General features: G+C 63.3%; 57 protein-coding genes and 3 pseudogenes (1 of these 60 cut by a window edge). 39 read left to right on the forward strand and 21 right to left on the reverse strand.

What is annotated here, in order from left to right; all coding sequences use genetic code 11:
- From ASG84_RS28040 to ASG84_RS25550, 13 genes and pseudogenes are all read left to right on the forward strand, one after another.
- Window positions 1–465 (forward strand): annotated as a pseudogene (locus ASG84_RS28040) (hypothetical protein); the annotation flags it as partial.
- Window positions 465–932, forward strand: a complete 468-nt coding sequence (locus ASG84_RS25485) for a hypothetical protein (protein ID WP_057479754.1) — start codon at window positions 465–467, stop codon at window positions 930–932. The pseudogene ASG84_RS28040 and the gene ASG84_RS25485, both read left to right, overlap by 1 nt.
- Window positions 932–1,411, forward strand: coding sequence for a hypothetical protein (locus tag ASG84_RS25490; protein WP_057479755.1), 480 nt, complete (start codon window positions 932–934; stop codon window positions 1,409–1,411). Before ASG84_RS25485 ends, ASG84_RS25490 begins: the two co-directional genes overlap by 1 nt.
- A gap of 561 nt (window positions 1,412–1,972) precedes the next feature.
- The gene (locus ASG84_RS25500; protein WP_057479757.1) at window positions 1,973–2,308 is read left to right on the forward strand and encodes a hypothetical protein; all 336 of its coding nucleotides are present in this window, start codon (window positions 1,973–1,975) and stop codon (window positions 2,306–2,308) included.
- A gap of 1,232 nt (window positions 2,309–3,540) precedes the next feature.
- Complete coding sequence (locus ASG84_RS28465; RefSeq protein ID WP_057479759.1) at window positions 3,541–4,092, forward strand: hypothetical protein; 552 nt, start codon at window positions 3,541–3,543, stop codon at window positions 4,090–4,092.
- A gap of 2,070 nt (window positions 4,093–6,162) precedes the next feature.
- Window positions 6,163–6,441, forward strand: coding sequence for a hypothetical protein (locus tag ASG84_RS25520; RefSeq protein WP_057479761.1), 279 nt, complete (start codon window positions 6,163–6,165; stop codon window positions 6,439–6,441).
- On the forward strand, window positions 6,438–7,346 hold the full coding sequence (locus tag ASG84_RS25525) for a hypothetical protein (protein WP_057479762.1): 909 nt from the start codon (window positions 6,438–6,440) through the stop codon (window positions 7,344–7,346). Before ASG84_RS25520 ends, ASG84_RS25525 begins: the two co-directional genes overlap by 4 nt.
- On the forward strand, window positions 7,346–8,590 hold the full coding sequence (locus ASG84_RS25530) for an SGNH/GDSL hydrolase family protein (protein WP_057479763.1): 1,245 nt from the start codon (window positions 7,346–7,348) through the stop codon (window positions 8,588–8,590). The genes ASG84_RS25525 and ASG84_RS25530 overlap by 1 nt, the downstream gene beginning before the upstream one ends.
- On the forward strand, window positions 8,590–9,744 hold the full coding sequence (locus ASG84_RS25535; protein WP_057479764.1) for a hypothetical protein: 1,155 nt from the start codon (window positions 8,590–8,592) through the stop codon (window positions 9,742–9,744). The genes ASG84_RS25530 and ASG84_RS25535 overlap by 1 nt, the downstream gene beginning before the upstream one ends.
- 590 nt (window positions 9,745–10,334) lie before the next feature.
- Window positions 10,335–11,270, forward strand: a complete 936-nt coding sequence (locus ASG84_RS25540; protein WP_156399713.1) for a hypothetical protein — start codon at window positions 10,335–10,337, stop codon at window positions 11,268–11,270.
- 6 nt (window positions 11,271–11,276) lie between these two features.
- Window positions 11,277–11,609: a hypothetical protein gene (locus tag ASG84_RS25545; RefSeq protein WP_057479766.1), complete on the forward strand. Its 333-nt coding sequence runs from the start codon at window positions 11,277–11,279 to the stop codon at window positions 11,607–11,609.
- Entirely contained in the window at window positions 11,609–11,764 is a 156-nt protein-coding gene (locus tag ASG84_RS28045) for a hypothetical protein (RefSeq protein ID WP_200936703.1), read from the forward strand. The genes ASG84_RS25545 and ASG84_RS28045 overlap by 1 nt, the downstream gene beginning before the upstream one ends.
- Window positions 11,748–12,038 carry a hypothetical protein gene (locus ASG84_RS25550; RefSeq protein ID WP_057479767.1) on the forward strand — a complete coding sequence of 97 codons (291 nt, stop codon included), beginning with the start codon at window positions 11,748–11,750 and terminating at the stop codon, window positions 12,036–12,038. The genes ASG84_RS28045 and ASG84_RS25550 overlap by 17 nt, the downstream gene beginning before the upstream one ends.
- Here ASG84_RS25550 and ASG84_RS25555 read toward each other — a convergent pair whose 3' ends face one another.
- Entirely contained in the window at window positions 12,039–12,257 is a 219-nt protein-coding gene (locus tag ASG84_RS25555; protein WP_057479768.1) for a hypothetical protein, read from the reverse strand.
- Here ASG84_RS25555 and ASG84_RS27705 point away from each other — a divergent pair.
- From ASG84_RS27705 to ASG84_RS28840, 4 genes are all read left to right on the forward strand, one after another.
- Complete coding sequence (locus tag ASG84_RS27705; RefSeq protein WP_156399714.1) at window positions 12,256–12,432, forward strand: hypothetical protein; 177 nt, start codon at window positions 12,256–12,258, stop codon at window positions 12,430–12,432. The two genes, ASG84_RS25555 and ASG84_RS27705, sit on opposite strands and share 2 nt — an antisense overlap.
- 488 nt (window positions 12,433–12,920) lie before the next feature.
- A complete protein-coding gene (locus ASG84_RS25560) occupies window positions 12,921–13,178 on the forward strand; it encodes a hypothetical protein (RefSeq protein WP_156399715.1) in 258 nt (85 codons plus the stop codon).
- A 184-nt stretch (window positions 13,179–13,362) separates the two neighbouring features.
- A complete protein-coding gene (locus ASG84_RS25565; RefSeq protein ID WP_057479770.1) occupies window positions 13,363–13,824 on the forward strand; it encodes a phage integrase N-terminal SAM-like domain-containing protein in 462 nt (153 codons plus the stop codon).
- A gap of 75 nt (window positions 13,825–13,899) precedes the next feature.
- Window positions 13,900–14,454 carry a tyrosine-type recombinase/integrase gene (locus tag ASG84_RS28840; RefSeq protein WP_442971045.1) on the forward strand — a complete coding sequence of 185 codons (555 nt, stop codon included), beginning with the start codon at window positions 13,900–13,902 and terminating at the stop codon, window positions 14,452–14,454.
- Window positions 14,455–14,458: 4 nt separating this feature from the next.
- On the opposite strand, the gene ASG84_RS25575 is transcribed toward ASG84_RS28840, so the two are convergent.
- From ASG84_RS25575 to ASG84_RS25595, 5 genes are all read right to left on the reverse strand, one after another.
- Window positions 14,459–14,815, reverse strand: coding sequence for a hypothetical protein (locus ASG84_RS25575; RefSeq protein WP_057479772.1), 357 nt, complete (start codon window positions 14,813–14,815; stop codon window positions 14,459–14,461).
- Window positions 14,816–14,925: 110 nt separating this feature from the next.
- A complete protein-coding gene (locus tag ASG84_RS25580; RefSeq protein ID WP_057479773.1) occupies window positions 14,926–15,438 on the reverse strand; it encodes a DUF2637 domain-containing protein in 513 nt (170 codons plus the stop codon).
- Between the two features lie 13 nt (window positions 15,439–15,451).
- Window positions 15,452–16,300, reverse strand: a complete 849-nt coding sequence (locus tag ASG84_RS25585; protein WP_162248372.1) for a tyrosine-type recombinase/integrase — start codon at window positions 16,298–16,300, stop codon at window positions 15,452–15,454.
- A gap of 483 nt (window positions 16,301–16,783) precedes the next feature.
- Window positions 16,784–18,034 carry an MFS transporter gene (locus tag ASG84_RS25590; protein ID WP_057479774.1) on the reverse strand — a complete coding sequence of 417 codons (1,251 nt, stop codon included), beginning with the start codon at window positions 18,032–18,034 and terminating at the stop codon, window positions 16,784–16,786.
- Window positions 18,035–18,251: 217 nt separating this feature from the next.
- Entirely contained in the window at window positions 18,252–19,430 is a 1,179-nt protein-coding gene (locus tag ASG84_RS25595; RefSeq protein WP_200936706.1) for an MFS transporter, read from the reverse strand.
- 270 nt (window positions 19,431–19,700) lie between these two features.
- Between ASG84_RS25595 and ASG84_RS25600 the strand changes: the two genes are divergently transcribed.
- A complete protein-coding gene (locus ASG84_RS25600; RefSeq protein ID WP_235581851.1) occupies window positions 19,701–20,282 on the forward strand; it encodes a TetR/AcrR family transcriptional regulator in 582 nt (193 codons plus the stop codon).
- On the opposite strand, the gene ASG84_RS25605 is transcribed toward ASG84_RS25600, so the two are convergent.
- Window positions 20,274–20,945, reverse strand: coding sequence for an NAD(P)H-binding protein (locus ASG84_RS25605; RefSeq protein ID WP_057479936.1), 672 nt, complete (start codon window positions 20,943–20,945; stop codon window positions 20,274–20,276). The genes ASG84_RS25600 and ASG84_RS25605 overlap by 9 nt on opposite strands.
- A gap of 261 nt (window positions 20,946–21,206) precedes the next feature.
- On the opposite strand from ASG84_RS25605, the gene ASG84_RS25610 reads away from it, so the two are divergent.
- From ASG84_RS25610 to ASG84_RS25630, 5 genes are read left to right on the forward strand one after another with little or no spacing between them, the layout of a single operon-like run.
- The gene (locus ASG84_RS25610) at window positions 21,207–21,647 is read left to right on the forward strand and encodes a thioesterase family protein (protein ID WP_162248373.1); all 441 of its coding nucleotides are present in this window, start codon (window positions 21,207–21,209) and stop codon (window positions 21,645–21,647) included.
- Complete coding sequence (locus ASG84_RS25615) at window positions 21,641–23,131, forward strand: flavin-containing monooxygenase (protein ID WP_057479776.1); 1,491 nt, start codon at window positions 21,641–21,643, stop codon at window positions 23,129–23,131. The genes ASG84_RS25610 and ASG84_RS25615 overlap by 7 nt, the downstream gene beginning before the upstream one ends.
- Complete coding sequence (locus ASG84_RS25620; protein ID WP_057479777.1) at window positions 23,128–24,894, forward strand: alpha/beta fold hydrolase; 1,767 nt, start codon at window positions 23,128–23,130, stop codon at window positions 24,892–24,894. The genes ASG84_RS25615 and ASG84_RS25620 overlap by 4 nt, the downstream gene beginning before the upstream one ends.
- The gene (locus tag ASG84_RS25625) at window positions 24,891–25,727 is read left to right on the forward strand and encodes an SDR family NAD(P)-dependent oxidoreductase (RefSeq protein ID WP_057479778.1); all 837 of its coding nucleotides are present in this window, start codon (window positions 24,891–24,893) and stop codon (window positions 25,725–25,727) included. Before ASG84_RS25620 ends, ASG84_RS25625 begins: the two co-directional genes overlap by 4 nt.
- 17 nt (window positions 25,728–25,744) lie before the next feature.
- Window positions 25,745–26,926, forward strand: a complete 1,182-nt coding sequence (locus tag ASG84_RS25630) for a PucR family transcriptional regulator (RefSeq protein WP_052060578.1) — start codon at window positions 25,745–25,747, stop codon at window positions 26,924–26,926.
- Here ASG84_RS25630 and ASG84_RS25635 read toward each other — a convergent pair.
- Entirely contained in the window at window positions 26,873–27,739 is an 867-nt protein-coding gene (locus ASG84_RS25635) for an SDR family NAD(P)-dependent oxidoreductase (protein ID WP_057479779.1), read from the reverse strand. The two genes, ASG84_RS25630 and ASG84_RS25635, sit on opposite strands and share 54 nt — an antisense overlap.
- Before the next feature lie 245 nt (window positions 27,740–27,984).
- Between ASG84_RS25635 and fdxA the strand changes: the two genes are divergently transcribed.
- Both fdxA and ASG84_RS25645 read left to right on the forward strand, forming a co-directional pair.
- Window positions 27,985–28,302: a ferredoxin gene (gene fdxA, locus ASG84_RS25640; protein WP_032406796.1), complete on the forward strand. Its 318-nt coding sequence runs from the start codon at window positions 27,985–27,987 to the stop codon at window positions 28,300–28,302.
- Complete coding sequence (locus tag ASG84_RS25645) at window positions 28,299–29,525, forward strand: molybdopterin molybdotransferase MoeA (protein ID WP_057479780.1); 1,227 nt, start codon at window positions 28,299–28,301, stop codon at window positions 29,523–29,525. The genes fdxA and ASG84_RS25645 overlap by 4 nt, the downstream gene beginning before the upstream one ends.
- Window positions 29,526–29,614: 89 nt before the next feature.
- Here the strand turns inward: ASG84_RS25645 and ASG84_RS25650 are convergent, their stop codons facing one another.
- Together ASG84_RS25650 and ASG84_RS25655 are read right to left on the reverse strand one after the other, a co-directional pair.
- Entirely contained in the window at window positions 29,615–32,131 is a 2,517-nt protein-coding gene (locus ASG84_RS25650; RefSeq protein ID WP_057479781.1) for a molybdopterin-dependent oxidoreductase, read from the reverse strand.
- A 48-nt stretch (window positions 32,132–32,179) separates the two neighbouring features.
- Window positions 32,180–33,391 (reverse strand): molybdopterin molybdotransferase MoeA, encoded by a 1,212-nt coding sequence (locus ASG84_RS25655; RefSeq protein WP_057479782.1) that lies wholly within the window; start codon window positions 33,389–33,391, stop codon window positions 32,180–32,182.
- A 350-nt stretch (window positions 33,392–33,741) separates the two neighbouring features.
- Here ASG84_RS25655 and ASG84_RS25660 point away from each other — a divergent pair, with 350 nt between their 5' ends.
- Window positions 33,742–35,988, forward strand: a complete 2,247-nt coding sequence (locus ASG84_RS25660) for a molybdopterin-dependent oxidoreductase (RefSeq protein WP_235581852.1) — start codon at window positions 33,742–33,744, stop codon at window positions 35,986–35,988.
- 121 nt (window positions 35,989–36,109) lie between these two features.
- Window positions 36,110–36,322, forward strand: coding sequence for a TOBE domain-containing protein (locus ASG84_RS25665; RefSeq protein WP_032406863.1), 213 nt, complete (start codon window positions 36,110–36,112; stop codon window positions 36,320–36,322).
- A 13-nt stretch (window positions 36,323–36,335) separates the two neighbouring features.
- On the opposite strand, the gene ASG84_RS25670 is transcribed toward ASG84_RS25665, so the two are convergent.
- Entirely contained in the window at window positions 36,336–36,740 is a 405-nt protein-coding gene (locus ASG84_RS25670) for a nuclear transport factor 2 family protein (RefSeq protein ID WP_082521233.1), read from the reverse strand.
- Between the two features lie 88 nt (window positions 36,741–36,828).
- A complete protein-coding gene (locus ASG84_RS25675) occupies window positions 36,829–37,389 on the reverse strand; it encodes a PadR family transcriptional regulator (protein ID WP_057479784.1) in 561 nt (186 codons plus the stop codon).
- Window positions 37,390–37,471: 82 nt separating this feature from the next.
- On the opposite strand from ASG84_RS25675, the gene ASG84_RS25680 reads away from it, so the two are divergent.
- Window positions 37,472–38,254: an SGNH/GDSL hydrolase family protein gene (locus tag ASG84_RS25680; RefSeq protein ID WP_057479785.1), complete on the forward strand. Its 783-nt coding sequence runs from the start codon at window positions 37,472–37,474 to the stop codon at window positions 38,252–38,254.
- 64 nt (window positions 38,255–38,318) lie between these two features.
- Here the strand turns inward: ASG84_RS25680 and ASG84_RS25685 are convergent, their stop codons facing one another.
- Entirely contained in the window at window positions 38,319–39,635 is a 1,317-nt protein-coding gene (locus tag ASG84_RS25685) for a DUF1254 domain-containing protein (protein WP_057479786.1), read from the reverse strand.
- Between the two features lie 158 nt (window positions 39,636–39,793).
- Between ASG84_RS25685 and ASG84_RS25690 the strand changes: the two genes are divergently transcribed.
- Together ASG84_RS25690 and ASG84_RS25695 are read left to right on the forward strand one after the other, a co-directional pair.
- Window positions 39,794–40,123 carry a YidH family protein gene (locus ASG84_RS25690; RefSeq protein WP_235581853.1) on the forward strand — a complete coding sequence of 110 codons (330 nt, stop codon included), beginning with the start codon at window positions 39,794–39,796 and terminating at the stop codon, window positions 40,121–40,123.
- Entirely contained in the window at window positions 40,108–40,491 is a 384-nt protein-coding gene (locus tag ASG84_RS25695) for a DUF202 domain-containing protein (RefSeq protein ID WP_162248374.1), read from the forward strand. The genes ASG84_RS25690 and ASG84_RS25695 overlap by 16 nt, the downstream gene beginning before the upstream one ends.
- A 72-nt stretch (window positions 40,492–40,563) precedes the next feature.
- On the opposite strand, the gene ASG84_RS25700 is transcribed toward ASG84_RS25695, so the two are convergent.
- Window positions 40,564–41,607: an ABC transporter substrate-binding protein gene (locus tag ASG84_RS25700; protein ID WP_057479789.1), complete on the reverse strand. Its 1,044-nt coding sequence runs from the start codon at window positions 41,605–41,607 to the stop codon at window positions 40,564–40,566.
- 168 nt (window positions 41,608–41,775) lie between these two features.
- On the opposite strand from ASG84_RS25700, the gene ASG84_RS25705 reads away from it, so the two are divergent.
- Window positions 41,776–43,140 (forward strand): DUF1254 domain-containing protein, encoded by a 1,365-nt coding sequence (locus tag ASG84_RS25705; protein ID WP_057479790.1) that lies wholly within the window; start codon window positions 41,776–41,778, stop codon window positions 43,138–43,140.
- A 34-nt stretch (window positions 43,141–43,174) separates the two neighbouring features.
- Here ASG84_RS25705 and ASG84_RS25710 read toward each other — a convergent pair whose 3' ends face one another.
- From ASG84_RS25710 to ASG84_RS25740, 7 genes and pseudogenes are all read right to left on the reverse strand, one after another.
- Window positions 43,175–44,194, reverse strand: coding sequence for an MDR family NADP-dependent oxidoreductase (locus ASG84_RS25710; protein WP_057479791.1), 1,020 nt, complete (start codon window positions 44,192–44,194; stop codon window positions 43,175–43,177).
- Between the two features lie 30 nt (window positions 44,195–44,224).
- The gene (locus ASG84_RS25715; protein ID WP_057479938.1) at window positions 44,225–45,244 is read right to left on the reverse strand and encodes an ABC transporter substrate-binding protein; all 1,020 of its coding nucleotides are present in this window, start codon (window positions 45,242–45,244) and stop codon (window positions 44,225–44,227) included.
- Window positions 45,245–45,284: 40 nt separating this feature from the next.
- Window positions 45,285–46,660, reverse strand: a pseudogene (locus ASG84_RS28470) (3-hydroxyacyl-CoA dehydrogenase family protein); the annotation flags it as partial.
- A gap of 1 nt (window position 46,661) precedes the next feature.
- Window positions 46,662–47,826: pseudogene (locus tag ASG84_RS28475) on the reverse strand (enoyl-CoA hydratase-related protein); the annotation flags it as partial.
- Window positions 47,827–47,861: 35 nt separating this feature from the next.
- Window positions 47,862–49,073: an acetyl-CoA C-acetyltransferase gene (locus ASG84_RS25730; RefSeq protein ID WP_057479794.1), complete on the reverse strand. Its 1,212-nt coding sequence runs from the start codon at window positions 49,071–49,073 to the stop codon at window positions 47,862–47,864.
- Between the two features lie 36 nt (window positions 49,074–49,109).
- Entirely contained in the window at window positions 49,110–49,490 is a 381-nt protein-coding gene (locus ASG84_RS25735) for a hypothetical protein (RefSeq protein ID WP_057479795.1), read from the reverse strand.
- A complete protein-coding gene (locus ASG84_RS25740; RefSeq protein ID WP_057479796.1) occupies window positions 49,487–49,858 on the reverse strand; it encodes a nuclear transport factor 2 family protein in 372 nt (123 codons plus the stop codon). The genes ASG84_RS25735 and ASG84_RS25740 overlap by 4 nt, the downstream gene beginning before the upstream one ends.
- Window positions 49,859–49,949: 91 nt before the next feature.
- On the opposite strand from ASG84_RS25740, the gene ASG84_RS25745 reads away from it, so the two are divergent.
- From ASG84_RS25745 to ASG84_RS25780, 8 genes are all read left to right on the forward strand, one after another.
- Window positions 49,950–51,083: an acyl-CoA dehydrogenase family protein gene (locus ASG84_RS25745; RefSeq protein ID WP_057479797.1), complete on the forward strand. Its 1,134-nt coding sequence runs from the start codon at window positions 49,950–49,952 to the stop codon at window positions 51,081–51,083.
- Between the two features lie 102 nt (window positions 51,084–51,185).
- The gene (locus tag ASG84_RS25750) at window positions 51,186–51,974 is read left to right on the forward strand and encodes an enoyl-CoA hydratase/isomerase family protein (protein ID WP_057479798.1); all 789 of its coding nucleotides are present in this window, start codon (window positions 51,186–51,188) and stop codon (window positions 51,972–51,974) included.
- Between the two features lie 47 nt (window positions 51,975–52,021).
- Window positions 52,022–52,411, forward strand: a complete 390-nt coding sequence (locus ASG84_RS25755; protein WP_200936709.1) for a Zn-ribbon domain-containing OB-fold protein — start codon at window positions 52,022–52,024, stop codon at window positions 52,409–52,411.
- On the forward strand, window positions 52,408–53,559 hold the full coding sequence (locus ASG84_RS25760) for a thiolase family protein (RefSeq protein ID WP_057479800.1): 1,152 nt from the start codon (window positions 52,408–52,410) through the stop codon (window positions 53,557–53,559). Before ASG84_RS25755 ends, ASG84_RS25760 begins: the two co-directional genes overlap by 4 nt.
- A 25-nt stretch (window positions 53,560–53,584) precedes the next feature.
- Window positions 53,585–54,793 carry an acyl-CoA dehydrogenase family protein gene (locus ASG84_RS25765; protein ID WP_235581854.1) on the forward strand — a complete coding sequence of 403 codons (1,209 nt, stop codon included), beginning with the start codon at window positions 53,585–53,587 and terminating at the stop codon, window positions 54,791–54,793.
- Window positions 54,790–55,749 (forward strand): phosphotransferase family protein, encoded by a 960-nt coding sequence (locus ASG84_RS25770; RefSeq protein ID WP_057479801.1) that lies wholly within the window; start codon window positions 54,790–54,792, stop codon window positions 55,747–55,749. The genes ASG84_RS25765 and ASG84_RS25770 overlap by 4 nt, the downstream gene beginning before the upstream one ends.
- 31 nt (window positions 55,750–55,780) lie before the next feature.
- A complete protein-coding gene (locus ASG84_RS25775) occupies window positions 55,781–56,983 on the forward strand; it encodes an acyl-CoA dehydrogenase family protein (protein ID WP_057479802.1) in 1,203 nt (400 codons plus the stop codon).
- A protein-coding gene (locus ASG84_RS25780; protein ID WP_057479803.1) for an SDR family NAD(P)-dependent oxidoreductase crosses the window boundary here: on the forward strand, window positions 56,980–57,295 show its 5' portion. The gene runs 443 nt beyond the window's last position; 316 of the gene's 759 nt are visible here — the first part of the coding sequence; the start codon lies at window positions 56,980–56,982; its stop codon lies beyond the right edge, outside the window. Before ASG84_RS25775 ends, ASG84_RS25780 begins: the two co-directional genes overlap by 4 nt.

Genomic DNA, 57,295 nt, shown 5'->3' on the forward strand with positions numbered 1-57,295 from the left:
CTCGTCGACAACCCTGATGCCGCTGCCGACGACCGATACGGCTTCATCGGAGCCGTCTGGTACTGGACCACCCAACGTCCCCTCAACGATCTGTCCGACCGCCGCGACATCGACGGCGCGACCCGCGCTATCAACGGCGGCCTCAACGGCCTCGCCGACAGACGTTCTCGATTCGCCACGTGCGACGCGATGGGCGACGCACTGCTACCCGACACAGGAGTGACCATGTCCTTTGCAGACGACGAGCTCACCAAGAAATTCCCATCGCGGTCGAAGTACCGCACCAACGACGAACCGATCGATACCTTCGCTGGCTACGTGCTCAACATCGACGCGATGACCCACGAGGAACTCGTCGAGCGGAARGCGCTCGAGGGTGAGCAGTGGGCTATCGACCTCGTGCGGCGCGAAGCAGATAAGGGCGACACGGCGGCGAAGGTCGTGCTGGCGAAAGTGGGCAAGTGATGGCCGACAACGCGATCGACATCATCACCCGGAACGTCACYGCCGAGATCACGTCTCGGTTCGAGGGTGCGATTGCTCAGGTGAACGCCGAGGTCGTTGCTGCCCAGGCGCGCGCAGACGAGCTGTTCGAGCGACTCGAAGCCGAAGGGCGACGTCGCATGGACGAACTGTTCGCGAACCTCCCGGCGGCGGCCGTCATCACCGAAGAYGGCGACTTCGACCCGGTCGGCTGGATCAAGATGCAGGCCAAGTCCCGTGCATTGCGGACGCTGGTCCAGGGCGGCGTTGCGGCTGTGGTCATCGCGTTCGTCACSGCAGTAATTCAGGCTGTCGTCGATCCGAACTTCGACTTCACCCAGATCGGTGACTGGAAGATCGCGATCGGCCTGGGGCTCGGGGCCGTCGGCACTGCGGCGAGYTCGTATCTGCAGAACAAACTGGCCATCAAGCCACCGAAGGTGCAGTAGTGCCGGGGCAGGGCGAAGCGGACGTGTATCTGCCMCCGTTCCGCGCCGCCGTTCTMGCGTTCTTTCTCGGAGCCGCGTTCATCATCGGCGGACCCGACCGTATCGCAGGCCCGTCCTAYGCGACGCTCCGTCAGTTCGGTGGCGAGATCATCTGGGGCATCGGCTTTCTGATGGTCGCCGTCATCCTGCTTGCAGCRTCGAAGTTCTCGGCACGAATCCTGTTTCACGCCTACATGGCAGCGGCGACGGGGTATGCCCTGTTCGCTCTCGCTGTCCTCGATGCTGCGCGGCAACTCGAAACAGCCGGCCTGACCGGCATCGTCGTCTACACCTGGGTCGCCTGGATTCACATCCTCGCCGCCGCAGCGAACAGCCGMGGCCGACTCGCCTTCGCACTGCTCGCACTGCACAACCGGATCTCTGCCCTGTTCCATTTCCGCGATCGAAGGGCAYCGAATGCAACCGCTCGTCGTACGTAGRGCGGGGTCCTTCGAGAAGGTCGCCTTCGGGCTCTCGATGTGGATCGGCATCCTCGCTGTAGCAACACCGTTCGAGATCTCGTCTGCCCTCGACCGGGCATGGCCGACGGGATCGAACTTCTATTTCGCGATCATGGGATTCGGTGGGATCGGCGGGTTGATCGCGACCTGGAACTCGAGCAGATCACGAACCCCGGAGCAGATCCGCCAGGAGACGTCTGCGGAGATCACCTCGTTGGCAATCATCGGTCTCTTGTGGTTCGGGTACGGGATCGCTGCGTTCGCGTTGGGCACACGGGCGATGACCGCGGGAAGNCGCCAGGAGACGTCTGCGGAGATCACCTCGTTGGCAATCATCGGTCTCTTGTGGTTCGGGTACGGGATCGCTGCGTTCGCGTTGGGCACACGGGCGATGACCGCGGGAAGCATCGGTGTGGCGATTACGGTCGCGGCCGGCCTGCGGATCTGGAACATCGTGCGGGACCGCCGGAGTATGACCCGGGCATTACTGATTCCGCGGCCCGCCGATCCGCCGGCGTTGGCAGAGGGTGAGGGCGATCGATGACATGGCTCGACACTGTCCTGAAGGTCTTCTCCGTCATCACTCCACTGGCTGTCGCCGTGCTGGCGGCGCAACTGTGGATGATCTCGTCGCAGAAACGGAAGGTCAACGCAGACGCGGGTAACAGTGAAGCATCCGGTGCGGCGACGCTGTCGGCGGCCGCTCTCACCCTGATTTCCCCGTACAAGGAGCAGGTCAACGATCTGCTGCTCAAAGTCCAGGCGATGGAGCAGTTCATCGACTTGCAGATCGATTGGGAACTCGACGTGGTGCGGACGTGCCGTGATGCGGGTGGCCCGATTCTGCCTGCCCCGCCAGCACGACCCCGGTTCTGATTCTTGTGCCGAAACCTCGATGAATGGGAAGGCCTCACTCTGATGGCTGGCTTCAATTTCCAACTCCCGATGAAACTCAACCTCCGCCTGCACGATCAGTGGGACANACCGAAACCTCGATGAATGGGAAGGCCTCACTCTGATGGCTGGCTTCAATTTCCAACTCCCGATGAAACTCAACCTCCGCCTGCACGATCAGTGGGACATTCGCACCACGGGCCGCGGTGTCGCCGAGATCGAAAGCGGCGAGATGGATGTTGACGTACTCGCCTACAAGGGCGACGACGGCGATCCCGGCCGCGACGGCACACCGGTGCAGATCCATCGCGCGCAGATCCCCGCCGACATTCCCGCGATCGGCACACTGACTCCGGACTGGATCGGCCACGGCTGGCGCGTCGACGGCTCACGCGATGTGAAGATCGTCGTCGAGGAGTACCCCGGCGGGCCTGTGAAGTTCGAGACGCTGACCAACTACCTCGGCGACAAGGGCGACACCGGTGCGATCCCGACGCTGGCAGTGCGCTCGGTGACGTCGACGACCACAGGCGACGGGTCGGTTGCGTTCGAGGAGATCTCTCCCGGCGCGTACGCCGCTGACTTCGTCCTGCGCAAGGGTGACGTCGGCGCGCCGTCGACGGTGCCCGGCCCTGCGGCGGCTGTCGAGGCGGCCACCGACTACGAGGACGGCGACATCGCGGCTGTCACCGGTGATGTGCTGGCCAAGCGGTCCGACGGTAAGTGGGGTCCCCGCAAGATCTACCAGTCACCCGGCGTCTACAAGAAGGCAGGCTCGGCCGAGGACTGGCTCGCCGTGAACTCTGGCAACGGGTGGGCGGGCGAGTACATCTCGATCGTGACGATGCCGATGCCGGCGCAGCCCTTTGCGTGGGAGCCGGAGGTCGACGGCATGGTCGAGTTCTTCACCACCGCGAACATCCGCGTCGACTTGGAGTGCCGCCTCGGCGCGGTGGCCGGTCCACTGCTCGCGCGTGGGCCGGCGATCACGATCACGGCGTTCCAGAATCAGTGGGTGCCGCGGATCCTCTCGCGCGCAGCAGAGGAAACGATCTCGGTGCCGACGTCCTCGTCGACGATCGTCCCGGCGAACACCGCGGTGAACATCTACCTGATCGCACGCAAGATCGAGACCACGGCGCAGACCCGGCTCGAGACGCGCAAGGAACGCGCCTACCTCCGGGTCCGCCCGATCCCGGTTCCGGTGTAGGCCTGTGCCCGAATACTTCGACCCGAAGAACCCGGACGTCGGCTACAACGGGCGGGACCAGGACAAGCCCGGTGGTGTGAACATCGGGAACTCCGAAGCGTTGCGCGCGCTCGGTGGCGTGCTCGCCGGTGATCAGGGTTTCGAGAACACCCCGGATGCGCAGGACCGCGAGTACACCGCGCAGGTGTTGACCGCCGGATTGTCGGCGCGCGTACAGACCCTCGAAGGTCGGATGGCTGCGGGCGCAGAGTATTCCGACAACTACAACCGCATCAACGCATCGTCGCTGGGATCTCCGAATCCCGGCGTCGTCCCGGTGTGGCAGCAGTTCGGTGACGGTCAGTCGTTGGAGATCATCGACCAGGCGGCTCAGCTCAACCAGTCGGCACCGTTCGGTCTCGTCGATGATGGAACGCAGTACGCGTTGTGTCCGCAGGCGGCGTCGTCATCGACCAGGCGGCTCAGCTCAACCAGTCGGCACCGTTCGGTCTCGTCGATGATGGAACGCAGTACGCGTTGTGTCCGCAGGCGGCGTCGTCACCGAACTATTCGGTGATTGCGATCGTGCACCCGCTCTCGAAGTCGGGGAAGATCGCGACCCGCGCGCGGACGGCGATCTACGGCCGGTGCAATGCGGCCGGCACCGAGGGTGTGTACGTCGACTTCTGGGGTGGGCATTGCGAGATCGGCCGGTTCACCCGGTCGGGTAACACGATGACTCGGTCGCAGTGGAAGGCGAACACCGAACGCTCGTACAACTTTTCGTCCACTCCGGAACTGCGGATGAAGGACACCCGGTATGTGGTGGTCGTCGACGGCGTCGAGCTGATCGTCCACGACGACGTGTCGGGTTTCCCGGTGGACGGCAACCACAAGTTCTCGATGTTCTCGTGCATGACGTGGACCGGATTCTTCGGTGCCACACCGGAGTTCTCGGCGGGCCTGACGGGTTTCGCGATTCGGGGCAGTGAGTTCACGGCGATCGAGGATGCGAAGGCCGACGCCGGTGCTGCGCTCGAGGCGGCGCAGGGCGCGCAAGAGGCCATCGGCACGGTCGTCGTCGATGCCACTGCGGCCGCGACGTCGGCGGCGGAGGCTGCTGCGGCGGCGATCGGTGCGGCTCAGCAGCAGCAGGTCAATGCGGTGCAGGCTGCGATCGTCGGTGTGCAGAAGGGTCTGCCGGTCGTTCCGTACTACCACTGCATGACCAACCACGAGTGCACGTTCCTTCAGATCTCTCGCGACCGAGACGTCAACGGACTCAGCGGAGGTATCAGCAACGACACCGGGTCGTGGTCGACCCACAGGCACAGCAATGGCACGTCACAGACCGCGAATACGACTCTCGATCGCCATGCTCACTCGGACAACTTTGCGGTGACCAAATCGGATCCGGTCTACCTTCCTCCGCAGAACTCGGTGGAGGCGGGGTTCGTTCGGATGCAGTGGTCCGGCGGCCGTGGCTCGGTGGTCTATGCGCTGGGCTTCATCCCTGCGTCGTCGCCGAATCCGATCTACGTTCTGATCGGAAGGATGAATCCTGACGATGGCTCGGTGCTGATCGAGCACGTATCCCCGGATCAGACGGCGGCGATCACCGGGCCGGGGGAGCAGATCTACAACCTGCCGAACGAGCTGGTGTTCGAGGCGAACGAGTCGGTGTGGCTGGCCGTTCACCAGCCGGGTCCGANTCCGTCGGACGTGGACCGCGCACCGACGGTGATCGAGCACGTGTCCCCGGATCAGACGGCGGTGATCACCGGGCCGGGGGAGCAGATCTACAACCTGCCGAACGAGCTGGTGTTCGAGGCGAACGAGTCGGTGTGGCTGGCCGTTCACCAGCCGGGTCCGACCAACTCRCAGCGCCAGCTYGTCGGCAAGATCAACAACGCCTCYGTCCCACGTGAGGGTCTRCTGTATCCGCCGCAGATTGCGAACCGGATCATCTCGTCGTCGGTGATCACCGAGCAGTCGACGATCGCAGCGACATCGTTGACGTTCACTCCGGCTGCGGCATTGTTGTGGATCGGCATCGGACAGCCGACGAATCTTCCGCTGCCTGAACCGGTGATCTATTTCGAGGACTTCTCCTCGGGTGCCATTCCACCGACACTCTCCCGGCAGGAGGGCGCAGCGGCAGTGGTCGTCTCGGGCGCGATCATGTTGCCCGGCGGGCTGATCGACAACGGCCGCCGGCGGTATCGGGTGACGGCGAAGATGGCCCGCGACGATCACGAGGTGTCCGGCCAGATCCGCACGCCGACGACCAGGCCTGCGTATCTCCGGGTCCGCAGCTATGTCGATGTCGAAGTTCGTTCTACCGGTGTGACGTTGGCGTATCGGCCGTGGCTTGGCGGCGGCGTGCTGGCCTCGCAGGATTTCACCGTCAACTCCGGTGACGTCTTCAAACTCCGAGCCGAGGGCAACGTGTTCACGGTGTTCAAGCTGACCGGAACGGACACGTTCACACCGGTGCTCACGTATCCGGATACGGCCAATGCGATTCCGCGTGGCTCGGCGTACCGCTACACCGAGTTGGGCTTGAGCCGAGCGGACTTCGGCAACTCCGGCGGCTGGGAATTCATCTTGGCCCAGGATCTCCCCGACCCCGAATAGGAGCGTTCACATGTCAGCAGCTGTGTTCACAGACGAGGAAGGGTTCGAGTACACCGCGCGTCGTGACGGCGACATGTTGGTGATCACTCGAACCGACCACCCTGATGTCTCGTTCACGGGTCGGGCAGTTCCGTTGCCCGTGTACGAGCAGGTGTTCGTCGTACCCGAGCCGGAGCCCTATACGGGGATGGGCCCGGCTCTCGAAGGACAGATTCTCGAAGGGCAGATCGTCACCGAGTCGGATCCCGACGCGGTGCTCGCTATCGACGGTCAGGAAGGACCGGCATGACGTCTCCTGTGTTGCAGTACGGCCGTGTGGAGGATTGGATCGGTGGCCTCGTCATGGACGGGCTCGACTCCGACGATCTGCCCGATGATGTGGCGTTGACGGGGACGGTGAAGTTGGAGCCGATGCTCTCCGAGTCGGCCGGCGGTATCCGGGTGCCGACGATGCCGAAGTGGTTGTCGGTGCAGCCGATCGTGTGCACGTACAGCAACGGCCGTTTGACTCATCGTGGTCTGCCGTACGTGATGCTTCTCGCGCCGAACGAGGCGACGAACCCGACGAACTGGAAGTGGCAGGCCTCGTTCGATCTGCGGCTCAACGGTGCGCAGGTGGTGCGCAAGCAGTTCTCGTTCGCGCTCCCGGTCTACGACCCGGACGCTGCGTTGGTGGCCGGCCGCAATCCGACGATCGTGAATCTGACGACGGTGCAGCCAGTGAACGTGCCGGGCTCGGGTACCGGTGTGGTGCAGGGCCCGATCGGGTTCTCGATCACCGGTGTCGAGATCGTCGAGGACGGGATCCAGTTCTACCGCGAGGCTCCCGGCTCGCCCGACGGTCAGGTCCCGGTCGGTGTTCCGGTGCCGTTGCCGGCGGGCAGCGGTGTGATCGAAGCGGACTCGGTCGAGGCGGCGATGCTCGCGCCGGAGGTCCGCGACAAGGTCGAGGCGGCGATCACCGAAGCTGAGGCTACAAATCGTTATGTCCCCGTTGCGCCGACCGCGACCTACACGTACGAGACCGCTCCCGATGGGGCGAAGCGGATCAAGACCGAGACCAAGAATGCCGTCACGATGACCTACGTCTACGACGACGCGCACGACGGCCGGATTGCCACGCAGTCGGACGGCACCACCACGTGGACGTTCAACTACGACACCGATGGACTGATGCTGGGAGTGGGTGCCTGATGGATCCGGCAACAATCGGAGAAGCGCTGCGCCAGTCGCGCGCCGACTCCCGCAAACGCTCTCGTGACCAGCGCCCATCCGGCACGGTCGGCCAACGCATCATCGGCGGACGCATGGGCCTGTACAACAACCTCACACCTGCTACGTTCCATGTCGCCTGCGAACTCCAGGCACCGTACGAGGCGGTGCAGATCATCTTCGCCAACAGTAAGCCCGCGTACTCCGACAACGCCGTCTCGATCAAGGTGACCACCCTCGCGACCGCAGCGGACCTCAATGGCAGCGCGAACACATGGACCCAGGTCACCAAGAGCGGCCTGCTCCGCATGGCCTTGCCGATCGCGCCCGCTACCGGACGCCTGAGTTACGCCCTGTCCGACATCATTCCGCTGTCCAGCATCCCGCGCACCGATGGCGGATCGAAGCCGCTGCTCGCTATCCGCGCATACATGGGAGCGAGCGGTGACCTGCCCGTTCTCGGCAACGGCACCGACGACCTGACGAACTGGGCCACGAAGGCCGGCCGACGCTGGGTGATGCGGCAGATGACAGGGGACGGCGTCACAGACCCGTCCGTGTTCACCAGCACCACGAACGTCTCACAGTCCCCGATCATCGGCGTCCGCTACTGGTCCCGTGGCCGGGTCGTCAACGTCATGGTCATAGGCGACTCGCTGTCGGACGGTCGCGGAACCTACATCGGCGAAGGTTTCGGCGGACTCGTCGCGGATCGCCTCACCTCCGACGCTCTCGCGGTGGAGTATTCGAACTGCGGCTGGTCCGGTCAGGCGACATCCCAGTTCGGCGAGCGGGCAATCGACGTCCTGTTCTCCGACGTCAAGCCCGACGTACTGCTGTTCCCGAACAGCTCCCCGAACAACGAGTCCACGCTCACCGACGCCGGATTCGCAGCGTCCGACGCGATGTACCAGCGTGTGCTCGCAGCGTGCGCCCGCACCGGCGTCACGCCAGTGCTCTGGACGATGATCCCCACCGACCCGTCGATCCACGCATGGGGTGCAGCGGACTCCAAGCGCATCGCGGCGAACACCCGAGCGCTCGCACTACGAGACCGGGGCGTCCTCGTGGCCGACACGTCTACTCCGCTGTCGGGTCCGGTCGTGTCCGGTCAGGTAGGACTTCCTGCCGCGCTTGCACCAGACGGCATCCACCCCGGTGACGCCGGGAACATTCTCATGGCCGACGCCCTCACCCCGTTGGTTCGACGAGCAGGAGGCCTGTGATGGCGCTGAACAAGGCAGACTTCCCGTTCTACACATCGTCCGCGACGAACATCAACATCACCGGTCCCGGTGTGTGGTTCGTCTACGGCGGCACAGCCTCGACCGTCGTCCTCCCGCCTCGCGCCGGGATACCGAACTCCGACCTCGCGATCTATCGGATCGTCGTCGCACCGACAGCGGCACCGGTGACAGTGAGCCGCAGCTCGGCAGACACGATCGCAGTCGGCGGCGTCACGACGGCAACCAGCTTCATCCTGAACCCCGGCGAGTCCGTCGACATGATCCACAGCGGACTGACCTGGGTGCCACTGTTCGGTGCAATCCCCCCGGCGATGTTCCGCAAGGTCGCACCCATGCAGACCGGAACAACGTTCACCCTCGACCGCTCCGCATCCCTGTTCGTATTCACCGGGACGGCAGCCGCAGCGTGGACCCTGCCTGTCCTCTCGTTGAACAAGGGCTTGGACTACACCCTGCACAACCGAGGTACGGCGGCCATCACGCTGTCACCGAACGGGGCCGACACGCTCACGCTCGGGGCAGTGACAGCGTCATCCGTCGTCATCGCGCCAGGTCAGATTGTCCGGGTGGTCAACGACGGCACCACATGGATCGTGGAGAACCGTCCGGTGCGTCGGCTGCGATCGGGGAAGTACTACGGCATCCCGAACGTGGCATTCAACAACACCGGACTGCCGACTGCCGACCGTCTCCGTGTCGTGCCGTTCGTGGTCCCCGAATCGGGCGTCTACGACCGCATCGCGTCCGAGGTCATCACCGGCGCTGCGGCGACGTTGCTGCGGTGGGGGATCTACCGAGACGGTGGCGGCTACCCCGGTGCGCTGATACTCGACTCGGGTGCAGTCGGAGATGCGTCCACGGCGGGCGTCAAGGAAGCGACCATCGCGGCGAACCTCGTCGGCGGCGAGCGTGTCTGGCTCGGTGTCGCAGCCCAGGGCGGTAACCCGACCATGCGCACACTCGCCGGGTCGATCTCACTACCCGACGTGGGTATCGATACCGCTGACATCGTCACGTTCTCCGGTATCGCGGTCGGCTACTTCACCAGCGCGGCAGCAGCGTTGCCCGCGACGTTCACAGCGGGCGCAGGGGTGCAGAACACTGCCCCCGGTATCTGGCTCAGGAAGGCGTAGTCATGCACGAGAAATGCCCGAAGTGCGGGGAAGTCCTGTTCACCTACGACAGCGGGATCACACTGCACGTGTTGACCCAGGAACCCGATTGCGCCGCCCCTGCGCCTGACGAGACGGCTCGCGAGTCGGGGACATAACGCGAGTTCAACCGGAACACCAAGCCAAACATCGTTTCAGTTGGCAAGCGAGGCCTCTTGCCAACTGAACTTGGGCAGTATGCAATCGGGGTGCTTGGTTTCTTACATACGGAAGAGGGGAGGTGGGGCCGATGAACGGTCGACGGAAACTGTCCTACTTCCCGCTGGCTGCATTCTTGGCATCGGACGAACCTGTTGATGACATAGAAGTCCACATCATTGCTAACCCGCCAAAAAAGTCGTCCATCAAGGCGCGCCGATTGGGCACGCGAAGGTCCGTCCACGATTCCCGATCGGGTGCATAACGCGAGTTATGCACCCGTCGAACCATCCGCTACTCCCGGATGGTTCGACGGACCCGGCAATGTGAATGCTCACTGATCGGGTCTGGGGCTACGCTCGTGTGTACCCGATTGCACACACGGGATGTGGGTGGTGGATAGAGTGCGCACCGTGGCCGAAGAATTCAGCGTGAAGTACGACGGCGAAGCGCTCGCCGATCACCGCATGAACGTGCGCACCCTCGCCCCGGCACTCCTCGCCCTCGGTGACGCATTCGATGCCACCGCCCGTCTGCTCGGCCCGGAAACTGTGGGCGACAAGACAGTTCCCAGTTTACAGATCACAGCGACCCGAGAGGGATCGTTCGACATCGACCTCGTGCTGTCGGTGCTGACGTCCTCCGATGTGGAGACTGCTACTGCCAACCTCGCCTACGTCGGGGGAACCCTGTGGGCTGTGGTGAAGGGCGCGATCAAGCTCCGCCAGTGGCTCCGAAACAGTCGCGGTGTGACCCTCGAGCGGACTGACTCCGCTGACGGTCGCGGCACCATCACCTACATCGACCAGAACGGCACCTCGATCACGGTGCCGGCCGGAACCGATCTCGTCATCCGAGACCCCGCCTTCCGCGCCGCAGTCGATTCCTTCACCGCACCACTCGATCAAGACGGCATCGACACACTCGAGATCGACTCCACCCGATCCGAAGTCGATCCCGAAACAATCGTGATCCGCGACGAGGACCGCCCCGCCTACCGATTCGAACAGGTCGAACGACTGCTCGACAGCTCGGTACGCACGACGACCGTCCGCGTCGAGACCGTCCAACTCAACCAGAACACCTCACGTAAGTGGCGCTTCTCCGAGGACGGTGAAACGTTCACCGCCAAGGTCACTGACGACCGGTTCCTGCTCGGTGTGAGCAGCGGTGCCAGACCGGTCGGTGCCGACGACAAGCTGACGGTGGAGATCGAGGAGCGTACTATTCGGCGAGCTTCGGGCGGGGTGCGCATCGACCGAACCATCCAACGCGTCGTGGACGTCGAGCGCGCGGAACGACAGAGCGAATTCGATTACGCGTTCGATGACGAGACTCCGGAAAGCTGACCAGACATGACTACCGAACTACGACACGTGTGGGCTCCGGATGGAACGACCCTGTGCCAGATGGCGCGCAGTGCCGATGACGTCAAGCTCGAGAAGCCCACCCCGAACAACGACGCGTCGGAGATGTGCGCAGGCTGTGTCATTGCCGTCGAGATCTACATCTCTGTCGTGAAGGGCACCATCGTGGCGTCGCGGCCGCCGGCTCTTACTGCTGCGCAAGCGATCGACTCGCTGCGTGGCACGAAGTGGGCGGACACAATCGACCTGGACGCACTCGCGCGTGAGTTGGCAGATGGCCGCACCTTGCGCATGTACGACCCAGTCCAGTGGGTCCACTGATGGCAGAGGACATCTTCACCCCGCCCGCCGACGAGGGACAGGCCGGGTGGGTGCTGCTGCCGGACGGCCGCCGCGGCTACCGGTACGAGGGATCGGACGATGTCATCATCCACGACGCGCGTGAGGATGGAAGCGGCCATGACGCTGCACGTTGACCTGAACATCAACTCCGACTCGATCGGATCGCTTCACGTCACTCGAATTCTGAACGGGCCGGACGGATTCCACGACTACCGCGTGGAGTACCGGGACAACAACAACCACTTCTACGTCGAGCTCGCGCACCAGGAATCCCGTGGCGCGTTGGAGCTCACGCGCCGTGCGATCGAAGCAGTGCAGGCAGAGAAGGCTCGGCAGGCCAAGTGGATGATCGATCAGATGAAGGCATTCTCGCCGTCGCGCGACATCATTGCCGACCTGAAAATCTAGCTAGGGGCCGATCTCGACCAGGCGGATCTCTTCGATGTCCTCCACCGAGTTCCTGCCGGCCTGCGTCCACGCTTCGCGACCCGTGTCGGCGTCACGCTCGTGCGTCCACTCCGTGACCCACGACCTGCTGGCCATCGCGCCCTCGAGGGTGGCGAATGGTTCGGCGTTGCCGCCCGACGCTTCGTAGCTGACGGTGTCGACGAGGTACACGAATGCCATGACCCTGATTATGCCCCGGCTATCGGGCCCGACCGTCGAAGCTGCTGTCGGTGCAGTCGGCGGTCATCGGTGGCGTGTAGGTCACCGCTCCGCATTCTCGGCAGGCGTGGGTGCGGTGATGGTGAATCTCGCACGAACAGACCTGCGACCCGACGAGTACTCGGCCGCCGCGTAGTTCGTGCCCCCGCGGGCAGTGTGTGGGTGCGGGCTCGGCCCACCTGTCTCCGATCCGGTACAGCTCCACAGGTGCCTCTCGAACGTAGTCGCGGGACACGGCGCAGGCTTCCCTTCCTGACCGCGTCCCGCTCCCGTCACGCTAACAGAAATCGAACAGGCGTGCGAACAACGACGTGAGGCGGGACCGCTGATGGCTGCTGTCGATTGTGTGTGGTGCCGCGGTGCCGGCCGCATTCCCGCCGGCGAAATGCGTCACGGCAAGTACGTCTCGTCGTGGCCGGACCGGCAGTGTCCTGACTGTACGGGTGCGGGCGTGCGTGAGCCGTCGCCCCGTCGGCGGTGGCCCAAGAACTGATCGGTGAGTATTGCCCGATCGCAACGCTTCTCAACAGGAGGAGGTGTCGCCCTGTGTGGTGGCAGATAGGCGGAGCGGTCGCACTCGCGGCCGTGCTCGCATCGATGGAACACTCACGAAGGAGCATCATCATGGCAGTAGGAACCGAATCCGCCAAGGCCATCGCCGAGGTCCGGGAGGCCATCGCGATCGAGGTCGATCAGGCGGCCACGAAGATCATCGAGGCGACCGGTGCCGACGCGGACACCGCCGCCGAGATCCGTACCTTGCTCGACCCCGTCAAGGGCATCGTGCCCGACGCGGCCGTCGACAACGGTGGCGGTGATACCGGCGGCACTCTCGAACCCGGAACCGAAGGCGGAGTCGTCAAGGACGAGACCGCGCTCTGACCTGACCGGTCTGCTCGACAACGAAGCCCCACCCGCAATCCGTTGCGGGTGGGGCTTTTTCGCGTCCGAAATCAGTACCGGGCTGCCCGTTTTGGGCGTACTGTGGCGACAGTCAAGAGCGGCCCCGGCCGGTGCTGGAACACCGGACGAGGCCTTGCCACCCACCAATCTCTCGAATTGGAGTGTGACCGTGCTGAACGGTACCGTGCTGCCCGCTGTCCCGCAGTCGATGTCCCTGATCGACCGCGAATTCTATGTCGAGTCGTTCCTGCAACGCTGGGATGGCAACACSCGAGTGTCCTACCGATACGACATGGACATATTCGTGTTGTGGTGCGACAGAACGGGGTTCGACGTGTTCGCGTTGCGTCGGCCGCACCTCGAAATGTACATGCGCCACCTGGCCGAAGACCGCCACAACTGTTCGTCGACTATCCGGCACCGCATGGGCACACTGAAACTGTTCTACGAGATCGCCCTCGACGACGACCTGGTCACGAAAAACCCTGCACGACTGCTGAAATTGCCGAAGGACAAGCGCGACACCAACACCAAGGTGCACCTCGACCGCAACGAACTACAGGCAGTGTGCCGTCAGGCGTACRACTCCTCGCCCGTCGACTACGCGTTGCGGTCTGCGATGTAGCCGCCGACGAGGCGTCCCACGAGNCCTGCACGACTGCTGAAATTGCCGAAGGACAAGCGCGACACCAACACCAAGGTGCACCTCGACCGCAACGAACTACAGGCAGTGTGCCGTCAGGCGTACGACTCCTCGCCCGTCGACTACGCGTTGGTTGTCATCATGGGCTACAACGGATTACGGGTATCCGAGGTGTGCAGCCTCGACGTCCCTGATGTCCTCGGCTACTCCCGTGGCCACCGCGTCATGACCTTCACGCAGAAGGGCGGCGCGCAAGCCATCGTCCCGCAGCCCGCGGTCGTCATGCGCGCGATCGACGCTGTCATCGACGGACGTACCGCGGGTCCGCTGCTGCTGCGTCGCGACGGCTCGCGTATGGTCCGGCAGTCGGCGGCCAAGGTGTGCACCCGAGTGGCCAAGCACGCTGGTATCACCATGCGGGTCACGCCACATACGTTCCGGCACAGCATGATCGTCAATGCGATCGACGCGGGCGTACCGCTACGTGAGGTGCAGATCGCCGCGAGGCACGCCGACATCTCGACAACCATCGGGATCTACGACCGTGGTCGCCGCAACCTCGACACGCACGCCGCGCATACCCTTGCTGCCTATCTCGGCGCGGTCGCGTGAACTGTCAGCCGTCGACGGTAACGTCGTTTGCTGTGACGAACGGTGATCTGATGTCTCGACAGACGAAGTTGCTTCGCACATTCGCTCCGAAAGAATTCTGGGAATCCACATACCCAGAAACGTTGAAGCTATCTTCGCTCACCTCGGACGCACCTGTACTGGTGAAGATCGCTGACGCGGGAGCTTTGAGCTGAAGCAGAACTGCATCTTGGCATGCCGTGATGGCTTTGTCCTCTGCGCTGTCCGCGAAGGCGAGACTGAGAACGGCAACGATCCCGATCACGACTACGAGTACTCCGAGAAGGAGTGGCCACGTGCGCTTCTTGCGGTCGGGTTTCGGGTCGCTCGCATCTGAATTCACACGGCTATGCCTACCAGAAACTCTCGGCGTGGAGCAGGCGAGTCATTCCCTTGAATGACTCGCCTGCATGCGGCACGTCAGTCCGCTTTGCCAATCTCGCTCTGAGCGACTTAGGAGGCTGCCCGACGTGCCTCGCGAAACGAAGCGCCGAGGTCGGGTACCTCCGCCTCGGCAGTCGGGAGGGTGGTTACGAGAGGCCTGACTCGTTCGATTGTCGTCGATTCCGAGATCGAAGCAACTGCCGGCGTGGCTCGGTGGGCGAGTAGGTAGGTCAGGTGGGTGACGGCCAGTAGTGACAACGGAGGGACTGCGGCGACGAGGATTCGGACTGCGACGGGCAACTCCCCGGTGTACGTCGCGTGTAACGAGTTACCGGCAAGCGACAAGCTCGCGCCGATCCCGAGCAGAGTCCAGGCGTACCAACGGCGTTCGTCGAGTGCGACGACAGCGACGGTGGCGACGAGGACCAGTCCGTCGACGATGAGCGGCCACACCCAGGCCTGATCGGTGGGTACGCCGGATCGTTCGGCGAGGTCGCGTAGCGCTGTGAAGCTGAGCCAGAATGCACCGAGCGCGATGAGTATGGTTCCTGCGATCGAGGCCGCAGTAGGGAAGCGGGACATTGGTTCTCCTGTGTCAGGCGGCGAACAGTCCGGCACCTGCGCCGGCGGCGGCACGGCGCATGGACTGTTCGGGAACGTAGGTGTAGATCTGGGTGGTCGTGACCGACGCATGGCCGAGCAGTTCCTGCACGGCGCGGATGTCACGTTCGACGGCGTAGGCGAGGCTGGCGAATCGGTGCCGGAGTGTGTGTGCGGTCCAGCCGTCACCGAGTGCGCGGGAGACGAGCTTGCCGAGGTAGTGCGCGCTGATGTGGCCGTCGATCTGGCCGGGAAAGACCCAGCCGTTCGGCAGCAGCCGCAGTGTCGCGGCGAGCTGATCGTCGATGGGAATCAGTCGTTCGACGCCGCCTTTGCCGATCACCCGTAGCTGCCATCCGAGGAGATCGCGTTCGAGCTGGTTGGTGTGCAGCCGCGAGCACTCGCCGCGGCGCATGCCGGTGAACGCAAGGATGAGGACCATCATGCGGACGCGAAGGTCGACGTGACGAAGTGCGTCGTCGACGACGTCGTTCGGTGCCGGCCGAGGCCGAGCCCTGGGGATCTTGACGGGAGCAAGGGTGAACGCGGGGTCGACGGTGATATGCCCCATGGCGTGGCCCCAGCGATAGAACGTCGCGAGCGACGAGCGGTAGCTGCGCCGAGTCTCGGGCTTCCAGTTGTGGTCGGCCATCCACGCGACGAGGTCGTGCCGCGTCAGATCCCAGGGGGATCGGTCTCGGTGGTCGTGGGCGAGCCGCCGAAGGTGATAGGTCCGAGTGTAGCGGGTGTCTTTCGACCGACCCGCGTGGCGCAGTTCTTGTTCCCAGTCGGCGATTGCGTCGAGCCATTGCGGCTGCACGATGAGCATGTTCATACCGCTCATCGGTACTGCGGTGAGCAAACGTACTGGGCGGTTCGGTGAGTTCGTGACCATCTCTATACCTCAACGTTAGGTTCAGTGGTGAAGTCACACCAATTCGATTCTGGGACGCTGGTACCACTCACTAAACCCCTGTGCCCGCTCATGCCGGGATCGATTCGGGCATCTCGAACCGCCGCCGCGCTCCGATGCTGGTCACGGAAGCGGGTCCCTTAACCAGCGGGTCCGGGGTTCGAATCCCTGATGGCGCACACCAAGTGCCCCTGAACAGCGTGATCGCTGGTCAGGGGCACTTTTGTTCTCTGGATAGGTCTAGGCATCCGCAAGCTGCGCGAAACGGCACGAGGCGTATCGGATCGATACCGACCTGGACATCATCGCGGACACGGCTCTCTCGATGTGCGCACTGCCCCGATCGACTGGGATGACGATGTCGGCCTCAGCTCCGGCGGCGGTTCCTGCTCGACGCGGTGGTGGCCGTGACTGTCATGAGGAAAGTGCAGTTGTCGGCCAGTGGGCCGGCTTGCTCAGCTCCCGGACGTCCCGGCTGGCCGCGAGCGGCGCGAGGCTGGCGACCAGGAGTGCCGAGCCGATGAACATCGACGCCGGTCCGCCGGCAGCGGCGACCGACAGCCCCGCTGCTGGTGGGGCCAGCGGCGCAAGTCCGAGCGAGAAGACTCCACCGGCGGCGTTGACGCGTGCTTGGAGGTGTGTGGGCGTTACCGACGCGATGAAGGCGGAAATGCCGGCGTTGTTGGCGGGGAGCAGCACTATGCCGGCGGCGAACAGCGCACCGATCAGGACCACATTTGTCGTCAATCCCATCGGGGCGACGATGACGGCCAACGCCAAGCCTGTAAACATCGTCAACCGCCCGGTGCGGAAGGTCGCGACAATGCGCCCCGCCGCAACTGCGCCGATCAGACCTGCGGCGGCGGCTACCGTGTCGATGAGACCGATGGCCACCGGGTTCACGCCATCTCGGATCAGACGCAAGGTCACGGCGGTGAACACGTACGCCATGGCGAAGTTGAACATTCCTCCCCACATCAGGATTGCGCGCACCGAACTGTGTCGCCACACGAAAACGAAGCCGTCGCGCGCGTCGCTCAGAAAGGACGTGCTCGATTGATCCAATGTTCTCGTCGTCGTCGGCAATCGGCTCGAGAGGAGCCCGAATATCAGGTAGCTGATCGCGTCGACGATGAACGGCACACTGCGCGCGATCGAGTACAGCGCCCCACCCAACGGTGGCCCGATCAAAGTCGCAAGGTGCTCCCGTACCTGAATGCGTGTGTACGCCAACGGAAGCTGGCCTATCGGAACCGCGTGCCGAATTGCTGCTGATACCGCAGGACCGACGAACGCGTCGGCCACCCCGATCGCCAACCCGGCGAGCACCAGATGGATCAGACTCAGTGTGTGGGTGAGCGAGGCGGCGGCGACGCTCGACATCGACACGGTTGCAGCAACATTGGCGACAGTGAGCGTCCGACGGTGACGCCACCGGTCGACGAGCGGACCGGACACCAGCCGCCCCAGCAGCTCGCCGGTCAGGACGCCGGTGGCGGCCAGGCCTGCCAAGAACGTCGAGCCGGTCAAGGCAAAGCCGACCAGGGGGAATACCAATGTGCTCATCGACGAACCCACACCGGAGAGCACACCGCCGGTCCACAGGATCAGGAAGGACCGGTTCCGGTGCAGTGCAGACTCGTCGACGCCCTTGCTCGAATCCACCAGGTCTGTCCTCCTGTCGCCAGTGCACCGTATACCGGTATGCCGGCCAGGGCACCGCCGATCACTCGCCCGCGGTACGAAGCCAGGCTCAGACGCTAGTGCGCTCTGTGTCAGGTTCGAGGATTCTGCGCGGCGTGGCCGCACCGCATGCTCGCTCAGGTATCAAGAGGCTCTCAGTTACCAAGAGGCTCAGGCATGGCTGAGGATTGCTGGTTTCTCAGGAGTTGCTGGACGGTGTGGTGTCGACCGTGAATGACCCGAGCCTCGGAAGCATCACTGCCATGAGCACGGACGCGGTCCCGAGTGCGATCAGTGCTCCGGTGAGCCCGCCGAACACGGCACCGAGGGCGACGACGACGAGGGGGCACAGGAATTCGCCGGTGAACATGGCGGCCGTCCACGCTCCGGTGCCGCGGGCGCGCTGAGCGTAGTCGAGGTCGCTGACAACCCAGTGAAGCAGCGTTGGAAGCAGCAGTCCACATCCGGCCGAAGCGATGATGCCACCAACCGCGACGAACAGGGGATTCGATGCCAGGCCGACGACGGCCAGGCCGATACCGGATGCACCGAATGCAATGGGCAACAACATCTTCGGACCGGCGTCGGAGACTCGACCGAAAGTGAGCGCGGCAAGTGCCGTGGCCAGCGCGACAAGCGCACTCACGATGCCGATGGTAGCTGTGTTGTTCACGCCGACGGCGTCGAGTTTGATCGGAATCTGCACGATCGGTGTGTAGAACACGGCCCCGCCGAACAGTGTGACGGCCAACGGCTTGAGCAGGGGCCGCCATCGAATCGACGCAACCAGGTCCTGCATCGTGGTCGTGGAACGAGGCTGCCACAGCAGGATCGGGGTGAGGATCGCGAAGACGACTCCGACGGTGTACAGCCAGAAGGGAGTTCTCCAGTCGTTCTGTGCAAGTGCGCCGCCGAGACCGATGAAGACGACGGCCGACAAACTCGTGAACACCACCTGCAACCCGAAGTAGCGAGCGCGGTCCTTGCCGGAGAAGTAATCAGCGATCAGTGTGGTGCAACAGGTCATGATGGCGGCTTCGGCAACGCCGACACCGAGTCTCGACGCCACGATCAACGGGAGTGAGTCCAGGAAGAACGGGGCGATTCCGAACAGCGAGTAGACGACGAGCGCGAAAGTCAGCAGTCGGATGCGGCCCACCTTGTCGATCACCCGTCCCGCGCCGAGCGCGAGCAAACCGATCATCAGCGCAGGCGCAGTGATGGTCAGGGGAACCAAGGCTTCGACGCCGGGTGTGTCGGCGAACTCGTCGAGCATCTGCGGTTGGATCGGGGCGAGCAACACCGCACCGAGCACCGGCAGGCAACTCATCGAGACCAACAGAATTCCCTGGGTGCGACCTGGCGTCCTCTGCTGCACACCAGGTTCGGAACCGAGTTGAGTGATGTAGATCTCCCTGAATCGTACGGAGGACCTCGAGTGAGGTGGGTCACGCATCGCCGCTAAGTGTGTGTCGGTGTCGGTGATCAGGGAAATCGAATGTGTTGACACCGCATATCAGTCCGAGTGATACATCTCGAGCCTCCCCACGTCAGCGACGTCGAGGTAGGGTGCGGCCGGTCGGGTGCACAGCTGAGCACCGTTGTTATGATGGACGACATAATCGGAGCCGACCCGAGAGGTGGCACCATGCCGAGACGGTCGACCGCACGCGAAGACATGCTGCGAAGCGCCATCGCGTTGTTCAAACAGAGGGGCGTCGAGGCAACGTCCGTCGCCGACGTCCTGGAACATGCGGGTGCTCCGCGAGGCTCGGTCTACCACCATTTTCCGCAGGGTCGACCACAGCTGGTGGAAGAGGCGACCCGAGCGGCCGGTACCTTCATGGGTTCGATGATCTCGGCAGGATTGACAACCCTCGGTCCGCTGCGGACGGTTGAAGCGATCATTTCCGGATTTCGCGGCGAGTTACTGGCCACCGATTTCGCATCGGGGTGTCCGGTGGCCTCCGTCGCTATCGAAGGGCCTCAGAGTCCGGCCGCACTCGCTGCCGCGGGGGAGTCGTTCACCTCGTGGGAGGACACGATCGCGGCGTCACTGTGGCAGCACGGTATCGATCAGGAACGCGCCCATGGGTTGGCCACCATGGCACTCTCGGCCATCGAGGGGGCCTTGCTGCTGTGCAAGGCACAGCGGAGCACCAGGGCGCTGGACCTTGTAGAGAAAGAAATGGTGCTCTTGTTCAATGGAGTCGTCGACTCGTCACGGTAGCCGAGCGCCAGAGCCTGCGATCACTTGCCGAACCGCATCGGCGACAGGCGTTGTGCCGTCGGTAAGTTCGACGATCGTCCGGGTCAGTCCAGGTTCGGCCAACGCTGCCGCGATGAACGATGCGACGTTGTCGCGCCGTACGTCGCCGTGCTCGATGGCCAATCCGGCGGTGACGGTGCCATCCCCCGGCTCGTCGAGTAGCACTCCGGGCCGGACGATCAGCCAGTCCAACTCGGTGTGGGACAGGTAGACATCGGCAGTCTTCTTGGTGGCCATGTAGTGCTCGAATCCTTCGGAAGGCTGTTGGCTGCGGCCCGATTCGGGGAACGCCGAGACCAGTACGAACCGCTTCACGCCCGCACTGTGCGCTGCGTCGGCTACCTTTTCCAAACCTTTTCCGTCGATCGACGTCGTCTTGTCCATGCCGGTACCGTGTGCGCCTGCACTGAAGACGACGGCGTCGTGGCCGGCGAACGCGGTTGCCAGCGTGGCGGCGTCGCTATCGATGAGGTCACCGAAAACAGCTGTAGCGCGGGTTGATTCGACTCGGTCACGGTGAGCGAGGTTGCGGATCATTCCGGAGACCGTGTCACCGCGAGCGGTCAGAACGGTGCTCAGTCTGGAGCCGATGCCGCCGGCAGCTCCGATGATGAAGATCTTCAATGGTCTCTCCTGGCTGTCGGTGAACACTGTATCGGCCGAGCCTTCCTCGGGCGTTGTGCATGCGCACACCTTCCCGCGTTCGGACGTGTTATGGCAGCTATCGCGACGACGAACCTTCTCGACCACGATGGTGCAGAGAATAACGTCGGCGAAGGGGTGAGCACTGTGATCATGACGATCCGCTGGCTCGTTCGCATGCGGCCCACGAGGCGAAAAGCCACGGTAGGGGAGGCTTTGGAAACGCGGTTCCGGGTGCTTCTCGTGGATCTCGACGTCCTGATGCACATGACGAACGGTCGATACCTGTCCGTTCTGGACGCTGCGCGAATTTCGTACTACGCAAGAACAGGTCTCTGGGCGCAGTTTCGCAGCCGCGGGTGGAGCCCGGTGGTGACCGCCCAAACCATCACGTATCACCGTTCTCTCACTTTCCCTCGGTCGTACCGCGTGCGAACACGCCTGCTGGGCACCGATGCCAAGAACCTCTACTTCGAGCAGGTATTCCACATCGGCGACATCGACTATGCGACCGCGTTCGTGTCTGTTCGCCTGACGAGCAAGACTCACGGTTCGGTCGGTCCCGCTGAAATCTTGACCCTCGACGGCGCGTTCGCACTGCCCACGGAATTGCCGGCTTCGGTCACCTCGTGGTCTGAATTCTCCCGAAAGCCTCACTCACAGAACGCGAGAGAATCATGGTGAAAACCGGGTCCGACGCCGATCCCGATCATCACACCCTGGCAGTCATCGGTTCGGGGTTCGCCGGTCTCGGTGCGGCTATCCGGCTGGAGAAATTGCACAGCGGCAGCGTCGTCATCTTCGAGCGGGCGTCGTCGCTGGGGGGAGTGTGGCGCGACAACGATTATCCCGGTGCCGCCTGCGATGTGCAGAGCTTGCTGTACTCGTTTTCGTTCGCACCGAGCCACACCTGGCGGCACACGTATGCGCGACAGTCTGAAATCCGCTCGTATCTTCACAATCTCGCGCGCGATCACGGTCTGATCCCGCGTCTCCGAACCGGTTGTGCCGTGCGATCTTTGGCGTGGGACTCGAACACCTCGCGATGGGTACTCGACACCGCCGGGGGAACGTCGACTGCCGACCATGTCGTGCTCGCCACCGGATCGCTCGCAGACCCGTCGCTGCCTGCTGTCGAGGGAATCGACACCTTCGCCGGCCCCATCTTCCACTCCTCTCGGTGGAACCATGAGGTCGATCTCTCGGGGAAGCGAGTGGCCGTCGTCGGTACCGGTGCATCGGCAATTCAATTCGTGCCGAAGATCCAGCCGGTCGTGCGGTCTTTGACGCTGTTCCAACGCACTGCACCGTGGGTGATGCCTCGCAACGATCGGCCGATTTCCGAGAGAACCCGTAGGCGTTTGCGTTCGGTTCCGGGATACCAGCGTGCGTCCAGAGCAGTCCTCTACGCCAAACGTGAGATCAAGCTGCTGGCCTTCCGGCATCCGGCTCTGATGCGAATCGGAGAAAACGAAGGACGAGCACATCTTGCGCATGCCGTGAGCGATCCTGCGCTGCGGGCAAAGTTGACGCCCGATTATCGGATGGGCTGCAAGCGCATTCTCCTGTCCGACGAGTACTACCCGGCGTTGGCTCAGCCGAACGTGACCGTCGAGAACGGGGGAGTAGCGAAGGTGACACCCACGGGAGTCGTGGATGCAGCGGGCGGAGTGCACGAGGTCGATGCGATCATCTTCGGCACCGGGTTCGATACGCGCCGACTACCGTTGACCGACAGAGTATTCGATGGACAGGGTCGATCGATGTCCGAGAGTTGGGGCGAGAGCCCACGGGCCTATCTCGGTACCGCCGTCTCGGGTTTTCCGAACCTGTACCTGATGCACGGCCCCAATATTGCGCTCGGGCACACCTCGGTCATCATGATGTTCGAGTCGCAGATCCAGTACATCGGGAGGGCCATGAAGCGTGCAATCGATGCCGGTGGCTCTATCGAGCCGACGCCGCAGGCTCAGGCGAAGTACTCGACCGACATCGATGCACTGACCGAAGGAACAGTGTGGACCAGCGGCGGCTGTCGGAGTTGGTATCTCGATCCTTCCGGCCGCAACAGCAACCTGTGGCCCGGCAGCGTTCTCGGTTATCGCTCTCGTACGGTTCGATTCGATCCCGAGGACCACCTCGTGCGTACCTCCGAGAGGCCACGATGACATCCGAGGCAGTCGTTCTGCTGCACGGTCTCGGCGCTTCGGCCGCCACCTGGGATCGCGTGGAACCACTCCTGGCCGGAAACGTCCTCGTGCCCGACCTGCCGGGAAGCGACACCATCGAGCACGATGCACTTCATGTCGCCCGCGAGATACGAGTAGCAGGTTTCGAGTCCGTCACCGTGGTAGGCCATTCGCGAGGCGGCCTGGTCGCGACATCACTGGCCGAGCAGTACCCCGCGCTCGTTCGACGACTGGTAATCGTCGCGACGACGCCGACCGTGTCGAGTCGACTGACCTCGCGCGGTCTGTCGGAGAGAATTCTCAGGACGCCGCTACTCGGCAACGCAGTGTGGGCAATGCTTCCCTCGAGAATGCTGCGTGCAGGGCTCGGCTCCGCGTTCGCTCCGAGTGGTCCGGTGCCGGAGTTCGCGGTACAGGACCTGTTGACCACGGGTATTCGACGTTTCCGTACCTCGACCTCCTCGATCGATCACTACCTCGAGGAGCGTTCGCTCTCGGAACGTCTGGCTGCACTGAGCTGCCCGGTGTCGGTGATCTATGGACTCGACGACCGACGAGTGAACTCCAGTGACATGGCGTTGTCGGCGAGTGATCCGAGGATCGACGCCTACCCTTTGCCTCACGAGGGGCACGGTGCGCCCTGGAGTTCGGCGGGTGCCATCGCCGCGGTCGTCAACGGTCAGGCTTCACCGTCGGTGGCCCGTCTTCCGGCGACGACACTCAGTCCGAGTCTGCGACCCGTCCGGTGGACACCGCCGAAGTCGACCGCCCGTGCGAGAGCGAAGTACAGCGACACCCCGATGGGCTCGATCAGACGCGTCGAACTGCCGGGCCGGGGCCCGGAGGACGTTCGGCTGGATTCCCAGGGACGGATTCTCACCGGACTCGTCGATGGGCGGATTCTCCGGGTGACACTGATCTACGACGGTACCTCTACTGTCGAGACCCTCGCCGATACAGGGGGTAGGCCGCTGGGCATCACCGTCGTCGACGATTCGACGATTCTGGTGTGCGACAGCGAACGCGGTTTGTTGCGTGTCGACCTCGACAGCGGCTGTGTCGACGTGGTGTTGGACCGCCTCGACTCCGTCCCGATCACGTTCGCGTCCAACGTCGTTCGGGCACCATCGGGAAATATCTATTTCACCGTGTCCTCGCGTAGGTTTTCGTTCGACGACTTCTTGGCGGATCTGCTCGAGCACTCGGGCACCGGTCATCTGGTGAAATTGACACCGGACGGTACGGCGCGAATTGTCGTCGATGGCATTCAGTTCGCCAACGGCCTGACTGTGTCGGACAACGAAGAGTTCGCAACGGTTGTCTCGACGGGAGACTTCGATATCACTCGGTATTCTCTCGTCGATGGGACAGCGGTCCCGCGAACTCTGATCGACAACCTGCCCGCGTTCCCCGACAACATCTCGGTCGACGGCGACCTGACGTGGGTGTCGATGGCGACGCCCCGGAATGCGCTGCACGATCGAGTGGCCCGCATGCCGGGAATCATCCGCCGGATCTCCTACTCCTTGCCGGAGAAGCTCCGACAAGGAGAACGGACCACTTGGGTCATGGCGATCGACCGAAACGGGTCGATAGTTCATGACTTGCAGTCGCCGACGCCCGACTTTGCGATGGTCACCAGCGTGGTGCGGCGCGGATCGCACCTGATCCTGGGGAGCATTTCGGAATCGGCCCTTGCCGTAGTAGATCTGCCCAACCACCCACAAGGGATTGTTTCATGACCGCTTCGTCGCTTTCCGGACAAGTCCTGTTGATCACCGGCGCAGCGGGCGGGCTCGGCTCCGCTACCGCGTTCGAGTGTTCCGCTCGCGGAGGCGTTGTCGTTCTCGCTGATGTGGACGCAGCCGGTCTGGCCCGCGTGGCGGCCACCATGCCGGGGGAGTGCGACACATACGAGTTGGACGTTCGCGATGCCGAGGCCTGCAACCGAATGGTCGAGCAAATTCTCGCCACCCGTCGCCGGATCGACATCGTCTGGGCGAACGCTGGGGTGTCCGATTACGGCCCGATCGACCTGCTTCCAGAGGGAACGTGGCAGCGCATCATCGATATCAATTTGATCGGCGCGCACAATATCGTTCGAGCAGCCTTGCCCGCTGTCATGAAAGCGGAAGGCTATGTTGCCTTCACCTGTTCGTGGGCTTCGTTCGCTCACCAGCCCGGGCACTCGGCGTACGCAGCAGCCAAGGCGGGCCTCGAAGCCTTCGCCAACTCGCTTCGACTCGAACTGAGCGGAACCGGCGTACGGGTCGGGTCCTTTCATCCGGGGTGGATCGACACGACGCTGGTCACGAACAAAATGAGCCAACCAGCGTTCGTTGCGCTGCTACAAGCTCTCCCCGGGCCTTTCGGTGCTGTCACACACACGGACAGAATCGTCCCTCACTTCGTACGCGCACTCGAAAACCGTTCCTCCAGAATGATCTATCCGCGGGCAGGCAGGCTTCTGCTCGCTCTACGAGCGGTACTGACGACGGCACCCTTCACCGCCCGCAGTCGTGCCATCGCACCCGAAATTCGACGGCTGTCGGCTCGGGATATGACACGATCGTAGCGACGGAAGGTAGCTCGATGCAGGAAGACAGTGACACCACCCGGGAGCGGGCGATCGCGGCACGGATTTCGTCGCTGATCGCCGGTGCCGACGTAGAGCTCGACTCGGTGGCATCGCGATTGACGGATCTGTATCGCCAGCGGATTCCGTTGTACGACTCCGTCGCTCGCGAGGAAGTGGAACGCAATACCAGGGCCGTGCTCGACATAGTGGTATGGCGCGTGCAAAGCAACTCGCCGTCGGTGGACGAAAGCGACGTGACCGAATTGGTCCGGCGCTGGGCGGATCAGACGATCCCACTCGAATTGGTTGCCCACAGCATCCAATTGGGGGCGCGGGAGCTGTTCAAGATAATCAGGCACAATGCGGCCGAGCAGAATCTGCCCACGGACGCAGTGGACGACATGCAAGACATGATGTGGGAGTGGGCGACGTCCTATTCGGCAGCCGTCAACACCGTGATGCAGGAGCGGGCAGTCACCGGTGCCATCCGCCGCTCGGATCTGATCCGGCAACTCGTCGAGAATTCGTACCTACCCTCTTCCCTGGCCGGCGACGCACAGGAGCACGGCATAGACCTGTCGCATTCGTACCGCGTCGCCTGCATCGTGTGGGACGACACGGTGACAGCGTCGGACGCTCGTGCGTTGCTCCGGATGCGTTGTAGAGGAGAGGTTCTCGATGTGGTCGACGCGGTCATCGACGGTCGATTGATAGCCTTGTTGCCCATCGTCCCGGAACGGCTGGAGTCCGAGATTGCCATCGGGGTGGGTGACGCACGCCAACCCTCCGACGCGCGCTCCTCGTACCAGCAGGCCCAACGCGCGCTGTCGTTGGCCACGATGTTCGGCAGAACCGGGTTGGTGGATCTCGCGGCGCTCGGACCACTTCCTCTGCTGGCCTTCGCTGACGAAGTCGCTGAGCAGATAGCCGGCGTTCACCTGAGCCCTCTATTGGTTCGCGGCGCGACCGGTCGAGAGATCATGGACACTGTCGCAACGTATCTCGACAACGATCGCCGCGTCGACGATACCGCCGCTGCGCTCTTCGTGCACCGCAACACCGTCCGCAACCGCGTCGCCCGTTTCGGCGACCTCACCGGGCTGGACATCGACTCGACCGCGGATTTGGTATTGGTGTGGTGGTTACTGACCCGTGACCGAGCGCTGCGTGCGGGCCCGAAGAATCCCGTCCTCTAGAGCGGGAACCGTCTTCTTCACCCGCGGACGCAGAATGGCGTCCCACAGACGGCCTGTGAACACTCCGCGCACGGTGTCCACGCCGCGAAGTGCACCGGGTACATAGACCTTTCGACCACGTTCGACGATCGTGTTCACGAAAGCCGCTGCGCAGTCTTCGAGTTCTGTCACGACGCTGAACGGCCACGGCATTTCCTCGATACCTGCGCGCACCGCCGCTATGCTGTGCTGCGACTCGAACATCGGTGTGCGCACGAATGCAGGGTGGGCGACGCCGACGCCGACGCCCTTGTGAGCCACTTCGAGCCGTAGCCCGCCACCGAACGCCTCGACACCGGTTTTGGATGCGGCGTAGGCAGATTGGCCCGGGATGTTCTTCAGGGCTGCAGCAGAGGAGACCAGGAGGTAGTAGCCTCGCTGGGCCGTCACTGCAGGCAAGGTTGCGTGAACCGTCCGGATGACTCCTATGAGGTTGACTTCGACGATGGCGACAAGCGATTCGACATCGCTGATCGCGACGGTGCCGGCCTCGGCGATGCCGGCGTTGGCGACGACCACGTCAAGGCATCCGTATTCGGTCAGGACAGCGGACACGGCCAGTTCCAGCGACGCGGTGTCGGTGACATCTGCAACGACCGACATGTGTCGACAGTGGCGGGCCGTGTCCAGGGTCTCCAACACCGATGCGGAAATCTCGGACCGATCGACGAGGACCACGTGCGCGCCGAGCGATGCGAGACGGCGACCTGTTTCGAGGCCTATGCCAGACGCCCCTCCGGTGATGAATGCGACTTTTCCCGCTACGGACGTCATTGTTCACAAGCCCTTCGAATCGGTCGGTCACAGGGGACTCGATAGATTGTGGATGGCAGCAAGGGCCGGGCGGAAGGTGCGAGTGTCCACTCTTGGGCCAGAGACGATGTGCGCGTGCACAACCGGCAAGGGCAGATGGTATTTCCACCGATGTACGCCCAAAGTTGCTATCTACGTTGGCTATTCGTATGTAGTATGACGTTCGGCATAATTGTCGACCGGAAATCAATGACGGACGGAGTCTCGTGACGTACATCGTGGCCGAACCTTGCGTCGACATTCTCGACAAGGCATGCATCGAGGAGTGCCCGGTGGATTGCATGTATCAAGGCGATCGGATGTTGTATATCCATCCGGACGAATGTGTGGATTGTGGTGCGTGTGAGCCGGTTTGCCCGGTGGAGGCGATCTTCTTCGAGGAGGACGTACCTCCGCAGTGGACTGGCTACGTATCCACCAATGCCGAGTTCTTCGAGGAACTCGGTTTCCCGGGGGGTGCTGCCAAGACTGGACCTACAGGTAAAGACACGATGCTGGTTGCCTCGGTTCAGGCTCGTTCATGAACTCGCCGTTCGCTACGTCCACTGTCGCCTTGCGGTCGGTGGAGGAGCACTCTGCGATGGTTGCCGGTCTGATCGGGATCACTGCGGTCAGGCAGTCCAATCTTGTGGCGGCATTCGGCCTTGTCCTGGCAGAGCCTGTGTTCGCACCGGATCCGCTTCCCCTGTTCGATACGTCCGCAGTCGATGGATACGCGGTGCATGTATCCGATCTCATCGGTGCCTCGGCCGAATCTCCCGTCCTATTGCCTGTTGCACAGCATGTTCCGGTGACATATCGCGCGCCGGTGGTGTCGGCTGTCGGCACGGCTGTCGAAATCTCGGCCGGGGCTCCCGTTCCCGCTGGGTCTACCGGGATAGTGCCCATGGACGAGGTGCGAGTAGATGAGGGCCGGGTGGAATTTCGTGGGAGATGCGCTTTCGGCGCTCACATCCGGCGTAGGGGTCGGGATGTGCGGGAAGGGCAGCGACTTCTCGCGCCGGGAACGGCCCTGTCCCCGGTGCATACAGGTCTGCTGGCCGGAGTCGGCGTTCGAAGCGTGTCGGTCCGAAGGCGATTGCGCGTAGCCGTGATTTCGACTGGTGACGAAATCATCTACCGATCAACAGTTCTCGGCTTCGGTCAGATTCACGACTGCAACTCGGTGATGCTCGCCGCCGCCGTAGTGGCCTGCGGTGCCGACGTGACCATGTGCGTTTCGGTGGCGGACTCGGTGGACGAATTTCGGGCCGTTCTGGCGACGGCGTGCGCCGGAGCCGACGTCGTCATCACGTCCGGGGGGATCGATGCGGGCCGTGACGGAGTAGTCGACACAGCTCTGCGCGCAGAGGACATGGGATTCGTGGACGTCGCTATGTGGCCGGACCGACCAGAAGGTGCCGGCCGCATGTTGGGCACTGCGGTGCTCAGCTTTCCTGGTAATCCACTGGCCGCGTACGAATCCTTCGAGTTGTTCGCCCGCCCCAATTTTCGGTTGGCCATGGGGTTGAGCGCCGAGGAGCGTCGACAGGTGTCTGTGCCGCTTGCTCACGGCGTCGACCCGCGGCCTGGACATCCTTCGTTTCATCTCGCACACCTGAATACGAACGGAACGGTCACCTTGCTGACCGGGGTGGAACGGCATGGCCTCGAATCGGCAGCCGGCGCAGATTGTTTCGTGCGTCTGGACGATACGAGTGCGTCACTGGCGGCGGGACACCTGGTGGCAGCCGTCGCTCTGCGGTAGTCATCGTCCGCCCGCAACATATCGGTCCATGGCCTAGGCCATGGACCGATCTGCGTGCTATGCCGATGCTTCCGAGTACTGCCGGGCGGTCATCTGCTCGACCCCTGTGCCGAGTTCTGGATCGGCTCGATTCGAACCGGCACGTTCTTGTGCCAGGGAGTGCCGAAGAACTTGTCCCGACGAGTGATCGATGTCAACGTGTTGAGAGGCACCCCGACGACTGTCTCGTTGCCGTCACCCGTGGGGTAGGTGACGCCCATTCCGTTCGGAAGCGACACATGGCCGGCTTGCATCATGTCGCTGACTTCCACCACGGTCGAGGCGCTACCTGTCTCCGTGATCAGCCGAACGGTGTCACCTGTGGCCACCCCCATCGATTCCGCATCGGAGGGACACATCCGCAACGCTCCCTCTTTGTCCCGTCGTCTCCATTCGGGATCACGGATAATGACGTTGGCGGTGAAAGCTCGTCGCTCACCCGCGGACAGGATGAAGGGGTAGTCGTCGCTGGTGTAGCCCGGTTCTTCTCGGTCGAGCAGCCGCAATTCCGCGAGCAGCTCCGGTATGGCGGCGTGGATCTTGCCGTCGGGGTGGCGGATGTAGCGCCATGCGTCCTCGTACCGGTCTTCGGTGAAGGTCACGCCCTGCGGATCGGCGAGAATGGCGTCGAAGAGTTGATCTCCTTGCGCGGCACCGTCTCGGTCGAATCCGGCCCGCCGCGCGGCATCCGGGGTGGCGATGCAGGCGAGCTGTGCAAGGCCCCAGATCAGCGCCGTGGATTCCTTGCCTACGTCGAGCGTGGCTCCGAGTGTGCGGTACAGGATGTACGGCAGGAGCCCGGCCAATTCCGGCTTCTGCTCGATGGTCGAGAAGAGTGCCAGGTTGAACGTCGCCGAACCCGTACGTGCCGCCGCACCGAGGGCCGACAGCACGTTGTCGTCCACGACGCCGAGTCTGTCGATGATCTCGGCGTAGATGTCGGGCTCGGATCGAGTGCCTGCCATCGGCTGCATGAGCGGCACCCGTAGCTGGAACACGTTGTGCGGGAAGTGAAGAGTGAACAGTGACGCTTCGTACTTCTCGAATTGGCTCGAGGCAGGGAGAACGTAATCGGCCTCCCGCGCTGTCTCGGTGAGTGCGACGTCGACCACGACCGTCAGTTCGAGACTGCGCATCGCGCGACGGAATCGGTCGCTGTCCGCCAGGGAGTGCAGAGGATTGGACGAGTCGATCCACATGGCGCGCAGTCGATCAGGGTGATCGTTCAGTATCTCGTCGGCGATCGAGTTCCCCGGTATGAGGCCGGAGACGATGCGAGCGCCGGTGACCGGTGTGAAGCCCGTCTGGTACGGATTACCCATCGTGCGTGCTATCGGATCGGCCACGGCTACCGACACGGAGGAGAAAAAGTTGTTCAGGGCGAGCTGCGCCGCGCGCTCGACGATGCTGCGAGTCCTGCGATGGCCTCCCATCCGAGTCGTCAACGACCGCAGCGCACCTGCACCTGCGCGCATGGCGCGTAGTGCGGCGATTCGACGTGCCGCATCGAGCGGCGGTCTGTTCTCGCGCGGGATGGGGAACCAGGCACCGGCGAGAGGGAAGACCCACGAATGCATGTGCATACCACCGGGCTTGGCGAAGTTCCCAGTGAGCACCCACATCAATTTCTGCAGATACGCGCACACCGTGCTGTTGGGGGACTGCTGAATTCCCAGGTCCTCGTACGTCGCGACGCTGCTTGCCCGTCCGATGCGACGTGCGGCCGCACGAATGTCGTTTTCCGGCACACCGCACCGACGAGCGTAGTCGGTGATGTCCACACTGCGGAGTAGCTCGAGGACGTCGTGCACCCCCACGGTGTGGGTCGCGAGCCACTCGTGGGCGATCAGATTCTCCTGCACGAGAGTGGCATCGAGAGCTGCGAGGCACCACGCGTCCGTCCCGGGCTTCACTTGCAGGTGGTGGTCCGCCAGCTCCGCTGTCTCGCTTCTGCGCGGGTCGATCACGATGATCGACCGCTCTGGATCACGGGCGATCTCTTTGAGTGTGGGCCGTGCTCGAGCCAGTCCGTGGGACTGCCACGGGTTCTTGCCGACGAACACGGCCACTTCGGAATTCTCGAAGTCACCTGCGGTGTGACTGCCGTAGAGCTCACCGTCGACGAACGCTTCACCCGTCTTCTCCTGCGCCAGAGCATTCGACGTGTATTTCGCTCCGACTGCGTGAAACAGGGATCGACCGTAGGCAGCGCCGAGATGATTGCCCTGTCCGCCGCCACCGTAGAAGAAGATGCGTTCGCCTCCGTGTCGTTCACGAACTGCCCGCAGACGTTCAGCGATCTCGTCGAGCGCGGTAGTCCAGTCGATCTCCTCGTAGGTGCCGTCCGCACGGCGTCGCAGAGGCGAGTCGATGCGGTGAGCGCCGTTTTGATAACGGTCCAACCGGAGCGGCTTCTCGCAGGTGTAGCCCTGCGATCCGGGATGATCCTTGTCGCCTCGGATCTTGAGAAGCGCCCTGTCCTCGACCTTCACCTCGATACCGCAATTGCACTCGCACAGAATGCATGCCGTCTTCTGCCAGTCGCCGGTGGCGCCGTTCTCGACCATGGAGCTCTCTTTTCACTCGTTACATGTCATCGGATGTGATCGCGCGGGTCAGAGCACTGTCGCCGTGACCGTCTCGCCGGCGTCGAGGGAAGGAACTGCACCGTTCAATTCCACGAGATAGCCCGCCTCTCGCGCCGCGCCGAGCCCGTGCTTTCCCGAGCCGGTGAGCATGGCGATCGACCCGTCGGGGCGTCCGATTGCGAGGTCCAGGGTGTGTCTTCCACACTTCCTGGGTAGTGGATGTGCCAACGGCACCCGCAGGGTAGGACGGTTGTCCGGAACCAGGCCCATAGCGCGTCGGAGAATCGGACGCGCGAGAAGCTCGAATGAAGCGTAGGCGGCAAGGGGGTTTCCAGGAAAGGTCAATAACGTTGTGCCGAAAGCGGTTCCGGCACCTTGGGGTCGCCCGGGCGACATCGCGACGCCGGCGAAGCGCACGCCGTAGGGCATCAGCGTTTGCTTGACCACCTCGTGATCCCCGGCGCTGACTCCGCCCGATGTGATGACGACGTCTGCACACGCTCCGAGCTCTGCTAGGTGCGATCTGAGTTGGTTCACCGAGTCCGGCAAGGCAATACACGCCACGAGTTCGGCACCGCAGTCTTCGACCGCGGCCGACAGGAGTGCCGAGTTGGAGTCGTGAATACGACCGTGACGCAGAAGAGTGGCAGCGTCGACGATCTCGGCGCCGGTCGACACCACGGCGACCCGGATCCGACGGTGTACGAGAACCCGTCCCAGACCGGATGCAGCCAGTAGTCCGATACGCGACGGCGTCAGGACCGTTCCCGCATCGAAGAGGCGCTCCGGAGGCATGACGTCCTCCCCGGTTCTCCGCATATTCGCGCCGGCCCTGCTCGGGCTACCGAACACCGCCTCTGTTCCGTCGTACCGGGCATCCTCGACCGGAACCACGGCGTCGGCCCCTGCAGGTATCGGGGCACCGGTCATGATGCGGGCAACCGTTCCCGCACGTAATTTTTCTCGTGTTCCATCACCTGCGGCTATCACGCGTGCAACAGGGAGGTGTACGACCGCGTCGGGTCCGGCACCGACCAGGTCGGCGACGTGCACCGCGTACCCGTCGACTGCGGAGTTGTCGAAGGGCGGAAGTGGGATCGGAGCATCGACCTCCGCGCCGAGGGCGCGTCCTGCTGCCTGCGACAGGGGCGTCATCACCGTGGGGGTGCGCGAGATCAAGCCGTCGATGAGCGCACGATGTTCTTCCACCGTCCGCAGGCCGGGTACCGACCGCATCATGAGCGCAGGAAGTCGATGACGACCGCAGTCGAAAGATGGATGTCATCGATGTACGTCACGAGCCCCAAGTCCTATGCATTCCGTCATAGTACAGAGGATCGTCTGCGGCGCAACGAACTTCGGTAGAACGGCCGAAATGCCGTGTGAAGTGTGCGCGTGCACAATGATTCCGGCGGAGGTATGTACTCCCGTACCTTGTCGTCGATACCCGATCGCGCGACACTCGCCATCACGGCCGATCGCAGTCGAGGCATCTAAATCGTTTCATCACCTCCTCATTCGACTGCACACCGACTCGATTGTGCAGCAGGCGTACTATGCAGTTCCACATACAATTACTGGAGACGAATGTGACGGACGAGAGCAGTGTGGACTGGAAGAAGACCGCCTGCATTCTGTGCGAAAACAACTGTGGTATCACCGTTTCCACGGAAGGTCGGAGGATCGCCAAGATTCGTGGCGACAAGGACCACCCCAAGTCGCTCGGATACACCTGCAACAAAGCGCTCAGGCTGGACCACTACCAGAACGGCGGGTCGCGACTGGATACTCCGATGCGACGCGAGGCCGACGGCACGTACATGCCGGTCGACTGGGATACGGCGATCGCAGAGATCGCACGGCGTCTGGGCTCCGTTCGTGACAAGCACGGCGGTGAGAGCATCTTTTTCTGTGGCGGCGGCGGACAGGGAAATCATCTGGGCGGTGCCTACGCCGGTGCGCTGATGCGCGGACTGGGTGCGCGGTATCGATCGAACGCCATCGCGCAGGAGAAGACCGGAGAGGCGTGGGTCGACGCGCACCTCACAGGTAGCCACACTGTGGGCGATTTCGACCGTGCGCAGGTCAGTGTGTTTCTCGGCAAGAATCCGTGGCAGTCGCACGGTGTCGCCCGAGCTCGTACCGTGCTGCAGGAGATCGGCAAAGACCCCCTCAGGTCGATGATCGTCCTGGATCCGGTGCGAACGGAAACTGCAGAGCGCGCCGACATACATCTACAGATCAAGCCGGGAACCGACGCGTGGTGCCTTGCAGCCATTTTGGCGATCATCGTCGATAACGGGATGATGGACCACGCCTTCCTGCACGAGAACACAGCTGGTGTCGAACAGGTAGTGGCCGCAGTTCACGGACTCGACGTTTCGGCCTACGCAGGTGTGTGCGGAGTGGACGAGTCCGCGATCAGGCGCGCGGCGCATCTCATCGGGACAGCGGACAGCGTCTCGATCTACGAGGATCTCGGAGTCCAGCAGAGCCCCAACAGCACCTTGGTCTCCTACCTCGAGAAGCTCATCTGGCTCGTCACCGGAAATTTTGCGAAAAGTGGTGCCATGCATAATCACTCGTGGCTCGCACCATTGTTGAACTACTCACTCGACGTCAAAAGCACACCGGTTCACGGTACGCCGATGTTCGGTGGGTTGGTTCCGGGTAACGCCATCGCAGAGGAGGTGTCGAACAACCACCCCGCGAGGTTCCGGGCAATGGTGATCGAGTCGTCCAACCCTGCGCATTCGATGGCCGACTCTGCAAGCTTTCGCACAGCGATGGACGAACTCGAATTCAGCCTGGTGATCGACGTTGCGATGACCGAGACTGCACGACGCGCCGATTACGTGCTTCCCGCGTCCAGTCAGTTCGAGAAATGGGAGGCGACGTTCTTCTGTCTCGAATACCCGCGCAACAGCTTTCAGTTGCGGGCACCGATCCTCGACCCATTGCCGGGAACGTTGCCCGAACCCGAGATCTATGCACGATTGATCAACGAATTGGGCTTGGTGAAACCCCGCTGGATCACCTTGCTGCGTGGGGCGCTCAAGCTGGGCCACAAGGTTTACGCAGCAACATTTCTTGCCTTGCTCGGGCTCGACAAGAAGTCCGTCCCGGTCGCCGCGTACCTGCTCTACGCAACGCTCGGCCCCACGCTCCCGAACGGCGCGACATCGGCTGCGGCGCTGTGGGCGCTGTCCCACAAGATCTACCGCGAGCACCCCCGATCGGTCCGCGCAGCGGGCCATCGCAATGCCGAAGCCTTGTTCGCCGCAATTCTGGAGAACCGATCAGGCGTCGAGATGACCGTCGACGACCTCGACGGCGGAGCGTGGGACTATGTTCCCGCCGCCAACAGACCTATACAGCTGGCCATCGCACCCCTGCTGGGCTCCTTGAGAAACCTGAAGAACAGCGATCCGTCTCACACCAGCGATGACTTCCCTTTCGTACTTTCCGCAGGCGAACGTCGCGCGTTCACTGCGAACACCATTTTTCGGGACGACACCTGGCGCAAACGGGGCGGGAACGGTGCATTGCGTATCTGCCCGGTCGACGCCGAGGCGCTCGGACTGTCCGAAGGCTGCAATGCCAAGATCACGACCGCCAAGGGGTCGGCCGTGGCACAGGTCGAGATCACGAACACGATGCAACCCGGCCATATCTCCCTTCCCAACGGCTTCGGACTCGACCTTCCCGGTTCCGCGGCCCGCGTCGGAGTTGCACCCAACGAATTGACCGATGCCGCTCGCCGCGACGAGTTTTCCGCGACCCCGTGGCACAAGCACGTGCCCGCGCGCGTGGACGCAATGCCCGCCCTGGAGTGAGCAGGGGGGCTCGGCATTGCGGGTCGGACAGCACCGAAGAATGCAGACGCTGTGTGGCACCTCCAGTATCGTTCGCTTCGCTCGACCATTCATGAACTACTTTTCACATGGAGGAACCATCGTGCGACTGTCCACCCGCAATCAGCTCGTCGGCACCATCACCGAGGTCACGCTCGGCAGTGTGATGGCGACGGTGAAGGTTCGTCTCGACGGCAGCGACCAGACAGTCACCTCCTCGATCACCCGCGAGGCCGCCGAGGAGCTCGGGCTCGCGGTGGGGCAGCAGGCAACCGCGTTCGTCAAATCCACCGAGGTGACGATCGGCGTCGAGTGAGAAGTCCAGCGGGTCAGTCCATCTTGTCGGTCGCAGTGTTCGACGCCATCTCGGCGGCGAATTCCGTAGCCATGGCCCGGGAGAGTGCCTGTGCCGCCGACAGCGGACGCACCATCACGGTGAAGTCGTCGATCAGGCCGTCGGAATCGAGGTGCAGGATGTCGCAGCCATGGACGGTCACATCGTCGATGCGGGCCTCGAAGAACAGGACGTGATCGCGACCGCCGATGTCTTCGACAGTTCGGACGTATCGCAAGTCGCGGAACACCCGCGTGACGGCCCGCAGTATCGCCGCGGTCATCGGTTTGCCGTGGTACGGCTTGAACGCAACTGGCGAGCTGAAGACGACGTCGTCAGCAAGGGTGGAGGCCATGGCGTCGTGGTCGTTCGCCTCGACGGCTTGTCGGAACCGCTGCACGCGTCATCTCCTGAGTAGGGTCGGACCCGGGTTCGGGTGTTATCGCGAACGATACACAACTTTGTGACTATTGATCGGGTAATGGCGGTCAGCGTCGACCAGCGCGGACCTCGAGTACGTCGAGAATCCGGGCACCCCAGCGGAGAGATTCTTCCTCGAACATTCGTCCTCGCATCAGGGTGAGGTATGGGCCGATGCGATCTGCGGTCGCCAGGAAGTCGGTCTCGGTGCGTCCGTCGAGCAGGCGGTGCGCCATCCGGTCGTACCTGGCCAGTTTGTCGCGTGAGAGCTGCATCCGTTCGCGGATCGCGGCAGTCATCGGCTCGAGGTCGCCGGCCTCCAGTGCGTGCACTGCCACCAGGTGCTCGTCGCGAATCGCGGGAAGCTTCGGGCGGCGGTGGCTGACCTGGCGCAGCGCCGCACGACCCTTGTCGGTCAGGCTGAACAGCTTCTTGTTGGGGCGACCGTCCTGCTCTACCAGTCTCGCGGTGATCACCTCGTCTCGATCCATTCGATCGAGCTCGCGGTAGAGCTGTTGAGGAGTGGCAGTCCAGAAGTTGGCGACCGTTGCATCGAACGCCTTGGACAAGTCGTAGCCGGACAGCTCCCCGTCGACCAGTGCGGCGAGCACGGCATCACGTAGGGACATGATCCGGCACAGTACCCGTCGCGCAGGAAAAGCTTCTTCATACGCAACTTGTTGTATATTTCTGCTCGACGAAGGAGCGGTGATGGAGAACCAAGAAGGTCAGTTGCGGTACGTAGCTCTCGGTGACAGTCAGACGGAGGGGCTGAACGACGGCGACGACATGGCGGGCTTTCGTGGCTGGGCCGATCGGCTCGCCGAGCACATGGCCGAGAGCGACGACACGGTCGTGTACGCGAACCTCGCGGTGCGTGGTCGCAAAGCTGCTGAGGTCAGAGCCGAGCAATTGCCCGCCGCCGTGGCGTTGCGACCCACCGTCGCGTCCGTCGCTGCCGGCGTCAACGACATCTTGCGACCCCATTTCGATGCGCGCACTGTGGCCGGTGAGCTGGGCACAATGTTCGGCGCGCTGCGAGCGGCCGACTGCACCGTGATCACCATGACGTTTCCCCGCCTCGCACACCCCGTCCCCGGTCGAGCGATCATCGCGAAGCGTATGACCGAGCTGAACGCCGAGATTCGGACGGCTGCAGAAGAATTCGGTGTCATAGTAATTGATCTCGAGAAGCATGACGTGGCATCGGATTCGCGTCTGTGGAGCTGGGACCGCTTGCATCTGAACGAGAAAGGACACGCGCGGCTCGCCGCGGCCGCGGCATTCGCTCTCGGCCTGCCGGGTGCCACCGACGCATGGGATCGTCCACTGGCCCCACTCGGGCGCCCACATCTGGTCTCGCGGGTTCGCGGCGACCTGTACTGGGCCGGAATGTTCCTTGCGCCGTGGTTGACTCGCCGCGTCCGTAGGCGCTCCTCGGGCGACAGTCGGACGGCAAAACGGCCCGAACTGACGTCGGTACGCGAGTGGTGAGGTCAACGGGCGCTGAGAGTAATGATGTCGGCTCACACCGACAGAGCGGTGAACGATGCGGCAATCACCGCTGGCGAACTACCGGCGGGGGAGACCAGCGACAACTTGGTTTCGGACCGTAGAGTCTCAGCATCAGCCGGAAGGGGCTGGGCGGGCACGGCAGCCAATTGGCCGTGTTTTCAGTTGTCGGACAACCATTTTGCACCATCACGGTCAGCGACCCGTCCGTGCTGTAGTGCACATCCGGTGTGCGGTCGGTGATGGCGTAACGTTCGAGTTCGTTCGCATACAGAAGTCCGCGGGCGTAGTAGACGGTCATGGACCAGAAGAATTCGGCGGGAGGCAACTCACCGGCCGGAAAAGTGATCGCGTAGTCGTGGGAGCCGTCGAGCGGACGGCCCGTCTCGTCTTGTTCGCACACGGGGTAGGACGCCTCGGCTGCGGGGTTGATGTAGACCTGGGAGTAGGCGACCGCGGCCCGCAGGAGATCGTTCGTGCCGAAGTCCGCACCGGCGTCGTTGATCGCCCAGCCGTTGGCGGTGCGCCCCATCGATTTGACCTGCGTAGCAATGGTTTCGAGGCCTGACACCAGGCCTTCGGTAATGGCCTGCTCGGCGGCATCGCGGTCACCTGCCCTGTCGAGTGCGTCGTTCAGACGGCAGTGCGCGTCCCCGACCCAGGGCGGTACGTCCGACGCGGCCAGGTTGTCGATCGCGTGATCGAGGGCATCGAGAAAGTGGCGGGGCCGCTGTAGTTCGTCGGAACGTTCGACGGTGCTGAGGGCGAGTTCGGTGCGTTCGGTCGGCGGCGCAGGTGGGCCGGTCAAAGCGATGTGCTGTTGTAATTCGTTGACCTCCATGAGGTCCCCGTGACGGGATGGATCGACGAGAATCCGGATGGCGATCATCACGAACCTCGATCGGCAGGCAATCCGTCCCTCCGTATATCCCGTGTCAGCAGCCTCTGATGTCTGCCGGGACAACGTGATCGGCGGGATGCGAGACCCGTGAGTCCTTCGACCGATGACCGTGTTCGTGGACGAGTCCGCTTCACCGATTTGCACGCTGTAGTAGCGGTCGGCGAAGTCCGGTAGCGAGAGTTCGAAGTCTCCCGAGTCCAGGTCGACGAATGCCAGCGAGTACAGGGTGTCGACGTTCGGGGCGACGCCGGCGGTCAGAGTGGGATTCGATAATTCTCGTTGGTGTCCTAGGACATTGAGCGGAGCGCCTGCCGATGTGGATGGTCGCTCCCCGTGTGGATTCGATGGATCGGTGAACCTCAGCCGAAGACGTTGAGCAAAGATGACCGGAAATCCCCAGACCTGGAGTGCAGTCGCATCGTCGCGCAGATCGGTACGTTCGGGCTCGGTCTGGTTCGTCATAGGACCCCTTGAAATGAATTGAATTCATCTTGACTGTAACCTGGGGATCGTATCGACGGACGTGATACGCGAAGGTTCGGACGCGGCAATGCTGCGTGTGCAGTGGAGTTCGAGAGGTCGATGTGACTAGCGACAGGCGTGGCAGATTTCCTCGTTCGGTGTATTCCGTTGGAGTCGAGCCTGATCCACGCTTCAGCCTGGCGAACGAGAGAACCTACCTGGCGTGGATCCGTACGTCGTTGGCGTTGATGGCGGCTGGGGTCGCCCTGCAAGTGTTCGATATCGGCGGCGGGTCCGTGCAGAGTGTGGTCGCCTCGGTGATGCTGATCGCGTCGTCGATCGGAGTTCCGTTGCACGCATGGTGGGGCTGGGCGCGGACCGAGAAGAGTATGCGGCAGTCCGAGGCCCTTCCTTCTCCTCGTATCGCCTTGCCTCTGGCGGTGGTTCTCACCACGGTCGGAGTATTGGTGTTGTGGTCCGTCCTGTGATCGACCGACGACGCGTACAGAGCAGGCCGGGTGGCCGGCTGGGAGACGGAGGTCTGCAAGTCGAGCGAACCGAGCTGGCGTGGGCACGGACCGAGTCGGCGATCGCCGTCTGCGCGGTGATCGGTATTCGTCTGGGCGCGCACACTCGTGCGCCCGCGTTGATCGCTGCGGCTGTCCTGGTCAGCTTCGCCGCAGCGGCACTGCTGGTTTCGGGATGGATCGCTCGGATTCGTGCCGAACGTACGGCCGGAGGTAGAGGCGCTGTGCCGCTGACATTTCCGTTGCGTGCTCATGCCATCGCTGTACTGATTCCAACCCTCGGGGTGATCGCCATGATCTTCGTCATCTGGTCCGCCGCGTCTACCTGATGTGGAAAACGAGCAAGCCGTGACGGTGCGATCCCGTCACGGCCTGCCCTCCGTTCTGCGTAGCCGAAGACGCTACTTCAAGAACTGCTGTTCCCACTCCGCAGACTGTTGGTCGACGTACTGCTTGGTCAACTGTTCGGGGTCGGGAGCCTGGACGTCGTGTGCGTCCGCGGTCGCGCCGGCAATGTTGGGCAGCGCTGTTGCCACTCCGATGGCTTGCGCTGTCTGTCCCTCCGTACTGACCAAGAAGTCGGCCAGGAGCTGGGCCGCATTCGGATGGGGCGCGACCGCCGTGACGTGCCCGTAGTACGGGGTTCCCCACGATGGTTCAGGAAGAGCCCAGTTCACCGGCGCACCTGCCGCTACTTCTTGAACCAGTGGCTGCACCATCGGTGCTACGACAACTTCGCCCGACGTCAATGCCTGTGCGAGTACGAGGGCGCTGGGATAGATTCTCGGTTCTTGTCCGGCAAGGCGTTCCTGAAAATCGTCGCCGAAATTCTGGCGATAGAAACTGTACAGATCGACGTACGAAGCGATGCCGACAGGGCTTACTACGCCTACGCGCCCTTTGTATTCGGGGTCGAGAACATCGCGAGGATCGCTCAGGCCGTTTGCGACTGCGTCGGTGTTCCAGCCCATTCCGAAGGTAGCCGCGACGTTCAGGAACAGGCGGTCGTTCTTGATGCTGGAGTCCCGGTCGTAATCAGGATTGTCGAAACTCGGGCCGCGTAGCTCCTGGGAGTAGTTACCCGACTCTGCAGCGGAGGTGATCCACGCGGTATCGGTCACGACGTGGACGTCGGCAATCCCGTTCTTCGTCTTGTTCTCGACCTCTATGCGTGGATTGATATCCGCGTCGGTACCACGCACATATTCGAGAGCGATGTTGGGATACTTCGTATTCCACGCAGCCTTGACGCTGTCGAGAATGGTGGTGTTCTGGCTGGAATAGAGCGTCACCGAGCCTTCCTGTTCGGCCGCTGACACCACGTCTTCCCAACTTCCTTCCACCGATGCAGTGTCGCCGCCCGACGACCCGCACGCGCTGAGCGCAACGGTCGACGTGGCGACGAGCATCACGATGATGTGTTTCGTCCGGACCGAATGTCGCATGTTTTGTCCTCCTGTTTGAACTGACCTCAGTTCAGCAGGTATGGTTGGTGATGTCAATCACTTTCGAAGATCCGTCGAGTGGTTCTACGGCCCCAACGTGCGGAGGCCTGCGAATTGCAACGGACGCTGCCGGTAGCGACAGCGTCTGCGAGGAAGGACTTTTCACCGATGCGTACCTACGACGTGAAGTCGGCCGACCAGCTCACCGCCACCGATGCGGCAGACATACATCCATCGGACGCAGAGGACCGCCGAGGATGGGCGCACTCGGTGGCCGTGCAGGCGGTGATCTACGGTCTGCCATCGGTGTATCAGTATGCCGGCATGTGCGACGCGTGTGCCCCGGCCGAGAGCGACGTCCAGTGGGCAATCGACACGTTGACTCACGAGCGAAGCATTGCCGGTGCGGGATTCCAACCGTTTCGGGTACCCAACGTCGACACTCTGTATTCCAATGCGTGGCTGGACCTTTCGAACGGACCGATCGTCATCGGCCTGCCCGATTTCGGTGATCGGTACTACACGTTGAATTTCCTCGACGCCTACAGCAACGCAAGCAATGTCAGCAGGCGGACGCATCCTGAACAGCCGCGTGAGTTGCTCCTGGCCTGTACGGACTGGACCGGTGAGGTCCCCGAGGGAGTGGAGGTGTTCAGAGTCGCCACACCGATGATGTGGCTGTTGATGCGAATTCAGACGTTCGGTCCGGTGGACCTGCTGCAGGTGCACGGTCTGCAGGATGCGGTCACGATCGATGCGCTCGCTCCGTCTGCACGGAACTGGCCGGTGGTGGGTTCGCGGGAGGTCGAGACCTCCTCTCGCGCGTTCCTGACCGCGCTCGACGCGTCGCTCGCTCACAACGGGGTGCCGTTCGGCGACGTGGCCCACGTGCACCAGTTCCGACACATCGGGGTCGGTTCGGGGGACTTCTCCATGGACGACCTCGACGAGGCCACCCGGAACGGTGTGGAAGCAGGATTCGAGTCAGCAATGGCACTGTTGTCTCGATCTCGATCGCTGCTGGGACGTCGCACCGAGTCCGGCTGGACCAGGGTGCTCGGCAAGGGTGCCCACGGACACAACTTTCTTGCACGTGCGGTCATGAACTACGTCGGTCTCGGCGCGAACGTCGTCGAGGAAAATTGCTCGTACAACAGCTATGTCGACCACGATGGACAACGACTGTCGTGCGAAGGCGGAGACGAGTACACCATCGAATTCGTCACTCCGCCGCCAGCACAGGCTTTTTGGAGTATCACGCTGTACGACGCAGATACCGGCTGGTTGTACGACGCGCCCGAAAAGATGCACTCGGTGGGATCAGCGGTCAATGGCGGCGACGGAGCCGGAGGACCGTCGGCGATCACTGTGAGCGCATCGCAGCCCATGCCGAACAGTCCTCAGCACGCCTGGCTGCCGGCACCCCAGCACCCGTTCTTTCTGGTCCTGAGAATCTATCAACCGACCGAGGATGCGCTGAGCGAGCGATGGACGCCGCCGCGCATCGTGCGGTCGAATGCCGAACCGCTCTGAACCGGCGTGTCAGGGGTTCACAATCGGCAGGGCTTCACAGTCGACACAGCGTCTTTCCGCTGGTTCGTCCGTTGAGCAGATCGACCAACGCGGTGGAGGCAAGCTCGAGGCCGTCGTAGACGGATTCCTCGTAGATCATGGTCCCGTCGGCCAGTCGGCTTCCGACGATGGATCGCATTCTGTCGTAGAGGTGCCCGAACGATCCGGCTCGAAATCCCCGTATCGACAAACTCTTGGCCGTGATCTGAAAGAGGTTCGACGGGAGCGTGTTCGAAGTCTCGTAGGTGGAGATGGCCCCGCACATCGCGACGCGTCCCTCGGGTCGAAGTGCGTTCAGGGCAGCTGGGAAGTGGGATCCGCCGACGTTGTCGAAGTATGCGTCGATCCCGTGCGGCGCTGCCTGTGCGAGCAGGCTGTCCATGTCGCCGTCGTGGTAATCGAACGATCGGGAAGCTCCGAGAGCGTCGACCAGGTGATCGGCCTTGAGTCTGCTGCCTGCGGACGCGATCACCGTGCACCCGTGGTGGACAGCGAGTTGGGTAGCGGTACTGCCGACTGCTCCTGCGGCGGCGGAAATCCAGACTGTATCGGACGGTCGAATGTTCATGACCTCGAAGAGGCCGACATACGCTGTGAGGCCGGAACTCCCCAGGGGCCCGAGAAACCACTGATGTGGCCAGTCACCGGCATCGATCTTGGTCAGGGTGCCAGCGCCGCCCAATCCACCGGCGGTAGCAGAGACCGTCGCATAGTCGCGGTAGCCGTTCATGTGCGACACCAGATCTCCCGGCCGAAAGTTCTCGTGCCGTGACTCGACGACGGTGCCGAGTGCCAACCCCACCAACGCCTCTCCGACAGAGAGCGGTGGTAGGTACCCGGAAGGTGCCGATTCACCCAGTCGCAGTCGAATCGACGGATCGACCGAAAGCCACGTATTTTTTACCAGCACATCGCCATCGAGCAGCGGAGCGAGCGGGATTTCCTGCAGTTCCAGATGGATAGTCGCCAACTTCCCGCTCGGGCGGGCGGCGAGGCACAGCGTTCGGCTGAGCATGGGCGGGTGCCGTCCTTTCGAGTCCGGGAATCAGGTGAACTTGCTTTCCCACTCCTGCTGAAACTGCGAGACCTTCTCGGGCGTCAGCGAATCCGTATCCGGTAGCGAAATGTCCTGAGCCGAACCCACCGAGTTCTCGATATCCGGCAGAGCGCTGCCGTACCCCTTCGACAGGGCGCGCTGCCCGTCGGCGGACACCATGAAGTCGGCCAGCACCTGCGCGGCGTTGGGATGCGGCGCCGAGGACAATACGTGGGAGTAGTACGGCGCACCCCACGCCGGATCGGGAAGTATCCACTCGACGGGTGCGCCGGCTTCCTTCTCGCGGATCAGCGGGGGAACCATCGGCGATGCGGCGATTTCGCCGGAGCTCAGTGCCTGAGCCACAGCCAACGCGCCGGGATAAACCCGAGGTTCCTGCGCAGCCAGCTTGTCCAGGAAGCCGCCACCGGTCCAGTTCTCGTCGAAGAATCGATACTCGTCGACGACGGCGGCGAACCCAGCAGGATTCACGATGCCTATCCGACCTTTCAACGCCGGATCCAGCAGATCCTGCGGGGACGAAAGCCCGGCAGGAACTGCATCGGTGTTCCATCCGAGTGCGAATATCGCTGCGCTGGTGAGGAAGAACGTGTCGTTCAGCATGCTCGTCGATCGAGCGTAGGCCGGGTCGTCGAAGGCCGGCCCGACGATCGGGGTCGAGTAGGTGCCCGATTCGGACGCAGTGGTGATCCACGCGGGATCGGTCGACATGTGTACGTCGGCTGTTCCACGGCCGGTGCGGACTTCGGTCTCCACTCGCGGGTTGAGCTCGACGTCACTACCGCGCGTGAACTGGAGATCGATGTCGGGATACTTCGACTCGAAAGCGGTCTCGAGTGTTTCGAGGTTTTCGGGATGCTGGGTGGAGTACAGGTGCACACTCCCTTCATCGTTGGCCGCAGCCACGACGTCGTCCCACGAACCCTGTACCGGTGCGGACCCTGCCTCCTGCGAGGATTGTCCGCACGCCGCGGCAACGAGAGTCACCGCGGCAATCCCGACGGACATCACCGATCGACGTAGTGCGTTCACAGCGTTCTCTTTTCGTTCAGGATGCGAGGGTACGGACGCGCTCTCCGCGCAGTGCTTTGTTCACCAACGACTGTGGCGGCTCGAAGTGAGCGCCGTACTTCGATGCCAATTCGCGCGCTCGGTCGACGAAACCGGACAGCCCGCCGTCGTATTGGTCGATGTACTGAATGACGCCCCCGGTCCACGAGGGGAAGCCGATGCCCAGCAAGGACCCGCCCCATCCTGTCAGGCGTTCACGGCCGTTCGTCACCGGTGGTGCTCCGTCCGAGAAAAGCACCGGACAGCCCGCCGTCGTATTGGTCGATGTACTGAATGACGCCCCCGGTCCACGAGGGGAAGCCGATGCCCAGCAAGGACCCGATGTTCGCGTCGGCCACGCTCGTCAGCACCCCTTCGTCCAGGCACTTGACTGCCTCGATCGCCTCGGCGAACAGCATCCGTTCCTGCATGTCCCGGAAAGGAATGTGCGTCGAACCGGAATCGAACGACGTGCGAACGCCCGGCCAGATCCCGGTTCTCGTGCCCGATTCGTCGTAGCTGTAGAAGCCGCCGCCGCCGGCRCGCCCGGGGCGGTCGAGCTCATCGACCATCTTGTCCATCACTGCGTCCGAGCCRTGTCGGCGAGGCGGCTTTCCTTCGTCGGCCAGCGCCCGCTCGTTTTCTTTGCGGATCTTCTGCGACAGCGACAGGGTCACCTGGTCCATCAGTTGSAGSGGYGGGACGGGGTAGCCGGCCTGCGCGCCCGCCTGCTCGACGAAGACCGGRTTGACGCCCTCGCCGACAGCGGCCATCGCTTCGTCGAGGAACGCGCCGATCACTCGTGAGGTGAAGAACCCTCGGCTGTCGTTGACGACGATGGGAGTCTTACCGATCCGAAAGACGAAGTCGACGACCTTCGCCACTGTCGAGTCGGAAGTCTCTCGGCCACGAACGATTTCGACCAGGGGCATCTTGTCGGCAGGGGAGAAGAAGTGGATTCCGATGAAATTCTGTGGACKGCTCACGCCGTCGGCCAAGATGGAGATCGGAAGCTGGGAGGTGTTGGAGCCGAGKACGACATCGGCGGGAACGATACCGTCGAGTTCCCCGAAGACGCGATTCTTGACGTCCACGGACTCGAATGCCGCTTCGATCACGAGATCGACTGCGGCGCAATCGGTCGCGTCCGCCGTCGGCCGGATCCGSTCGAGCAGTGCCGCCGACCTCTCGGCTGTCGTCGACCCCCGCTCGAGTGCTTTCGCTTCGAGCTTCTCGGCGTAGAGTTTTCCGCGATCGGCCGCGTCCTGGTCGAGGTCTTTCAGTACCACCTCGATGCCGGCCTTGGCGCACACGTAGGCGATCGCGGCACCCATCATTCCGGCCCCGATCACCGCCACGCTCCGGGCGGTGAACNGCAGTGCCGCCGACCTCTCGGCTGTCGTCGACCCCCGCTCGAGTGCTTTCGCTTCGAGCTTCTCGGCGTAGAGTYTTCCGCGATCGGCCGCGTCCTGGTCGAGGTCTTTCAGTACCACCTCGATGCCGGCCTTGGCGCACACGTAGGCGATCGCGGCACCCATCATTCCGGCCCCGATCACCGCCACGCTCCGGGCGGTGAACTCGTCGTGGCCGGCCGGGCGAGACGTTCCGCGTCGGATGGTCTGCATGTCGAAGAAGAACGCACGAATCATGTTCTGCGCGACTCGATCGGTCATCAGAGAGACGAAGTAGCGGGTCTCGATACGATCTGCGGTGTCCACGTCGACGGTGGCGCACTCCGCTGCGGCGGCGAGGATAGCCCTCGGTGCAGGAGCGGGTGCACCCTTGAGCTGCTTACGGAGCAATGCCGTTGCAGCAAGGAGATTTTGAGCGACGGCGGGGTCGGTGGGCCCGCCGCCGGGGATCTCGAAACCCTTGACGTCCCAGGGCTGCTCGGCCGACGGGTTCGCGGTAATCCATGCCTTCGCTGCCGGAACCAACTCGCCGACACTGTCGACCCCAGCGTCGATCAGACCGAGCTTGATCGCGTCGGACACCGAATGCTGCTGGCCCTTGGTCAACACCTTCGCCAGGGCGGCATCGATTCCCATCAGTCGGATCGTTCGGACTATCCCGCCGCCACCGGGCAACAGTCCGAGTGTGGCCTCGGGGAGACCGATTCGGGTGCCCGGCAGGTCCGCTGCGATGCGGTGATGGGTATGCAGCGCAATCTCGAAGCCGCCGCCGAGGGCCGCGCCGTTGATCGCGGCCACCACCGGGCGACCGAGGGTCTCGAGCCGTCGCAGCACACCCTTGATTCCGTCGATCCGCTCGGTCAAGGCGCGCGCAACGTCCCGCTGGTCGACATCGCCCGGGTCCGCCGTCATGTCGTCGAGGTCGCCGCCCGCGAAGAACGACTTCTTGGCCGAGGTGATCACGACACCGATGATGTCGTCCTTCTCGGCTTCGAGCCGCTCGACCGTGGCGGCCATGGACGCGATGTACGTGTCGTTCATCGTGTTCGCGCTCTTGCCCGCGTCGTCCATCGTGAGTACGACGACGCCGTCGGCACCGCGTTCCCACCCGATCATGTTCTCGCTCATGTTCTCTCGATTTCTGTGTGTCGACGTCGGGTGGTTCAGAGGCGTTCGATGACGGTGGCAACGCCCATTCCGCCACCGATGCAGAGGGTGATCAGGCCGTACCGGCCGCCGATTCGTTCCAGTTCGTCCAGTACGGTGCCCACCAGAATCGCGCCGGTGGCGCCGAGCGGATGGCCCATAGCGATAGCTCCGCCGTTGACGTTGGTCTTCTCGTGCGGGATGTCGAGGTCTTTCATCCACTTGAGCACGACGGACGCGAACGCCTCGTTCAGCTCGAACACGTCGATGTCGTCCACGGTCAGGCCCGCTCGCTCGAGCACTGCCACGGTGGCCGGGGTCGGCCCGGTGAGCATGATCGTCGGCTCGCTGCCGACCTGCGCCGTGGCCACGATGCGACCGCGCGGAACCAGGCCCGCGCGGGCACCGGCCGCTGCACTGCCGATGAGAACCAGCGCGGCACCGTCGACGATGCCCGAAGAGTTACCGCCGGTGTGCACGTGATCGATGCGCTCGACGTCAACGTACTTCTGCAGCGCCACGTCGTCGAAACCTGCGGCCTTTCCCAACGCGGCGAAGGCCGGCTTCAACTTGCCCAGGCTGCCGGTGGTGGTTCCCGGTCGGCGGTGCTCGTCTTGGTCCAGCAAGGTGACGCCGTTGAAGTCCTCGACCGGGACGACGGAATTCTTGAAATAGCCTGCACTCCAGGCTGCCTCGGCGCGTCGCTGGGACTCCGCCGCGTAGGTGTCGACGTCGTCACGCGAGAACCCCTCGACAGTCGCGATCAGGTCGGCACCGATTCCCTGCGGAACGATGTACAGGTCGTAGGCGGTGGCCGGGTCGGTGAACAAGGCACCGCCGTCGCTGCCCATCGGCACCCGAGACATGGACTCGACGCCGCCGGCGATCACCAGATCGTCCCAGCCGGAAGCGACCTTCTGTGCTGCCAGGTTGGTCGCTTCGAGGCCGGACGCACAGAAACGGTTGATCTGGGTACCGGGGACCGATTCAGGTAGACCCGCCACCAAAGCGGCTGCGCGAGAGATCACCGCGCCCTGTTCTCCGACCGGTGAGACGACGCCGAGGATGACGTCGTCGATGTCGGATGGGTCCATATCCGGGAATCGGCTGCGGAGTTCGGTGATCAAGCCCGCGACGAGGTCCACCGGCTTGGTGCCGTGCAGAGATCCGTTCCGCCCCTTGCCTCTCGGAGTACGAATGGCTTCGAATATCAATGCGTGCTCTGACATCTCGCTCTTTTCTTCTCTGTTGCGTGAGTCGTTCGGCTATCGGTCGAACGCCAGTTCCGGCGTTCGGGCGATGAGCAACCGTCGGACGCGCCCGCTCTCGTCGAGTTGGGCCGACGCATTGAACGACGCCTCGAAGGCTCCATCGCGGGTGGTGCGTCCCAGGACCATCTCGGTGCCGTCGACGGATGCGCCGCGATCGAGATGGTGAATCAAGGTGCTCTTCTCGCGTTGCTGTAGGTAGGCGACGAGCCCGTCGCGGTCGCCCACGAATTCGGCGGCCTCGCCGTGTCCCTTGGAGAACTGCACGGACATACGGAAGTCTGCTGAGATCATGGTCAGGACCCGGTCGGGGTCGTCGGAATCCATGTATTCGAACCAGCGCAGCAGCGTGGGGGTCGGTTGGGTGTTCGAGTTCATCGACGGTCTCCTGAATCGGTGCCGAGTAGATCGAATTCGGTGTCGAACGAGACCTGATAACGGTCGATCGAACCGTCCGCGCGCACATGCATGGTTCCGACGAAGTAGCCCGTCGTCCGGTCGCCTTCCGTGACTGCGCCGTGTGCGAACTGGAGGTCCTGGTCGACGGCCGATCGGAGAACTCGGTGCTTGCGGTCGACGGGGGGTCTACCGGCCAGATATTCGAGCATGGCCATTCGGCCGGTCTTTCGACTCGTCCCACTCGGCAGGACCATCGAATATTCGACATCCTCGGACAGCATCGCCACCGCGTCGTCCAGATGTCCAGCATCCAAGGTGGCGTAGTACTCCACAATCCTCAATGACATGAAGTGAACTTAGTTCAGGTAAACCCTGTTTGTCGAGGGTTCGAGCGGTTATGGTTCGAGAAGAAACTGAATTCAACTCGAGTGGAGCGACATGTCATCATCTCACCGCGACGCACAAGCCCCCTGGCCTCGTTCGGAGCCGTCGGCGCTGACGCCCGGCAGTGAACAGGCCGAAATACGCGAGGCCATCCGCGGAGTCCTCGCCAAGTACTCCACGATCGAGCAGGTGCGGGCCTCTGCGGACTCAGCCCCTGGCTACTCGGTCGAACTGTGGAAACGGTTGGTCGACGACATGTCGGTGACCGCCATGGCTGTTCCGGAGGAGTCGGGTGGACTCGGCTTCGGGATGGTCGAGCTCGGCATCGTTCTGGAGGAATGTGGCCGCGCTCTGGCTGTCGAACCCGTCTATCAGCATGCGGCCGTCGGCGTTCGCGCCATGATCGAGGCGGGCAACTCGGATCTGCTCGACGATGTTCTGGCCGCCGGCACGATCGCGGCGGTGAGCGCGCTGTCCGCCGAGTCCGACGATGTCGACGCCGACAGGACCGACGACGGCTGGGTCCTGAGTGGTCGGGTTCGCTATGTCGTGGGAGGCGGCGCGGCGGATGTTCTCGTCGTCAGTGCCCGCTGTTCGGACGGTGTTGCGCTCTTCGGTGTACCGGCGAAAAGTTCCTCTGCACTGCATGATCGACGCGTCGTCGACTCGACCAGGCGACAAGCGGACATATCGTTCGATCGCGCCCCCGCGACGCTCCTGGTACCGGCGGACAGGGCCGGAGACGCGATTGCTCGGATACAGGACGTGGCCACGCTGGCGCTCGCGTGCGAGAACACCGGTATTGCGGATGCCTTGCTGCAGATGACGCTCGAGCACGTCAAGACGCGTCAACAGTTCGGACGCCCCATCGGCTCCTTCCAAGCCATCAAGCACCGCCTGGCCGACATGTTGATCGAACTCGAGCGTGCCCGATCGGCGGCGCGTTATGCCGCTGCTGTGCACGACGAGGATCCCGACGAGGCCAGGCTGGCGATCGCCGTCGCGGGTGCCGTGTGCAGTGATGCCGCGGTGCACGCGGCCCACGAGGCCGTGCAACTGCACGGGGGAGTGGGGTTCACGTGGGAGCACTCTGCGCACAGCTATTTCCGCCGAGTTCTCGGAAATGAAGCGTTGCAGGGTGATTCGCGTGCGCATCGGGCGCGGATCGCCGATTTGCTTGCCGTGTAGACCGATTGCTGCCATCGCAGGTGAGCGGCTATTGACGCCATCGCTCCGATGATCAATACTGAAGTGAATCCAGTTCAACTTGCTCTCTCGAAAGGCTGTCACATGATCGACACCGACCACATTCTGTTGGAGAAGGACGGCGAGGTCGCTCGCGTCTGGCTCAACCGCCCGCACAAGAAGAACGCCGTCACGGTGGAGCTGCTGCATCGTCTGGACGAGATCATCGTCGAGGTGGACAACGATCCGAACCTCAAGGTTCTCGTGCTCCGCGGAGTCAACAACACCTTCTGCTCGGGCTTCGACCTCGACGAATTGCTGTCGGACTTCATCGGCACCACCACCGCCATGGACGTCGCCGTGCTGTCGGCGAAGGTGTGCGATCGTCTGTACTCCATGAACACTCCCTCCGTCGCGGTGCTCGAGGGTTACGTCACCGCCGGTGGATTCGAACTGATGATCTCGTGCGACTTCGCTATCGCGGCCGACGACGCAAGAATTGGCGACTTCCACATCCGCCGTGCATTGTTCGGTGGTGCCGGCCCCATCTACCGCCTGCCCCGCATGATCGGCATCCGGAAGACCAAGGAACTCATGCTCACCGGCAAGCTGCTCTCGGGCACCGAGGCCGTCGACTTCGACCTGATCAATGCGTCCGCGCCGGCCGAGGACCTCGACAAGACCGTCGACGAGTTCATCGGGAACCTCACCGACAAGAGCCCGTTCATGATGAAGCTGACCAAGATGTGCATCGACCGCGGCCTGGATGCGGATATCCAGTCGCTCATGGTCATGGAGCATCTCGCAGTCGGCAATGCTCTCCAGTCCGAGGACGGCAAGGAGGGCGTCACCGCATTCCTCGAGAAGCGTGAGCCCAAGTGGGTCGGGCGCTGACCCGCACCACCTCCGCGTTCTGATCGAACAGTCCGAAAGGCAGCATCATGGAGCAGGCAACGGCCGCCGCGCTCGAGGGCAGCAAGTGCACTGTATGCAGTACCGTGGCTTTCCCCGCCAGTGCGATGTGCAGCAGGTGTGCCACACCCACGGCGGAGAACATCACGTTGAGCACACTGGGCACCGTCTGGGCCTACACGGTTCAGCGTTTCGCGCCCAAGTCTCCTCCATACGTGCCACCGGTCGGCGGGTTCGTTCCCTTCGCAGTCGGCTACGTGGAATTGCCCGAGGGCATCAAGGTCGAAGCAATCCTCGATTGTGAGAGCTTCGACGAACTGGATGGGGCACCGGTGCGTCTGACATCCACCGCACCGGTGCCTCGATTCGCGGTCGACACCCTCGGCACGCAACCGGAATCGACAGGAATCAGCCAGTGACACAGAATGTTTCGATCATCGGTGCAGGGCTGTCCAAGTTCGGACGGCAACCTGGAGTGTCGGGCCGTCAGATGGCCGTCACCGCGATCGACAACGCATTGCGCGATGCCGATCTGTCCTGGCCAGACGTGCAGGTCGCATTCGGAGGCAGTGACGGTTCGGGTCTCGCCGATACCCTCGTCGCCGAACTCGGCTTCACCGGTATCCCGTTCACGAACGTCAAGAACGGTTGTGCAACAGGCGGAAGCGCGTTGTTCTCGGCCGTCAATGCCGTGCGGTCGGGCTCCGCGGACGTCGCTCTCGCAGTGGGTTTCGACAAACATCCGCGTGGAGCATTCGACCCACGGCCGGCGGAGTGGGGTCTACCCGACGGATACGGCGAGGCCGGTCTGATGGTCACCACCCAGTTCTTCGGAGCCAAGATCTCTCGATACATGCGTCGGCACGACATCTCGAGTCGGACGCTGGCTCTGGTAGCGGAAAAGGCCTATCGCAACGGAGTTCTCAATCCCAACGCCTGGCGCCGTGAGGCCATGGATGCCACGACGATCGCAGAAGCCGACATGGTCAACGATCCGCTCACGCGGTACATGTTCTGCTCGCCCGGTGAGGGAGCAGCCGCGATCGTCGTCGCCGGCGAGGACTACGTCGCGCGAGCCACCGGTCGGCCGGTGAAGATCGCAGCCATCACCCACCGGACCCGCCGGTTCGGGTCCTTCGAGGTCTTCAGCCCCTCTGTTCAGGGCGACGGCGAACCCACCAGTGTGAGCGCAGACGCTGCGCGGGCGGCCTTCGAGCAGGCCGGCATCGCTCCGCACGAGGTCGACGTCGCGCAGCTGCAGGACACCGAGAGCGGTGCCGAAATCATGCACATGGCCGAATGCGGCTTCTGCGAGCCCGGTGAGCAAGAAGCCATGATCGCGGCGGGTGACACCGAGATCGGTGGGCGCTTGCCGATCAACACCGACGGTGGCTGCATCGCGAACGGAGAACCCATCGGTGCCTCCGGTCTCCGGCAGGTACACGAGATCGTGACCCAGCTACGTGGCGAAGCCGGCGAGCGCCAAGTGCCGGGCGATCCGCGTGTCGGCTTCACCCACGTGTACGGCGCGCCGGGCATCAGTGCCTGCACCGTGCTGACGGTCTGACCCGAGACGAACCAGAGGTAATGCAGTGACACAACAAACGATTCCGGACATCCTCGAGTTCGGCGAGCAGGCCACCGCGTGGCTGAAATCCGTTGCGGCACCCCGCACCGACTCCGTGTGGGGTCAGGGCCCGGATACGGTCGCCGTCTTCGAGAATTGGACCGCGGAGGAAGAGCAGGCGCACACCGACGAGATCGCCGCGTACGAGCAGGCGAAGTTCGATGCGGGATGGGGCGCACTGAATTCCCCGACCGAGTACGGTGGCCGCGATCTTCCGCTGTCGTACGTACTTGCCTTCCGGCGCGTCGAGGACACGTTCGATGTGCCCAAGCGGACCGAGATGTTCTCCGTCACTCAGCAGTTGGTTGCGCCCACCATCGCGCAATGGGGAACCGAAGAGCAGCGGACGAGGTTCGTTCGCGCCATGCTTCGGGCCGACGTCATCGCATGCCAGTTGTTCTCCGAGACCGAGGCCGGTTCCGACCTGGCCGCGGTTCGGACACGCGCAACCCAGGCCGAGGACGGCTCGTGGACGATCGACGGGCACAAGGTGTGGACGTCGGGGGCGCGGGTCGCCGACTACGGAGTCGCCCTGTGCCGCACCGACTCCACGGTCGCCAAGCACGCGGGTCTGACGATGTTCCTGATCCCGATGGACGCGTCGGGAGTCGACGTACGTCCTATTCGCCAGATGACGGGTGGCAGCTCCTTCAACGAGGTGTACCTCGACAGCGTGCACCTGAGCGACGATCATCGGTTGGGCCCGGCCGGTAAGGGCTGGCAGGTTGCCCTGACAGTGCTTGCGGCCGAACGCCTCGACGGCGGCAACCTCGGACTGGCTAACGCGGACGGCGCTGTGGCACTTGCCCAGAACCTCGGCCGCGAGCTGACCGAGATCGAGCGTGACGCCGTGGCCGATCTGGTGACGCGTAGTTTCGTCCAGCGAATCGGCAACATGCGAGTGGCCGGTGCTGTCATCGCCGGCAACGATCCAGGGCCGGAAGCGTCTCTGGGAAAACTTCTGGCCACCGACACGATGGCCAGGACCTCCGAAGTCGTGCGCTTGCTGCTCGGTCGTGACCTGACATCCGACTCGGGACGGTGGGGCACGTTCGCGTGGTCCGAGCATCTACTCGGAGCCCCGGGCTATCGAATCGCCGGCGGTACCGACGAGATTCAGCACAACATCATCGCCGAGCGTGTGCTCGGTCTCCCGAGAGAGCCGCGACCATGACCAAATCCTCCTTGCGCACTCGCGTGACGGCCGCGCTGGACGCCGAGCTCGGCGTTGCGGTCGACACGTTCGAGCCTTTGCTTGGTGGCCATTCCGGATTGACCTACCGAGTGACGACGTCCGGCGGCGACTTCGTCGTGAAGGCTGTCCCGGATGGGCAGCGGTCGGTCGGGCGGCACGACATGCTTCGGCAGGCCTCGATTCTGCGTGCGCTGGCCGACACCGATGTGCCGGTACCGGCAATCGTCGCGGTCGACGAGGAGGAACCGGCCTGGTTCGCCATGGAGCTCGTCGTCGGTGAGTCGCTCGAACCGGTGCTCGACGACCCCGAGGTGGAACCGAGTATCGCGGCCGCACGAATGCGGCGAGCGGCGGAGGTGCTGCCGGCGTTGCACGCCGTTCCGCTCGCGAGCATTCCTGATACGGGCGACATCCTTTCGCCGGCCGACGAATTGGATCGCTGGTCCAAGACGCTCGCTGCGGTTCCGGTGGAACTGGTCGAGGGTGCCGACGAGTTGGTTCGACTTCTCCGTCGAGACATTCCGGAAGCGATCACACCGACACTCGTCCATGGGGACTACCGGCTGGGAAACATCATCTCCGACGGTCTCGAGCCGGCGGCTCTGATCGACTGGGAAATCTGGAGCGCAGGTGATCCACGCGTCGAACTGGGGTGGTTCCTGGTTTTCGCCGACGGCACCAACTTTCCCGGGGTCGGCCGAGACGTGCCCGGTCTGCCCAGTAGCGAAGAACTGATCTCCTGCTACACCGCGAGCGGTCCGGCGCTGCCGGACATGACGTGGTTCGACGCCCTCGGGCGACTGAAGATGGCGGCGATCATGGGTCACAATCTGCGTCGGCACCGCGAAGGTCGCCACATCGACCCGGATCAGGAAAAGCTGCCCGCGACCATCCGCAGGTTGATCGACACCGGCACCGCATTGCTCGCGCGCTGACGCCCCCTTCACTCGACAGGAGCACAACGAAGTGGACTTTTCCTACTCACAGCGGACGGCCGAATTGTCGGCCACGCTCGAGACATTCATGGACGACCACGTCTACCCGGCCGAGAGTGTCTACGACGCTCAGATCGCCGCGAACGACAATCCGCACGAGCAACCGCAGATCATGCGGGATCTGCAGGCACGCGCCCGTGAACTCGGGTTGTGGAACCTGTTCATGACCCATGACGGCCTCGGTGCGGGATTGACCAATCTCGAGTATGCGCCGCTCGCCGAGATCGTCGGCCGTTCCATCATCGGGAACGAGGCGATCAACTGCTCGGCACCCGATACCGGCAACATGGAAATCCTGGCTATGTACGGCACCGAGGAGCAGAAGGAGCAGTGGCTGAAGCCGCTGCTGGACTGCACCATTCGCTCTGCGTTCGCCATGACCGAACCCGATGTCGCGAGCTCGGACGCCACGAACATCACCTCGACCATCACTCGTGACGGGGACGAGTACGTCGTCAACGGCCGAAAGTGGTACACCTCGGGCGTTCTCGATCCCGACTGCAAGCTCATGATCTTCATGGGGAAGTCGGATCCGGACAGTTCCACCTACCGCAGGCAGAGCATGATTCTGGTTCCGGCCGACGCACCCGGCGTAGAGGTGGTGCGCGACCTACCCATGTTCGGATTTCAGGATCGTCTGGGCCACGGGGAAGTTCAGTTCACCGACGTGCGCGTGCCCGCCGCCAACATGCTGGGGGAGGAGGGCGACGGATTCGCCATCGCACAGGGGCGACTCGGCCCAGGCCGCATGCACTACGCCATGCGGGCGATCGGCATGGCCGAGCGCGCACTGGAGATGATGTGTCGGCGCTCGCTCGTTCGGCAGGCGTTCGGCGGACCGTTGTCCGATCAAGGTGTGGTGCGTGAGTGGATTGCGCGCAGCCGCATGGAGATCGACCAGATTCGGTTGTTGGTGCTGAAGTCGGCATGGTTGATGGATACCGCCGGAAATGCTTCGGCCCGTTCGGAAGTCGCTGCCATCAAGGTGGCTGCGATGGAGGTGGCCCACAAGGTTGTCGACCGAGCGGTGCAGACGTACGGTGCCGCCGGAGTCAGCAACGACACCATTCTCGCTCGGCTCTACGCCATCACCCGAGCTCTGCAGATTGCCGACGGCCCCAACGAGGTCCATCTGCGGACCATCGCCCGACTCGAGGTCAAGAGGTACGCATGAGTACACCGAAATTGGACGGCAAGGTCGCGCTGGTGACAGGAGCCAGCCGTGGGTTGGGTCTGGCCATTGCCCGCGGTCTGAAGGACGCAGGCGCGACCGTCATCGTGTCGAGCCGCAAGCTCGAGGCCTGCGAGAGTGCGGTCTCGAGCCTGGGTGACGCGGGCCCGGGCAGCGCACATCCGTATGCGTTGCACGTCGGACACTGGGACAGCATCGAGCCGGCCGTGGACGACATCATTTCTCGTTTCGGGAGCCTGGACATCGTCGTCAACAACGCCGGGATCGCGCCGCTGGCCGAGAACCTGGTGTCGG

The organism is Rhodococcus sp. Leaf278, from assembly GCF_001426085.1.
Classification (GTDB): domain Bacteria; phylum Actinomycetota; class Actinomycetes; order Mycobacteriales; family Mycobacteriaceae; genus Rhodococcoides.

Bases quoted from the DNA above. Each gene is read 5' to 3' on its own strand.
- ASG84_RS25500 (WP_057479757.1), top strand. From the start codon at position 1,973: ATGACATGGCTCGACACTGTCCTGAAGGTCTTCTCCGTCATCACTCCA.
- ASG84_RS25520 (WP_057479761.1), top strand. From the start codon at position 6,163: ATGTCAGCAGCTGTGTTCACAGACGAGGAAGGGTTCGAGTACACCGCG.
- ASG84_RS25525 (WP_057479762.1), top strand. From the start codon at position 6,438: ATGACGTCTCCTGTGTTGCAGTACGGCCGTGTGGAGGATTGGATCGGT.
- ASG84_RS25530 (WP_057479763.1), top strand. From the start codon at position 7,346: ATGGATCCGGCAACAATCGGAGAAGCGCTGCGCCAGTCGCGCGCCGAC.
- ASG84_RS25535 (WP_057479764.1), top strand. From the start codon at position 8,590: ATGGCGCTGAACAAGGCAGACTTCCCGTTCTACACATCGTCCGCGACG.
- ASG84_RS25545 (WP_057479766.1), top strand. From the start codon at position 11,277: ATGACTACCGAACTACGACACGTGTGGGCTCCGGATGGAACGACCCTG.
- ASG84_RS28045 (WP_200936703.1), top strand. From the start codon at position 11,609: ATGGCAGAGGACATCTTCACCCCGCCCGCCGACGAGGGACAGGCCGGG.
- ASG84_RS25550 (WP_057479767.1), top strand. From the start codon at position 11,748: ATGACGCTGCACGTTGACCTGAACATCAACTCCGACTCGATCGGATCG.
- ASG84_RS27705 (WP_156399714.1), top strand. From the start codon at position 12,256: ATGACCCTGATTATGCCCCGGCTATCGGGCCCGACCGTCGAAGCTGCT.
- ASG84_RS25555 (WP_057479768.1), bottom strand. From the start codon at position 12,257: ATGGCATTCGTGTACCTCGTCGACACCGTCAGCTACGAAGCGTCGGGC.
- ASG84_RS25560 (WP_156399715.1), top strand. From the start codon at position 12,921: ATGGCAGTAGGAACCGAATCCGCCAAGGCCATCGCCGAGGTCCGGGAG.
- ASG84_RS25580 (WP_057479773.1), bottom strand. From the start codon at position 15,438: ATGTCCCGCTTCCCTACTGCGGCCTCGATCGCAGGAACCATACTCATC.
- ASG84_RS25585 (WP_162248372.1), bottom strand. From the start codon at position 16,300: ATGAGCGGTATGAACATGCTCATCGTGCAGCCGCAATGGCTCGACGCA.
- ASG84_RS25600 (WP_235581851.1), top strand. From the start codon at position 19,701: ATGCCGAGACGGTCGACCGCACGCGAAGACATGCTGCGAAGCGCCATC.
- ASG84_RS25615 (WP_057479776.1), top strand. From the start codon at position 21,641: ATGGTGAAAACCGGGTCCGACGCCGATCCCGATCATCACACCCTGGCA.
- ASG84_RS25620 (WP_057479777.1), top strand. From the start codon at position 23,128: ATGACATCCGAGGCAGTCGTTCTGCTGCACGGTCTCGGCGCTTCGGCC.
- ASG84_RS25625 (WP_057479778.1), top strand. From the start codon at position 24,891: ATGACCGCTTCGTCGCTTTCCGGACAAGTCCTGTTGATCACCGGCGCA.
- ASG84_RS25630 (WP_052060578.1), top strand. From the start codon at position 25,745: ATGCAGGAAGACAGTGACACCACCCGGGAGCGGGCGATCGCGGCACGG.
- ASG84_RS25635 (WP_057479779.1), bottom strand. From the start codon at position 27,739: ATGACGTCCGTAGCGGGAAAAGTCGCATTCATCACCGGAGGGGCGTCT.
- ASG84_RS25645 (WP_057479780.1), top strand. From the start codon at position 28,299: ATGAACTCGCCGTTCGCTACGTCCACTGTCGCCTTGCGGTCGGTGGAG.
- ASG84_RS25650 (WP_057479781.1), bottom strand. From the start codon at position 32,131: ATGGTCGAGAACGGCGCCACCGGCGACTGGCAGAAGACGGCATGCATT.
- ASG84_RS25655 (WP_057479782.1), bottom strand. From the start codon at position 33,391: ATGATGCGGTCGGTACCCGGCCTGCGGACGGTGGAAGAACATCGTGCG.
- ASG84_RS25675 (WP_057479784.1), bottom strand. From the start codon at position 37,389: ATGTCCCTACGTGATGCCGTGCTCGCCGCACTGGTCGACGGGGAGCTG.
- ASG84_RS25680 (WP_057479785.1), top strand. From the start codon at position 37,472: ATGGAGAACCAAGAAGGTCAGTTGCGGTACGTAGCTCTCGGTGACAGT.
- ASG84_RS25685 (WP_057479786.1), bottom strand. From the start codon at position 39,635: ATGACGAACCAGACCGAGCCCGAACGTACCGATCTGCGCGACGATGCG.
- ASG84_RS25700 (WP_057479789.1), bottom strand. From the start codon at position 41,607: ATGCGACATTCGGTCCGGACGAAACACATCATCGTGATGCTCGTCGCC.
- ASG84_RS25705 (WP_057479790.1), top strand. From the start codon at position 41,776: ATGCGTACCTACGACGTGAAGTCGGCCGACCAGCTCACCGCCACCGAT.
- ASG84_RS25710 (WP_057479791.1), bottom strand. From the start codon at position 44,194: ATGCTCAGCCGAACGCTGTGCCTCGCCGCCCGCCCGAGCGGGAAGTTG.
- ASG84_RS25715 (WP_057479938.1), bottom strand. From the start codon at position 45,244: ATGTCCGTCGGGATTGCCGCGGTGACTCTCGTTGCCGCGGCGTGCGGA.
- ASG84_RS25730 (WP_057479794.1), bottom strand. From the start codon at position 49,073: ATGTCAGAGCACGCATTGATATTCGAAGCCATTCGTACTCCGAGAGGC.
- ASG84_RS25735 (WP_057479795.1), bottom strand. From the start codon at position 49,490: ATGAACTCGAACACCCAACCGACCCCCACGCTGCTGCGCTGGTTCGAA.
- ASG84_RS25740 (WP_057479796.1), bottom strand. From the start codon at position 49,858: ATGTCATTGAGGATTGTGGAGTACTACGCCACCTTGGATGCTGGACAT.
- ASG84_RS25745 (WP_057479797.1), top strand. From the start codon at position 49,950: ATGTCATCATCTCACCGCGACGCACAAGCCCCCTGGCCTCGTTCGGAG.
- ASG84_RS25750 (WP_057479798.1), top strand. From the start codon at position 51,186: ATGATCGACACCGACCACATTCTGTTGGAGAAGGACGGCGAGGTCGCT.
- ASG84_RS25755 (WP_200936709.1), top strand. From the start codon at position 52,022: ATGGAGCAGGCAACGGCCGCCGCGCTCGAGGGCAGCAAGTGCACTGTA.
- ASG84_RS25770 (WP_057479801.1), top strand. From the start codon at position 54,790: ATGACCAAATCCTCCTTGCGCACTCGCGTGACGGCCGCGCTGGACGCC.